Genomic DNA, 57671 nt, shown 5'->3' on the forward strand with positions numbered 1-57671 from the left:
CACCGGGATCTTCGGCGCCATCACCGCGCGCTTTTTGCTGAACGCCTTGCGGATCGAATCGCATGCGGCGCGCGGTCTGGCGCTGGGCGTGGCCGCGCACGGCATCGGCACCGCGCGCGCCTTCCAGGTGAGTCCGGAAATGGGTGCTTACGCCGGTCTCGGCATGGGCTTGAATGGCGTCCTGACCGCGCTGCTGGCGCCGTGGCTGGTCCCCATGATTCTGAGGTGGATGGGGCACTAGGTTTCCAGAACAAGGTATCGCGCGACAACACCAGCGATGCGGCGTATGATGATCTTTCCAGCATGACTGGAACTGGAGGACAAGTTGAACCTCTCGCCACTGCCGCTTGCTGTCTTCGTTGCCGACGCCGACGGTGCCATCACCAGCTGGAACCGGGCCTGCGAGAAGCTTGCCGGCTACACCGCCGACGAGATGCGCGGGCGCACGCTGGCCGACCTGGTCGAATTCGAAGACAGCGCCGGCAAGCAAGCCGCCATCCAAGCCCGCGTCGACACCGACAGCCTCGCCAGCCTGGTCTGCGCCGATGGGCGCCGCATCTCGGTGCGCGTCACGGTGGCGCCGCAATCCCTCGATCCCGAACAGCCGGGCAGCTTCAGCGTGATCGTGGTGCCGAGGGCGGGCACGGCGCCGTCGCGCTATGCGCTGATCCAGGATCTACCGGTCAACGACATCATCGAAGGGCTGCCCTGCGTGTTCTACGTGATCGACCAGAGCGGCCGGCTGCTGCTGTGGAACCGCCAGCTCGAGGAAGCGCTGGAGATGCCCAGCGAAGACCTGCCGACGGTCGAGGTCAAGTATTTCTTCGACGAAGCCCACCGCGCCGAGACCGTGCAGAAGATCCTCGAAGCCTTCGAAACAGGAAGCGCCTGGCACGAGGCGGAGCTGGTCGGGCGCCGCGGCAAGCGTACGACGTACCTGTTCCAGTGCGCGCGCACCAGCGTCGGCAGCCTGCCCTGCGTGTTCGGGACCGGGGTCGACATCACCATGCGCAAGCAGGCCGAGCATGTGCTCAAGGTCCATGAGCGCGCCATCTTCGCCAGCGTGAACGCGATCTGTATCACCTGCTGCGACGGCCCCGACAACCGCATCGAGTACGTCAATCCGGCCTTCGAGCGCATCACTGGCTATACGCTGGCCGAGATCAAGGGCCGCGATCCGCGCTTCATGCGCATCGAGGGCTGCGATACCGAGGAACAGCAGCGCATCCACGACGCCCTGGCGCATCGGCAAAGCGTGCGCGTGGTGCTGCGCAACGCCCGCAAGAATGGCGAGATGTTCTACAACGACCTGCGCATCGATCCGGTGATGAACGTGAACGGCGAGGTCACCCACTTCGTCGCCGTGATCAACGACGTGACCGAGGCGCGGCACTACGAACGGCGCCTGCACCACCTGGCCCACCATGACCCGCTGACCGGCCTGGCCAACCGCACCCTGCTGCAGGAGCGCCTGAAGCAGGCAATCCAGTTCGCGCTGCGCAACCGGATGATCGGGGCGCTGGCCTTCCTGGACCTCGACAACTTCAAGCACATCAACGACAACCTGGGCCATGACGTCGGTGACGCCGTGCTGCGCGAGATCGCCCTGCGCCTGCGCGCCAACATGCGCGAAGAGGACACGGTGGCGCGGGTCGGCGGCGACGAATTCGTGCTGGTTATCAACGACCAGAACAGCCCCGAACAGGTCGCCGACCTGGTCGAGCGCATCCGCCGCAGCGTCGCCGGTCCGGTCGAGGTGGACGGCAAGGAGATCGTGGCCGGGACCAGCATTGGCGTGGCGCTGTTCCCGCGCGACGGCAACACGGTCGACAAGGTGATGCGTGCGGCCGACGCCGCCATGTACCACGCCAAGAGCCTGGGCAAGAACAACTGCCAGTTCTACTCGAACGAATTGAACCGCATGGTGCACGAGCACCTGCTGCTGGAGGCCAGCCTCGGTCGCGCGATCGGCAACCGCGAGATGGTGCTGGGCTACCAGCCCAAGGTGGACCTGCGCAGCGGCCGCATGATCGGGGCCGAGGCCCTGGTGCGCTGGAACCACCCGGAACACGGCCTGATGGGACCGGATTCCTTCATTCCATTGGCGGAGCAGACCGGCCTCATCGTGCCGCTCGGCGAATGGGTGATCGACGAAGCCTGCCGCGCGCTCAAGGCCTTGACGATGTTGGGCGTGGAAGATTTCGTGATCTCGGTGAACCTGTCCTTGCGCCAGCTGCGTCAGCGCCAGTTCGTCGACCGCCTGGGCGACAGCCTGCGCCGGCACGCGGTGCCGCCATCCTGCCTGGAGCTGGAGGTGACCGAGAGCCTGCTGATGGAAAGGCCGGACGAAGCCAAGGCGGTGATGGCGCGCCTGAAAGCGCTGGGCGTGCAACTGTCGATCGACGATTTCGGCACCGGCTATTCAAGCCTGAGCCAGCTGCAGGCCTTCCCGGTCGACCACATCAAGATCGACCGCTCCTTCCTCGGCGGCAAGGTCGACAACGGCCACGGCGTGATCACGCGTGCCATCATCGCTCTTGGGCACAGCCTGCAGCTGAAAGTGATCGCGGAAGGGGTCGAGACCCGCGAGCAGCTGCTCTTCTTGCGCAACAACGATTGCGACCAGATGCAGGGCTACTATTTCAGTCCGGCGCTGTCGGAGCAGGGATTGGCGGACATGCTGCACCGCGGCGTCACCTTACAGGCTTGAGCGCGGGGCTGGAATAGGGAGCCCGCCACCGCGCAGCAACGCGGAGGCGGGCAGTGGCACGGTGCTTGCGCACGTGCCGGGGGAGCGCAAACGGCGAGGCCGCTGCGGATAACAGTTGTCGATCAGCTCGGCTTACGGGTGAAGGCGCGGGCCGCGAACAGTGCGCCGGCCACGCCCATAACCACGGCGGCGGTGCTGCCGGAGAAGCCGACGGCGGTATTCTTGGCGATCTTGCCAGCCTTCGGCGTCACCAGTTCCAGGCGGCGCTTGGTCATCTGGGTGCCCAGTTCCGACAGGCGTTCCTTGCTGAGGCTCTGCTCGGCTTCCGGCAGCAGCACGGTTTCCTCGTCGGCAACGTGGTGCTGGACGTCGCGCATCAGTTCGAACACCAGTTCGTCGTGGCGGGCGTCGCGCGGGTCGGTGCGGCGCAGTTCGGCGATGATGCTGCGCATTTCCATGTGCTCCGGCTCGCTCTTTTCCATGACTTTCTGGTCATGGGCGCGCGGGCGCATCACCGGATAGAAGATCTCTTCTTCCAGCGTGGCGTGGATTTCCAGGGCGTCGCAGATGGTTTCTGCCAGTGCCTTCTTGACGCTCGGGCGCTTGTCGCGGGTGTACTGGTGGAAAGTCACCATCACGTGCGAGTGATCGAATCGGATCATGTCGGTGATGGACGGGCTTAGTTTTTTCAGAGAAAACATCTTCTTCTCCTGTCGTTGTAGTCGGATAGACAAATGTTAGTGCGCACGCCGTGGCTGCCGCGTAGGAGCGCAACTCTAGTGTCTGTCGGTGGATGCCGCACGGTTTGGCGCGGACAGGCCCGCACTCTCTTCATCAAAATCCATGCGCGTCAAGAGCGCCGGCATGCAGATTGCTGGAACTTATGCAAGTAACTAGGTCATCGTCAAGCACGCTATCGCACCGATAGTCTGTATCTATTAAAAGCTTTTATTGCACCAGAACATTGCTATTGGTTTACATCAACAGGATGTCGCTTCTAGTCCTACACAGACACGGCGAACATGCTGATTACTGGTCCATGCAAGCCTGCGATCATGAGTCATGGTCAGTCGAGCAACAGCGCGGCTGTCAGGCTTTCAGGCGCGCCGGTAAGGCAAGACGCAGTCCGGCGCATCAAACCAATATCATCGGAGGACAAGGAATGTTTGCACACAACAAACGTCTGCAGTACACCGTACGGGTCAGCGAACCGAATCCGGGTCTCGCCAATCTCATGCTGGAACAGTTCGGCGGTCCGCAGGGCGAACTGGCCGCGGCCATGCGCTACTTCACGCAAGCCGTCAGCGAAGACGATCCGGGCCGTAAGGACATGCTGTTCGACATCGCCACCGAAGAACTGAGCCACCTCGAGATCATCGGCCACATCGTCGCCATGCTGAACAAGGGCGCCAAGGGTGAACTCGCCGAGGCTGCCGACAGCGCTGCCGAGATGTACCGCAAGATCAATGGCGCCGGTAACGATAGCCACGTGACCCAGGTGCTGTACGGCGCCGGTACGCCGCTGATCAATTCCGCAGGCGTGCCCTGGACCGCGGCCTACATCGACACGATCGGCGAGCCGAGCGCCGACCTGCGCTCGAACATCGCGGCCGAGGCGCGTGCCAAGATCGTCTACGAACGCCTGATCGCCTGCACCGACGACCCGGGCGTGAAAGAGGCGCTGACCTTCCTGATGACGCGCGAAATCGCCCACCAGAAGTCCTTCGAAAAGGCGCTGTACTCGATGAACCCGAACTTCCCGCCGGGGAAACTGCCGGGCGACCCGCGCTTTGCCGACACCTATTTCAATATGTCGCAGGGTCCGGGCGAAATGCGCGGTTCCTGGAACCAGGGCGAGAAATGGGACTTCGTCACCGACCGCGAGAAGCAGATGGCGGTCGACGGCGGCTCGGGCGAGGCCGAAGTCAGGCTGCCGGCCAAGGATATCGACATCCTGAAGGCGCTCACCACCCGCACCATGTCGGACCCGTCCATCGACCCGCCGACCGGCGCCGAGCTGGGCATGGGCAACCAGACCATGGCCGACGGTGCAACGGTACAGGGCAAGGGCAAGTAATTGCCGAATATATGGCAATTACGCGGCAGGCCTGAGCACTGACCGCTGGCGCCGTGCAGCTTGATCGCTGCGCGGCGCCTGTTGTTACAAGAAAGATTGCATGAATACCCAAGTCATCCGCAGCATTACCCCACGCAAGGCGATCGGCCTCTTCATATGCGGCCTGGGCTGTGTCCTGCTGTTATCGAAACTGTTCGGCGAGCTGCTGCATGGGGCGTCGAACCTGCGCGCCGCGCTGATCGGCGGCGGCACCGCGGCGGCGGCGACCGCGCTGGGCACCCTTCCGGTGCTGCTGTCGCAGAATTTTTCGAAGCGGACCTACGACTGCTTCCTTGGTTTCGGCGCTGGCGTCATGCTTGGCGCTACGTCCTTTTCGCTGGTGATCCCGGCGCTGGCCGCGGCCAAGTCCGGCGGCGCTGGCAACTGGGGCGCCAGCCTCAGCGTCGGTGCTGGCATCATGCTGGGCGCTGGCCTGCTGCTGGTACTCGACCGGCTCATCACCACCGACAACATCCTGCAGCCAGCCGACACCCATAACGCCGCCTCGCTCAAGCGCGCCTGGCTGTTCGTGTGGGCGGTGGCCCTGCACAACCTGCCGGAAGGCCTGGCGATCGGCGTGGCCTATGCCGGGGTCGACCTCGGCAAGGCCAATTCCCTGGCCACCGGCATCTCGATCCAGGACGTGCCCGAGGGCCTGGTGGTGGCGCTGGCGCTGCGCACCGTGGGCTACAGCCGTGGCGTTTCGACGCTGCTGGGCGTCGCCTCTGGCTTGATCGAGCCGGTGGCGGCGGTGCTCGGCGTCGCCCTGATCGGCATCTCGGCCGGCCTGTTGCCCTTCGCCCTGGCCGCGGCGGCAGGGGCGATGCTGTTCGTGATCGCCAACGACGTGGTGCCGGAATCGCACCAGAACGGCCACGGCACCTGGGCCAGCGTGGCGCTGATCTTCGGTTTCATCCTGATGACGGTGCTCGATACCGCGCTCGGCTGACGCTGCGCGCGCTGCCGATCGAAGGCGCTCAATTGCACCGCGTAGCCGCGTAAACGGCCGAGTTGCGCTGCCTGTCGCTCAAGGACAGGGCTGCGCTTCGGAGCGCGGCTTCAGCGTCGCTTCGCTCTGCTGGAATACGAATTCACGCTTTTCAAGCCGTGGCAGGAGTTGGGCGAGGGTGACTGGAACGGCCATGATCAGAAAATTTAGTTTTCCTGAAGCTACATTATCAATTCGCGGCTATACTGCAAAGCGGGCATCGAGCGATTGCCCGGAAATGCGTGAACAAGCAAAAAAAGCCCCGGCGTCGGCCGGGGCGCAAGCTCTGCTGCTTCCTACTTTATCCTCAGTTCCGGATTTCCAGCGCGCGGTTCACACTCAGTGCCGCCAGGGTGCCGAGGGCGCCCGACAGCAGGTAGAGGCTGACGTAGCCGAGACCGTAGTTGGCGGCCAGGCCCAGCGCGACCAGCGGCGCAAAAGCGGCGCCCACCAGCCAGGCAAGGTCCGAGGTCAGCGCCGCGCCGGTGTAGCGGAACTCCGGCAGGAAGTTGGAGGTCACGGCGCCGGCAGCCTGGCCATACGACAGGCCGAGCAGCAGGAAACCGAGCAGGATGAAGGTGTTCTGGCCACCGGCGCCGCCGTCCATCAGGGTCGGCACAAAACCCGAGAACAGGGCGATCAGGATCGCCACGGTGCCGAGAGTGTTGCGGCGCCCGAATTTATCGGCGATCAGGCCGGAGGCCAGCACGCCGACGATGGCCAGGCCGCCGCCCATTACCTGCACCAGCAGGAAGTCGGACATCGAGCGGGTGTCGTAGAGCTGGATCCAGGACAGCGGGAACACGGTCACCAGGTGGAACAGCGCATAGCTGGCCAGCGCGGCGAGGGCGCCCAGCAAGATGGTGCTGCCTTGCTTGCGGCTGACTTCCAGCGGGCTTACCGGGTCCAGCTGGTGCTCGTCCAGCAGGTGGGTGTAGTCCGGCGTCGAGACCAGGCGCAGGCGGGCGAACAGCGCGACTACGTTGATGGCAAAGGCCACGTAGAAGGGGAAGCGCCAGCCCCAGACCAGGAAATCGTCCTGCGTCAGCTCGGACATCAGGTAGGAAAATACGCCAGCGGCGATGATAAATCCGGCCGGTGCGCCAAGTTGCCCCAACATCGCGTACCATCCGCGCTTGTGCTCCGGGGCGTTCAGGGCCAGCAGCGATGGCAGGCCGTCCCAGGTTCCGCCGAGCGAGAAACCCTGGCCCAGGCGCAGCACCGCCAGCGCGATGATCGACCACTCGCCCCAGCGTGAATAGGTGGGGAGGGCGGCCACGGCGACGGTGGCGCTGCCCAGCATGAACAGCGCGATGGTCAGTTTGATCTCGCGGCTGAAGTGGCGCTGGATGGACATGAAGACCACCGTGCCGATCGGCCGCGCGATATAGGCGAGAGCGAAGATGGCAAACGAATACAGCGTCCCTTCGAGGCGGTCGGCGAACGGGAAGAACACCGCCGGGAACACGAGCACCGAAGCGATCGCGTAGACGAAGAAGTCGAAATACTCGGAAGCGCGGCCGATGACCACGCCGACGGCGATATCGCCGGGAGAAATGGCGGTGTCGCGGGCGTTGATGTTGCGGGCGCCGCTGTGAGGGGCGGTGATCGGCGAGGCTGCTGCGTCGCCGTAGGTCGTTGTGTTCTGCTGCATATTTCGTCTCCTGTAGTCTTCGACAACCGGGCTGGAACCCTTCGGGATGAAACGTCAACAACAAAAAAAGCGCGAAGGGTGGGACAAAACGTCCAATCGCCAAACGTGCACCGTTGGCGTTACATTAGCATGTTATCTTTCCCATGTAACGTAAAACACAAGCATGATTCCAAAGACCGTAAGTCGAGGATTGTGGCTTACCCCTCTGTTGGCGGCCCTTGCCGGCTGCAACACCGTGGTACTCAATCCCTCCGGCGACATCGCCAAGCAGCAGGCGCATCTGATCATCATCTCGGTGATCCTGATGCTGTTGATTATCGTTCCGGTGATGTTCCTCATCATCCTGTTCGCCCGCAAGTACCGCGCCAGCAATACCACGGCCGCGTACGAGCCGGACTGGGACCACTCGACCAAGCTCGAACTCGTGATCTGGGGCGCGCCCCTGCTGATCGTGATCGTCCTCGGCCTGGTGACCTGGATCTACACGCACAAGCTCGACCCCTACCGTCCGCTCGACCGCCTCGACGAGCACCGTCCGATTCCGGCGTCGGCCAAGCCGCTGGTGGTGCAGGCCGTGGCGATGGACTGGAAATGGCTGTTCATCTATCCGGAGCAGGGTATCGCGACGGTCAATGAACTGATCGTGCCGGTCGACGTGCCGCTGCGCTTCAAGGTCAGTGCGACGTCGGTGATGAATGCGTTCTACGTGCCGGAACTGGCAGGCATGGTGTACGGTATGCCGGGCATGGAGATCACCCTGAACGCGGTCCAGAACCGTCCGGTCACCTCGTTCGGCATCTCGTCGAACTACAGCGGCGCCGGCTATTCGGACATGAAGTTTGCCTACCGCGGTGTCGCGCAGGGCGATTTCGACACCTGGGTGCAGTCGGTGAAGGCAGCCGGCGGCGGCAAGCTGGACAAGGCTAACTACCTGGTTCTGGAAAAGCCGAGCATCAAGGATCCGGTGCGCCGCTGGGGCGCCGTCGACGAGGACCTCTACTATCGCATCCTGAACCGCTGCGTCGCTGACGGCGTCGTTTGCCAGGACAAGATGATGATGGACGACGCACGCAAGGCGCGCGAGATGGCCCTCAACAAGATGCCTCAACACGCGGCAGCGACCCGCCTGGCCCAGGCCAACGGCGAGGTTTGCACCACGCCCGATGAAACTGTGAAGAAGAAGTAATCATGCACGAGCAATTTGACTTAATGAAGTTGATCTTCGGTCGGCTCAGCTGGGAAGCGATTCCCTACCACGAGCCGATCCTGATCGGTACCTTTGCCATGGTGGTGCTGGGCGGCCTCGTCGTCCTCGGCGCCATCACGAAATTCAAGCTGTGGGGCTATCTCTGGAAAGAGTGGTTCACCAGTATCGACCACAAGAAGATCGGTATCATGTACATGATCCTCGGTCTGATCATGTTCCTGCGCGGCTTTGCCGACGCGCTGATGATGCGCGCCCAGCAGGCGTTCTCCTTTGGCGATTCGCACGGCTTCCTGCCGCCGCACCACTACGACCAGGTCTTCACCGCCCACGGCGTGATCATGATCTTCTTCGTCGCGATGCCGCTGGTGACGGGTCTGATGAACTACGTCGTGCCGCTGCAGATTGGCGCACGCGACGTCGCTTTCCCGTTCCTGAACAACTTCTCGTTCTGGATGACCACCATGGGCGCGCTGCTGGTGATGGCTTCGCTGTTCGTCGGCGAATTCGCCCGCACCGGCTGGCTGGCTTTCCCGCCGCTGTCCGGCATCCTGGCCAGTCCTGACGTCGGGGTCGACTATTACATCTGGTCATTGCAGATTGCCGGTGTCGGTACACTGCTGTCGGGTATCAACCTGGTGGTCACCATCGTCAAGATGCGCGCCCCGGGCATGGACCTGATGAAGATGCCGGTGTTCACCTGGACCGCGCTGTGCACCAACATCCTGATCGTGATGGCCTTCCCGATCCTGACCGCCACCCTGGCGATGCTCGGCCTGGACCGTCTGTTCGACACCCACTTCTTCACGAACGAACTGGGCGGCAACGCCATGATGTACGTGAACCTGATCTGGATCTGGGGCCACCCGGAGGTGTACATCCTGATCCTGCCGGCCTTCGGTATCTTCTCGGAAGTCGTTGCGACTTTCTGCAGCAAGCGTCTGTTCGGCTACACCTCGATGGTCTACGCGACCGTCGTGATCATGGTCCTGTCCTACCTCGTGTGGCTGCACCACTTCTTCACGATGGGCTCGGGCGCGAGCGTGAACTCGTTCTTCGGCATCACCACGATGATCATCTCGATCCCGACCGGCGCCAAGATCTTCAACTGGCTGTTCACCATGTACAAGGGCCGCATCCGCTATGAACTGCCGATGATGTGGACCGTGTCCTTCATGATCACCTTCATCATCGGCGGCATGACCGGCGTGATGCTGGCGGTCCCGCCGGCCGACTTCGTGCTGCACAACTCGCTGTTCCTGATCGCCCACTTCCACAACGTCATCATCGGCGGCGTGCTGTTCGGCCTGTTCGCTGGTGTGAACTACTGGTGGCCGAAGATGTTCGGCTTCCGTCTGGACCGTAAATGGGGCGTGCGTTCGTTCTGGCTGTGGTCGGTCGGCTTCTGGATTGCCTTCACCCCGCCGTACATCCTGGGCTTCATGGGCGTGACCCGCCGTCTGAGCCACTTCGAAGATCCGTCGATCCACTGGCTGTTCCAGGTTTCGCTGGTCGGTACCCTGATGATCGCGCTGGGCATCGCCTGCATGATCATGCAGTTCGCCGTGTCGATCATGAACCGCAAGGCACTGCGCGACGTCACCGGCGACCCGTGGAATGGCCGTACCCTGGAGTGGGCCACCTCGTCGCCGCCGCCGGACTACAACTTCGCGTTCACCCCGGTGGTGCATGACAACGACGCCTACGCCGACATGAAGAAGGCCGGCTACAAGCGTCCGCTGAGCGGTTTCGTGCCGATCCACATGCCTGCCAACACCTGGGCCGGTCCGGTGATCCCGTTCGTGACCTTCGTGCTCGGTTTCGGCATCATCTGGCACATGTGGCTGCTGGTGGCCGTCGCCTTCGTCGCGACCGTCGCCGTGACCATCTACCACACGTTCAACTACAAGCGCGACTTCTACATCCCTGCGGAAGAAGTGGCACGTACGGAAGAAGCCCATACCCGACTGCTGGAATCCCATGTCTGACATTCATACCAACACCGTCAGCGCCACCGGCGCCGACATCAGCTCGCGCTATTACGCGGTCGAGCATCACCCGGAAAACGGCACCCTGCTGGGCTTCTGGATCTACCTGATGAGCGACTGCCTCATCTTCGCCTGCCTGTTCGCGACCTACGCTGTCCTGGGCCGCAACTACGCAGGCGGACCGTCCGGCGCCGAGATCTTCGACCTGCCGCTGGTGGCCCTCAACACGGCCTTCCTGCTGCTGTCGTCGATCACCTACGGCTTCGCGATGCTGGCCGCAGCGAAGAAGAACCTGAAGGGCACCCAAGTCTGGCTCGCCATCACCGGCGTGCTGGGCGCGTGCTTCCTGTACCTCGAGCTGTACGAGTTCTCGCACCTGATCCACGAGGGCTTCGGCCCGTGGCGCTCGGGCTTCCTGACCGCGTTCTTCTCGCTGGTCGGTACCCACGGCCTGCACGTGACCTTCGGTATCGTGTGGCTGGTCACCTTGATGTTCCAGCTTGGTAAGCATGGCATCAACGGCGCCAACTACCGTCGCCTTTCCTGCCTGTCGATGTTCTGGCACTTCCTGGACGTCATCTGGATCGGCGTGTTCACCTATGTTTATCTGATGGGAGTTCTGCCATGAGCGATCACCACACCGCACACGCTCACGGCCACGGTCACGGCCATGGCATCGACCACGACGACCACATGGAAGCCCACGGCAGCCTGAAGGATTACTCGATCGGTTTCATCCTGTCGGTGATCCTGACCGCGATCCCGTTCTGGCTGGTGATGACCCACCAGCTGCCGGCCGGCACCACCAAGTTCGTGATCCTCGGCTTCGCGGCCGTCCAGGTTGTCGTGCACATGATCTACTTCCTGCATATGAACTCGAAGTCCGAGGGCGGCTGGAACATGATGGCGCTGATCCTCACCGCGATCCTGCTGTTCATCGTCCTGAGCGGCTCGATCTGGGTCATGTACCACATGAACGCCAACATGATGCCGCACATGATCAACGAGGGTAATTCCGTGCATGGCATGCACGACATGCAGTAAATGGCAGTAAGCGATCCAGCAGCAGTCGGGGGCAGTCCGAAACGCGCCCCGCGTGTCATCCTGGCAGCCCTGGCGCTGCTGCTGATCGCGCTGTTCGCGGGTCTGGGGACCTGGCAGGTGATACGCCTGCAATGGAAACTGGACCTGATCGCACGCGTCGAACAACGCGTGCACGCCGCACCAGCCGCGCCGCCCCCTAGCGCGCGCTGGCATGGCATCACCGCCGAATCCGACGAGTACCGCCGCGTACAGGTCGCCGGCACTTATCTCTACGAATACACGACCCCGGTCCAGGCGCTCACCGAGCTGGGCAGCGGCTATTGGCTGCTGACGCCCCTGTGCACCACCGACGGTCACGTTATCCTGGTCAACCGCGGCTTCATCGCCGCCAGTCCGGGCGCACGCACGCGCTACCAGGCGCGCAAGTCCGAAGGCTATCCCTGCGCCACCAACGCCGGCGGCGCGGTGCAGCTGACCGGCCTGCTGCGCACCAGCGAACCGAAGGGCTTCTTCCTGCGCACCAACGACCCGGCCGCGAACCGCTGGTATGCGCGCGACGTGGCGGCCATCGCCGCCGCGCGCGGCCTGCCGGCCGAGCTTACCGCGCCTTATTTCATCGATGCCGCCGCCAACCAGAACCCGGCCGGCTCGCCGGACCAGCCGCAGGGCGGGCTCACGGTGGTGAAGTTCAACAACAGCCACCTGGTGTATGCCGTCACCTGGTATGCGCTGGCCCTGATGGTGGCCGCCGGATGGTGGTGGGTTACGCATCGCGGCGGCGCGCCGTCCGCCGGAACCGGAACCGATGAGCACGACGACTGAGGTCCTGAAGAACACCGCGGCCGACGTCGAATACGTCGCCGGCCACAAGAACATGCTGCAGCTGATCGAGCTGCGCTGGATCGCCGTCATCGGCCAGATCACCACCATCGCCGGCGCCATCCTGGTGTTCGACGTGCGGCTGCCGCTGGTGCAGATGCTCGAGGTGCTGGCCTGCCTGATCGCCTTCAACGTCGCCAGCCACCTGCGGTGGCACGAACACCGGCCGGTCACCAACAACGAACTGTTCCTGGCGCTGCTGGTCGACGTCGCCAGCCTGACCATGCAGCTCTATCTGTCGGGCGGCACCACCAATCCTTTCGCCTTCCTCTATCTGCTGCAGGTGATCCTGTCGGCGGTGCTGCTGGAAGCCTGGTCGACCTGGACCATCGTCGGCATCACGCTGGCCTGCCTGGCCGGGCTGTCGGCCTTCGCCAAACCGCTGCCGCTGCCGTTCGACCACGCGCGCGGCATCTCCAGCCTCTACGTGCAGGGCATGCTGATCTGCTTCGTGCTGAACGCGGCGCTGCTGGTGGTCTTCATCTCGCGCATCACGAACACGCTGCGCGGCAAGGCGGCGCAACTTGCCGACCTGCGCCAGCGCGCCGCCGAGGAAGAGCACATCGTGCGCATGGGTCTGCTGGCCTCGGGCGCGGCCCACGAATTGGGCACGCCGCTGGCGACCCTGTCGGTGATCCTGGGCGACTGGAAGCGCATGCGCGAATTCAAGGAAAACCCGGACCTGATCGAAGAGATCGCCGAGATGCAGGCCCAGCTCAAGCGCTGCAAGTCCATCGTCAGCGGCATCCTGCTGTCGGCCGGCGAGGCGCGCGGCGAATCGGCGGTGCGCACCACCATCCGCAGCTTCATGGACGAGCTGGTCGACGAGTGGCGGCAGAGCCGGCCCGTGCGCGAGTTCGCTTACGTGAACCGTATCGAGAAAGACCGGCCGGTGGCCTTCGATTCGGCCCTCAAGCAGATGATCGACAATGTGCTGGATAATGCGCTGGAGGCCTCGCCCGACTGGGTCGGGCTGGAGGCGAGCGTCGAGGACGGCACGCTGCTGCTGTCGGTGACCGACCGCGGCCCCGGTTTCGCGCCCGGCATGCTGAGCCAGTTCGGCAAGCCCTACCACTCCACCAAGGGCCGGCCGGGCGGTGGCCTCGGGCTGTTCCTGGTGGTGAACGTGGCGCGCACCCTGGGTGGGACCGTCTCGGCCCGCAACCTGCCGCAGGGAGGGGCCGAAGTGCGTCTGACGCTGCCTTTGACGTCGATCGCGCTGGAGAACGAATGAACGACAACGATAACGACAACACGCTGGACGCCGATCGCCTGCTCCTGATCATCGAAGATGACGACGCCTTTGCGCGCACCCTCGGCCGCTCCTTCGAACGGCGCGGCTACACGGTGCTGCTGGCACCGGGCTTCGACGAAGCCCAGGCGCTGCTGAAGCAGCACAACCCCGATTACGCCGTGGTCGACCTGAAACTGAAGGGCAACAGCTCGGGCCTGGCCTGCGTGCAGATGCTGCATGCGCACGACGAGGAGATGCAGATCGTGGTGCTGACCGGCTTCGCCAGCATCGGCACCGCGGTCGAGGCGATCAAACTGGGCGCATCGCAATACCTGGCCAAGCCCTCGAACACCGACGACATCGAAGCCGCCTTCGGCCACGTGGCCGGCAATACCGAGATCGAGCTGACCAACCGCTCCAGCTCCATCAAGACCCTGGAGTGGGAGCATATCCACGCGGTGCTGGCCGAGACCGACTTCAATATTTCCGAGGCGGCGCGGCGGCTCGGGATGCATCGGCGGACGCTGGCGCGCAAGCTCGAGAAGCAGCGCGTGAAGTAGAGGGGGCACCTTCTCCCAGAAAAGAAGTTCCAACCCAGCACGACAACGCCTCCGAATCCTCCTATTCGGGCCCATCGATGGGCCCGGCAGCACCTCTCATTTGTAGCCGCTCAAGGCCCTCAATCGCCGCGCAAGCAGACTCGGCTATTGAATCGTCCAACATGAGAGGTGAATCATGGCTATAGACAACAACGGCCCCTTTGACGGTGCCGGTTCCATTCTCAGCACCGTCGGTGGCCCGTCCGATCCGACGCCGCCGGAGAGCCTGGGCGCCACCACGCCCGAGAGCGAGCGCCTGCTGGAAAAGGTCACGGAAGACGCCGATCTGGCGGCGCGCATGCCCTACAACGAGGTCAAGCCGCTCGAGTACGGGCAGGCCGCCTTTACGCCGCACCGCGGCGAGACCCGCACGCCCGACACGCCGCTGGCCACCGCCAGCACGACCACCGAGGATATCGCCTCCAGCAAGCTGGGCGACGGCGAACCCGACATCGGCGCCAATCCTTTGAACGGCCCGCTGGACCGGGTCCGGGTCGACGACTCGAACCGCGAGCTCACCACCAACCAGGGCGTGAAAGTGGCGGACAACCAGGACTCCCTGAAGATCGGCCTGCGCGGGCCGACCGCGATGGAGGACTTCATCTTCCGCGAAAAGATCACCCACTTCGACCACGAGCGCATCCCCGAGCGCGTGGTGCACGCGCGCGGCGCCGGCGCGCACGGCTTCTTCGAAAGCTACCAGGACCTGTCCAGCATCACGCGCGCCTCGCTGTTCGCGAAACCCGGCAAGCGCACCCCGGTGTTCGTGCGCTTCTCGACCGTGGTCGGTTCGCGCGGCTCGGCCGACACCGCGCGCGACGTGCGCGGCTTCGCCACCAAGTTCTATACCGACGAAGGCGTGTTCGACCTGGTCGGGAATAACATCCCGGTGTTCTTCATCCAGGACGCGATGAAGTTCCCGGACCTGATCCACTCGGTGAAGCCCGAGCCGCACCACGAGATCCCGCAGGCCTCCAGCGCCCACGACACCTTCTACGATTTCGCCGGGCTCTCGCCGGAGATTTTCCACATGCTGATGTGGCTCGAGTCCGACCGCGCGATCCCGCGCAGCTACCGGATGATGCAGGGCTTCGGCGTGCACACCTTCCGCCTGGTGAACGCGAAGGGTGAAAGCCGCTTCTGCAAATTCCACTGGACGCCGCTCGCCGGCACCCATTCGCTGGTGTGGGACGAGGCGGTCAAGCTGGCCGGCGCCGACCCCGACTTCCATCGCCGCGACCTGTGGGAAGCCATCGAGTCCGGCAACTTCCCCGAGTGGGAGCTGGGGCTGCAGGTATTCACGGAGGAGCAGGCCGCCGCCTTCAAGCTGTTCGACGTGCTCGACCCGACCAAGATCGTGCCCGAGGAACTGGTGCCTGTGCGGCCGGTCGGGCGCATGGTCCTGGACCGCAATCCGGACAACTTCTTCGCCGAGACCGAGCAGGTGGCCTTCTGCGCCGCCCACGTGGTGCCCGGCATCGACTTCACCAACGACCCGCTGCTGCAGGGCCGTATCCACTCCTATGTCGACACCCAGCTGACGCGCCTGGGCGGGCCGAACTTCCACGAGATCCCGATCAATTCGCCGGTGGCCCAGGTCCACAACAACCAGCGCGACGGCTTCCACCGCCAGGCCATCAACCGCGGCCGCGTCAACTATGAGCCGAACTCGCTGGCCGGCGGCTGCCCCTTCCAGGCCGGCAGCCGCGGCTTCGTCAGCTATCCGCAACCGATCGAAGGGAGCAAGGTGCGTGGCAAGCCGGAGCTGTTCGCCGAACACTACGGCCAGGCGCGCCTGTTCTGGAAGAGCCAGACGCCGGTCGAGCAGAAGCACATCGTCGAGGCGTTCCGCTTCGAGCTGACGCGGGTGCAGACCCCGGCCGTGCGCGAACGCATCGTCGCCGGCCTGGTCAACGTCGATCCCAAGCTGGCGAAAGCCGTGGCCGACCAGTTGGGTATCCCGGTGCCGCCGCCACTGCCGCGCGTGAACAACACGCCGATCCCGGATTACCCGCCGTCGCCTTCGCTGTCGCTGCTGGCGCGGCCGGGCCGGGTCGGCATCCGCACCCGGCGCGTGGCGATCGCGGTCGCCAACGGCGTCGACGCGGCAGCGGTGCGCCAGATCCATGCTTCGCTGCTGAAGGACGGCGCGCAGCCACGTGTGGTGGGGCAGCATCTGGGCGAGGTCGCTGCCGTGAACGGCAAGCCGCTCGACGTCGAGGTGACGTTCGAGGCCACGCCGTCGGTGATGTACGATGCCGTGGTGCTGCCGCCCGGCGAAGCGGCGGCAGCGGCGCTGGAGCGCGATGGGCGCGTGCTGGAATTCCTGCGCGACCAGTACCGGCACGACAAGCCCTTGCTGGTGCTGGGGGCAGGGCGGCAGCTGGTGGCGGCGGCCGGCCTGCCGGTTGCGCTGCCGAACGGTGAGCCGGACCCGGGTATCGTGGTCGCCGATCCGGGCCACCTCAATGCGGCGCTGGTGGCGTTCAAGACGGCGGTCATGCGCCACAAGATCTACGCGCGCGAAACCGACCCTCCCAGAGTGTGAGCGTCATGTGCCTCTGTCACGTTCGTTGTGCGTCACGATGGAACAGGATCGCCACCGTCATCTCGGGTCATCGGTTGGCGGCAGGGGCCAAGTAGCACTCGCCTATAGACGGCCGGTTCAACCGTGGTGGCCCTGAAATACGTTTCCCCACGGTCCTGCCCAAATACCTCGGTAAACATGAGGCCGACGTCGACCAAGTCTGCGGTTACCGCGTCCTGACGTCGGTCCACGCGGTTTCGATGCGCGTGTCTTCGGGTCATCTGATCCTTGCCCTCACAGATTGGCGCTGCCTGTTGCGGTTCAAGCGCCGGAAGTAGCGGTCGCGTAGCCACGACGGACGAGGAACAAGTCTCCTCCAGTAGCGAATACGCCTCGGATAAAGAACATCCACCTCTCTGCAAAGGCGCGTGCCAGAGTCTTCGTACATAGCGGTACCCGTAGTCGAATAGGCGCGAGTTTAAGAAATTGCCACAGCAGCAATAGCAGGATCGAGCTAACGCTCGAAACGCACGGAAGTGTGAAAGGCGTAGCATGACGCGAGCAAATTTCATATCGAAATCGACTTTGTTAGTCGCCAATAAGTTGGCGCTTTTACCCGCATCTGTCCTATAAGGAGCTAGAAGAATCTGACACTGTGTAGGAATTTTCTGAATCGTTTTTCTCTGCAAGTGCTTCTCTTATACGTTCTAAAGCTTTGTCTGCGAGCATCAACACCAGGTCTGAATAATGTGAGCGGTGTGAGGGTGAAAACGTAATGTCCATTGCAATTGCGATAATTGCTGGGTGTTCTGATACGCAAGTTTCAGCTATTTTGTTTGACATGGCTCAAGAGAGGTGCGATTAGTGGTTGAAGATTAGCAAGCCAAGCTTAACCACTGGACGTTTCCCAGCACTTGCGCGGAATCAATAAAAATCGGCTAGCAATCTCTCCCGCATAATCAAAATTCCCGAAGCACTTGATTTATGGCGCAATTTTTTTTAATTCATCTTCCCCTGTGGGCGTATTGACACATGTCATCTTTGTAACCGGTGACTTTTGGTCAATGACACCGTTAAGATATGGACGTTTTCCTACACGCTGTCCGAATACAACTAGAGGGAAGAATAATGAGAATTATGGTTGCAGATAATAACGAAACGATGCGCCTGGGAATGAAAGCTGTCTTTGGGAAACAACCGTCACGTTATGCAGTCGGGGAGGCGGCAGATCGCGCAGGGTTGATGAGCGAATTGCTGAATGCGAATTACGATCTTGTGGTACTTGACCCAATGCTGTGCGCCGGGGCAGGCGAAGCCTTGATTCGGCAGATCAGGCGTGAAGCGCCGAAGGCACACGTGCTGGTTTATACGGATCTGGATGAGTTAAAGCATGGGGTACGGGCGATCCGCGCCGGGGCACGCGGCTATTTGATGAAAAACCGACCTGCATCCGAGCTGCTGGATGCCGCGGAACGTGTCAGTGCCGGTAAATTACACATGAGTGAGGCACTTGCGGAGGAGGTTGCCCTTAGTGCTTGGGGAATCAAACAGGATACACCACATGAAACGCTCAGCGACCGCGAAAAAATGGTGTTCGCCATGCTCGTTTGTGGAATGTCAGTCACTAATATTGCGGTTGCATTAAATCTGAGCTGTAAAACAGTGAGCACGCATAAAGCCCGGACCTTGACGAAAATGCGTTGCAAGAATTTAAGTGAATTGATTGAGTATGCACTTTCACACGGTTTAAAGGCCGACTGCGAAGCAATGTGCAAAGTTTGGTGACACCTGAATAGAGCGAAGTAATCGGGAAGGAAATTGCTTTGTCAATGCGCAATCCGCATACAGTGCCTGAACACCTTCTATCATTGATGCTTTTCTCCGACATCGCCTCCTCCCGATTAGCTGCGGACGAGATGATTCATGCATCCTTAAGTAAAGAAAATTGGCGTGTATCAACAAAATTTATTTTATTCATTGATTTCATTGCGCGCAATTTCCTCGCGATGTTGGTTTGATCTATATCAATGTCCTGCCCGGCTTAAGGCAAACGCCGCCAGGAAGCCGGCCACGGTGATCAGGCCGGCGAAGTCGTGGGCCACCGCGAAGGCTTCGGGGATCATGGTATCGACCAGCATTGCCAGGATCGCGCCGGCCGCCACCGCGGTCGTCGCGGCCACGACTTCGCTGGAGAAGTTCTGGAACACGGTATAGCCGAGCAGCGAGGCGATGCCCGAGGCGAGCGCGATGCCGCCCCAGATGCCGAATACATAGGCGGGGGAACGGCCGGCCTTCTTCATGCCGGCGGCGCTGGACAGGCCCTCGGGCACGTTGGACAGGAAGATCGCGGCCACCGCCACCGTGCTGACCACGCCGCCCTTCAGCATCGACAGGCCGATCACGATCGATTCCGGGATGCCGTCGAGCAGGGCGCCGACTGCGATCGCCAGGCCGCTGCCCTGGTCCTCGGCCTCGGAAGGCTGCTGGTCGCCGGAGCGCTTGCGGTGTTTCGCGCCGCGGTGGTTGAGATACCAGTTGGCCGCGGTATAGACCGCGGCGCCGCCGAGGAAGCCGTAGGCGGTGGCATCGAAGCCGCCCTGGCGGTAGGCTTCGTCCATCAGTTCGAACGAGAGGGCGGAGATCAGCACCCCGCTGCCGAAGGCCATGACGGCCGCGATCAGGCGCTGCGGCACCTTCAGGAAATAGCCGGCGGCGGCGCCGATCAGCAGCGCCGCACCCGCCACGAAACCCCAGAACCCGGCCTGGGCCCATATTGGTATGGTATGCATCGGTTCATGATAACCAGACCGGGCCGGTGAGCGGCGTACGCTAGCGGCTCAGCGGCGCATGCTTACCAGCTGTAACCCACCTTACCGTAGAAGAAGCGCCCATTGAACCCGTTCGGCGCCCAGACGCTGTAAGGCTGGGTGCCGTTCACGTTCAGGTTGCCGGCCGAGGTCACTTGTGCCGGATAGCGGTTGGTCAGGTTGTCGATGCCCAGGGTCACGCGCCAGTTGCTGGCCACGCGCACCGAAGCCGACACGTCCAGCACCCATTGCGGATCGTAGGTCTGGTCCAGCGCCACGTTGTTTTGCGGGACGGTGAATTTTCCGTAACGCGTCACGTTGGCGTGGCCGCTCCAGGTGCCGCGGGTGTAGTCGCCGGCCAGGGTCAGCTTGTCCTTCGGCGAACCGACGGTCAGGCGGTTGACGGTCTGGCGGTCGGCCAGCACCAGGCCGGCGTCGGCCAGCAGGGCCGGGGTCGCAGCCACGTGGCGCACTTCGTTGTCGTTGTGGTTGTAGGCCAGCGTGAAGTCGGCGCGCGCGCCTTGCGCCAGGTTCATGCGGTAGGTGCTGACCACGTCCACGCCCTTGGTGCGGGTATCGACGGCGTTGGTGAAGTAGCGCGCCGCGCCGACGTAGATGCCCTGGTTGCGCAGCGCGTTGCTCAGGTTGGCGGCGCCGCTGCTGGTCAGCTGCAGGTTGGACGAGAAGATCACGCGGTCGTCGATGTCGATGCGGTACAGGTCGACGGTGGTGGTCCAGTTGCGGATCGGCTGCCACTGCGCGCCCAGGCTCAGGTTGCGCGCGCGTTCGGGTTTCAGCGGCTGGGCGCCGAGGGCGCTGGCAGCCAGGCTGCCGACCGCGAAGGTGCCGGTCTCGATCGGCGTGTTCTGGCCGTTGATGACCAGGAAGTTGGTGGTCGTGATCGTGTACGACTCCTGGGCCAGCGACGGTGCGCGGAAGCCGTTCGAGACCGTGCCGCGCAGCGCGAACTGCGGCGTGAACGCGTAGCGCGCCGAAGCCTTGCCCGAGGTCGTGTTGCCGAAGTCGCTGTAACGCTCGTGGCGCACGGCCAGGGAGCCGGACAGCTGCTTGGTGATGTCGCCTTCCAGGTTCAGGTAGAGCGACTGGTTGTTGCGGCTGTCCTTGCCGGCGTTCTCGGGACGGAAGCCGGCGAAGCCCTGGGCGCCGCCGCCGAAATAGGAATTCGGCTCGCCGGCGCCGATTTCGTACGATTCGTAGCGCGCCTCGGCGCCCAGCGCCACCGTCAGCGGGCCGCTCATCCACGAGACCGGGATCTCGCGCGCCACGTCCAGGTTGGCCACGTCCTGGGTCGTGGTCAGTTTGCCGGCGTAGAAGCTGGTCTGGGTCGGGTTCGGGAAGCCGGGGCTCAGGTTGGTGGTGTTGTCGACGTCCAGGCTGAAGCGGTTGCGGCCGAAGTTCAGGCTGGCGTCCCAGCGCCAGCCTGCCAGCTCGCCGCGCAGGCCCGTCACCAGCGAGGAGTCGGTCGATTTGCTGTCTTCCAGCGGCAGGAAGCCTTCCGGGTACAGCGGCGAGCGGCCGGCCAGGCGCCAGGTCGCCGCCGACGAGGTCTTGCGCTCGCCGTAGTTGGCGAAGGCGTACCAGTCGAGGTTTTCGTTGATGTTGACCTGGCTGTTGAGGAAGAGGCTGCGCGGACGGCTGTCCGGGTCGCCGTAGCGCTGGGTGATGGTGCCCTGGCGCGGACCGGCTTCCGCACGCGGGTCCGGGAAGGCGCGGTTGGTCGGGTTGCGGTTGGCCGCTTCCACCGCCACCCGGACCCAGCCCTTGTCGCCCAGCGCGAAGCCGGTCGAGCCGCGCACGGTGGTCTGTTCGCCGTCGCCCTTGTCGTATTCGCCGTACTGCGCTTCGAACTCGCCGCCTTCGGCGCCTTTCTTCAGGATGACGTTGACCACGCCGGCGATGGCGTCCGAGCCGTACTGGGCGGCGGCGCCGTCGCGCAGCACTTCGATGTGGTCGATCGCCGCCAGCGGGATCGCGTTCAGGTCGACCGGTGCCGAACCGCGGCCCTGGGTGCCGTTGACGTTGACCACGGCGGAGGTGTGGCGGCGCTTGCCGTTGACCAGCACCAGGGTCTGGTCCGGCGACAGGCCGCGCAGCTGGGCCGGACGCACGGCATCGCTGGCGTCGGCGCCGGCCGGGCGCGGGAAGTTCATCGAGGGCAGCAGGCGCGACAGGACGGTGGCCAGTTCGCTCGAGCCGGTGCTCAGCAGCTCCTTGCTGGAGATGACGTCGACCGGCGATTCGGTTTCCAGCGTGCGGCGGTTCAGCGAACGGGTACCGGTGACGACCACCGCCTGCATTTCGCCGGCGGCGGCCTGGTCCGGGGTGGTCTGCTGCGCCTGGGCGGCGGGCAGGCTTGAGGCGATCAGGCCCAGCGCGAGCAGGGCGCGGGCCGGGTTGGGACGAGAATGCTTGACGCTCATGTTCTTCTTTCGATATGTTGCGCAGCACCATGGCTGCGGAGGGACCCGAGCTTAACAGGCTGTTACTTTCCAGGCCAATAAGGATTCGCATTATGCTTATATGAAGAATGCATAAGCGCCAGCTTGCTGTTCGGAATGTGGTAACTTGTCAATTTTGCCCAGACAGCACCCATGCCTTTCCACCGCACTTCCTCAGGACTCCTCCTTGCCGCCGCGCTGGCCGGCTGCGCCACCCAGCCGGCGCATGACCCACTGCAATCGGCCTTCGTGATCGTGGCCGACGACGGCGCCGCCATCGCCCGTGCCATCACCAGCGCGCCGGCTTGCCCGCAAATCGAGATCGACGGCCGTGCCGCGGCCATGAACGTGCGTGCGCCGCTCGCCCCGATTCCGCTGCGTCCGCTGTCCGGCGAGGCTGCCGGCCGGCCGCAGGCGCCATCCTCGGCGGTGCAGAGCTGCGAGGCGCCGCTGCCCGCCGGCGTGCGCAGCGTCGCGGTGGCCGGCCGCAAGCTGCCGCTGCCAGTGGCGGAGCCGCAGCGCATCGTCGTGATCGGCGACACCGGCTGCCGCCTGAAGGGCAAGGAGTTCCAGGACTGTAACGACCCGCAAGCCTTTCCCTTCGCGCGCGTGGCGGCCAGCGCCGCCGCCTGGAAGCCCGACCTGGTGATCCACGTCGGCGACTACCACTACCGCGAAGATGCGTGCCCGGCGGACCGTCCCGGCTGCGCCGGCAGTCCCTTCGGCTATGGCTGGGATGCCTGGCAGGCCGACTTCTTCGCCCCGGCGCAGGCCCTGCTGGCGGCGGCGCCGTGGGTGGTCGCGCGCGGCAACCACGAGACCTGCGTGCGTGGCGGCCAGGGTTGGTGGCGCTTCCTCGACCCGCGCCCCTTCGGCCCGCAGAACAGCTGCGACGATCCGGCCCAGGACCTGCACGGCGACTACACCGACCCGTATGCGGTGCCGCTCGGCGGCGGCGCCCAGTTGCTGGTGTTCGACAGCGCCAACACCAGCTACAAGGGCTTCGGGGCCGGCGACGTCCGGCTCGAGAAGTACGCCGACACCTACCGCAAGCTGGAAGCGCTGGCCGCACGCGCGCCCCACAACATCGCGGTCGATCACCATCCGCTGTATGGCTTCGGCGCCAACCAGGACAAGAACACGGGCGCGATCACGCTGTTCGGCGGTGACGCCGGCCTGATCCAGGCCTTCGGCGCGATCCAGCCGCGCCTGCTGCCGGCCAAGGTCGACGTGCTGTTGTCCGGCCACGTACACCTGTGGGAGCAGGTCAGCTTCGCCTCCGACCACCCGACCCAGTTCGTCAGCGGCTTCGCCGGCACCGCCGAGGACATCGTGCCGCTACCGGCGACCGTTGCGCCGGGCACCACGCCGGCACCGGGCGCCGTCGTCGAGGCCATGAGTTCCTGGATCGACGGCTTCGGCTTCATGACCATGGAACGGCGAGGCGCCGACCGCTGGGACGTCGTGGTCCACGACCGCGACGGCAAGGAACGCAATACCTGCACGGTCGAAGGCCGCCGCTCGCGTTGCGCGCTGCCGCAGGTGCCGCGTGCCGCCAAATAAGTACATTGGGAGAAATATGGTTGCCTACAATACACGATCTGTGTGACAATGTGTCTGTGAGCGGGGTTGCCGGAATGGTTTCCGGCAGTCTTCGCGATCAGCGATGAGGATACTTCGTATCTCTTGTGCTCCCGGCCACGCCGGGAGCGTTTTTTTCCCTGGTTGCCCGCTCCGTCCGACCAATCAAACTCGGAGGAGGGCATATGGACGAGTTGATTTCCGCCGCCGCCCAGCTGGCCTGGCCGCTGGCCCTGGTGGTGTCCTGGATGGCCGGCGAACTGGCGCATCGCTGGACCGGTGTTCCCCGCATCAGCATCTACGGCCTGGCCGGCTTCCTGGCCGGTAACCTGGCACTCGAAGTACAAGGTCCGATCGACCATTCCCCCTATCTGCTGCTGGCCAGCCTGGGCTTCGGCCTGATGCTGTTCGAGCTCGGCTACCGCATCAACCTGCGCTGGCTGCGCGCCAACCCCTGGATCCTGGCGACTTCGCTGCTCGAATCCGGCGCCACTTTCCTGGCCGTGTGGCTGGCCGCCGACTGGTACGGCGCGCCGCCGATCAGCTGCGCTCTGCTGGCGGCGCTGGCGATGGCGACCTCGCCGGCCGGCCTGATACGCGTGCTGAACGAGCAGGGCGCCGGTGGCCAGGTCAGCGAACGCGCGATGCACCTGACGGCGCTGAACTGCGTGTTTGCGGTGTTCGTGTTCAACCTGATCGTCGGCGTCAAGGTGTTCCAGACCTCGGGCGACCTGCTGCATGCCGCCGGCGCCACGCTGCTGGTGCTGATCGTGTCCGGCATCCTCGGGGCGCTGGCCGGCGTGCTGGTGCCGCTGTGGCTGCGCAAGTTCGGCGGCAAGGATGCGACCCTGACATTTGCTCTGATGGTTCTGCTGGTGGTGGCCACGGCCCACGTGCTGAAACTGTCGCCGGTGCTGGCCGCACTGTGCTTCGGCCTGGCGGCGCGCCATCGGCGCAGCGCGCTCGGCGTCGCCCAGCGCAATTTCGGCGCGCTCGGCGACCTGCTGTCGGTGCTGCTGTTCGTGTACGCGGCCTCGACCCTGACCTGGGCCAATGTGCGCGAGGGCCTGGTACTGGGCGTCCTGCTGGTGCTGGTGCGCCTGCTGGTCAAGGTCGGCGTCTGCGCCGCGCTGGCGCGGCCGTCCGGCGTGTCGGTGCGCAAGGGCGCGCTGTCCGGGCTGGCGCTGGCGCCGCTGGCGGTGTTCACGGTGCTGATGATCGAGCAGACCCGGCGCCTGGGCCTCGACTTCAATTACAGCCTGGCGCCGCTGGTGGCCATGGCCCTGGTGATGCAGGTATTCGGGCCCTTGATCACCCAGCGCGCGCTGGGCTGGGCCAACGAGAGCCACCAACACAAGGAGATCTGAATGAGCCTGGGACCCTTTGCCGTTTCCGAATCGCTGACCATGGGCGTGGAGCTCGAGCTGCAGCTGGTCAGCCTGTCCGACTTCGACCTGGTGCCGGCCTCGCCGGACATGCTGGACCTGCTGGCGCGCGCGCCTTTCCCGGGCAACGTCACGCCCGAGATCACCCAGAGCATGATCGAGATTAACAGCAGCGTGCACACCGGCCACGACGCCTTGCTGGCCCAGCTGCGCGAGATCCGCGACACGCTGCTGGCCGCCGGCGACCGCCTCAACGTCGGCGTCTGCGGCGGCGGCACCCACGCCTTCCAGCAGTGGTCCGAACGGCGCATCTTCGCCAAGCCGCGCTTCAAGGAAGTGTCGCAGCTGTACGGCTACCTGGCCAAGCAGTTCACGGTGTTCGGCCAGCACGTGCACATCGGCTGCCGTTCCGGCGACGAAGCGATGTACCTGCTGCACGCGCTGAACCGCTACGTGCCGCACTTCATCGCGCTGTCCGGCTCCTCGCCCTTCCTGCAGGGCGCCGACACCAGCTTTCAGTCGGCCCGTTTGAATTCGGTGTTCGCCTTCCCCTTGTCGGGCAGGGCGCCGTTCCTGCTCAGCTGGGACGCCTTCGCCGAGGCCTACTTCGAAAAGATGGCCGGCACCGGGATCGTGAAGAGCATGAAGGATTTTTATTGGGATCTGCGGCCCAAGCCCGAATACGGTACCATCGAACTGCGCGTGTGCGACACGCCGCTGTCGGTCGAGCGTGCGGCCAGCCTGGCCTGCTACCTGCAGGCCCTGTGCAGCTATCTGTTGGCCGGCAACGAACCGCCGCCGCGCGAAGACGACTACCTGGTCTACAACTACAACCGCTTCCAGGCCTGCCGTTTCGGCCTGGACGGCACCCTGGTCCATCCGCAGCGCCACGAGCAGGTGCTGCTGCGCGACGATATCCTCGCGACCCTGCGCCGGCTCGAGCCGCATTACGAGGCACTGGGCAGCGGTGCGGCACTCGAGCGGATGCGCCGCGACATCGAACTCGGCAGCGATGCCGACTATCTGCGGGCGGCTTTCCGCGAAGGCGGCAGCCGCGAGGCGGTGGTCGACGCCGCGCTGGAGCGCTTCCGCGAAGACCAGCCGGCGTGGGCTTAAAGCGACTGGCCCAGCGGGACCTTGGCGCTGGCCTCGTCCGCTTCGAGCAGGGCGATCAGTTGGCCGAGGTCGTGCTCCATGCGTTCCAGCGTGGCCGGGTCGAGGCTGGACAGGGCGTCCGGCAGCACGCCGGCGAAGGGCATCGGCGCGCTCTTGAGCACCGTTTCGCCTTCCGCCGAGATACGCAGCGACACGCTGCGCCGGTCCATGCCTTCGCGCGCGGCAGTCACCAGGCCGCGTTCGGACAGGCTCTTGATCAGGTTGCTGGCGGTGGACTGGTGGATGTCGAGTTCGCGCGACAGCTCGGTTACGCCGATACCGGGACGCCGTTCGATCACGGACAAGGCCCAGAGCTGGGCGCCGCCGACGCCGGCTTCGCGCTCGACCTGTCGGAAATGGGTCTTGACCGAGTTGAAAACGATACGGAACTGGCGCAGCACGCGGGTTTCCGGTGCGGCGGCCTCGGCCCCGTCGGCGGGGTTTGACGAAAATGATGATGAGGACATAAACCGAATGATAATGGATAAACCCGCGCCAAGCCCAGTTCCCCGTTGCAGGAATGTTACCCCATGAAGCCACCACGCTCGATGCGCGAGGCGCTGCGTCAGGAGCTGGCCGACTGGCGGCTGTGGTTCGCACGCGCGCTGGTGGTGGCGGCAGCCGTGGCGGCCGGCCTGACCGTGGTCGGTTTTACCTGGCTGGCGGAGACCGCCAGCAGCTATTTCACGGCGCTGCGCCTGCAAGCCTGGTGGGCGCCGCTGCTGGCCGCCCCGGCCGCCGCCGCCGCGGTGGTCTGGTGCACGCGGCGGTTTGCGCCGGGCGCGGCCGGTTCCGGCATCCCGCAGGTGATGGCGACGCTGGAAAAGGAAGTCGGCGATGCCGAGCGCGGGCTGTTCGTCTCGCTGCGCCTGAGCATCGCGAAAATCCTGCTGACCTCGGGCGGCCTGCTGGGCGGGCTGTCGCTGGGCCGCGAAGGGCCGTCGGTGCAGATCGCGGCGGGCATCATGCTGCAGGCGCGGCGCCTGATGCCGGTTGGCGCCCCAGTCGGCGTGCATGGCCTGCTGGTGGCCGGCGGCGCGGCCGGCATCGCAGCGGCTTTCAATACCCCGCTGGGCGGGGTGATGTTCGCGATCGAAGAGCTGGCGCGCGCCCCCGAGCGCCGCAGCAGCGGCCTGATCATCGCGGCGATCGTGCTGGCCGGCCTGGTGGCGGTGTCGGCCCACGGCAACGGCACCTATTTCGGCGTGATCCATGCGCCGACGCCAGGCCTCGGCCTGCTGCTGCCGGGACTGCTGCTGGCGGTGCTGGCGGGTCTAGCCGGCGGCCTGTTCTCGCGCCTCATGATCGCGTCGCTGTCGGGCCATTCGCTCGACCCGTTCAGCCGCTTCCGCGCACGCCGGCCGGTGCTGTTCGCGGCCGGCTGCGGGCTGGCGGTGGCGGTGATCGGCATCGTGACCGCGGGCGCCGCCTTCGGCTCCGGCTATGGCGCCACCCGCACCATGGTCGAGGGCGCGGGGGCGATGCCGCCGGCCTATGCCTTGTTCAAGTTCCTGGCGACCTGGCTGACCAGCTGGGCCGGCGTGCCGGCCGGTATCTTCGCGCCCTCGCTGGCGATCGGCGCCGCGCTCGGCAACGACGTGGCGCTGCTGCTGTACGGTACCCAGATGCCGGCCCTGATCGCGCTCGGCATGGTCGGCTTCCTGTCGGCCGCCACCCAGGCGCCGCTGACCGCCTTCATCATCGTGATGGAGATGGTCGACGGCCATGCCATGGTGCTCAGCCTGATGGCCTGCGCTTTGGTGGCGTATGCGGTGGCGCGCGCGATCAGCCCGCCGCTGTACGCCACCCTGGCCGGCTTCCAGCTGGCGCGCCTGCCGGCCAGGCCGGTCGAGTAGCCGGAAAGCCGCGCCGGCTTCCGAAACCGGCGTCCAGGACAGACCAAGCCTGTTACCATGGGCTATGTCGAAATGGATCGCGCGCATCGGCCGCGTCCGTCTGCGGCCACACGATATCGCCGCCGCCTTGACCTTGCTGGGCGGCGTTGTGATCGCTTTTGCGCTCGCCAGCGGCCTGCACGAGGCCGACAGCGAACGCGCCCGCGGCGAATTCCTCCAGCGCGCCGAGACCAATTACGCGGCGGTCGCCAATAGTTTCGGCGACGTGCTGGTCGTGCTCCAGGCCAGCAACTCCCTGTTCGAAGCGATCGGCAAGGTCGACCGTGCGCAGTTCGGCGCCTTCGTCCTGCCCCTCATGCAATCGCATCCCTACCTGGACGCGGTGGTGTTCCACCGCCTGGTCGAAGGCGCGGGGCGCGGCAGCTATGAAGCGGAGCAGGCCAGGGCAAGGCCGGGATTCCGGATACAGGCGCGTACACCCGACGGCGTCGCGCCGGCACCGCAGCGCGACCGTTACCTGGTGGCGGAATACGTCGAGCCGATGAATGGCAATGCCGGCCTGCTCGGCTTTGATGCGCTGTCCTTCGCGCCCGAGGCCCGCGCCTTCGAGCAGGCAGTCGAGAGCGGCCGTCCGGCCGCCAGCCGGCTGCTGCCGCTGTTGCAGCAAGCGGTGCAAGCGCAGCCGCAAGCGCAGCGCCAGGCTTTGGGCGTGGTCATGGTGATGCCGGTCTACCGCGGCGGCGTGGTGCCGCTGGACGCGGCGGCGCGCCGCGCGGCGGTGCTCGGCGACACCGCGGTGGTGCTCGACGTCGGCGAGCTGGTGGGGCACACGCTGGCGGGTGCCCGGCTGCTGGGCCGCGCCGGCATTGCCATCGAATTGTCCGGCCTGGGCGAGCAGGGCATGCGCACCGCCTACCGCTGGGACAGCATGGGCTGGCGCGCGGTGCCGGCCTGGCGCGGCTGGCTGGGCGAGCAGACCTTCTCGGTACAGTACCCGTTCGAAGCCGCGGGCCAGCGCTGGAATCTGCGCCTGGCCGCACGCTCGACCGACCTGGGCGGCGGCGTGGCGCCGCTGGCGGTGCTGGTGCTGGGCTGCCTGGCCAGCTTCGCCCTGGCGGCCTGGGTCCGCGTGCGCAGCCTGCGCGCCGGCCACGTCGAGGCCCTGGTCGAGCGCCGCACCGCCGACCTCGAGCAGGCGCTGACCCAGACCAACCTCTATCTGCGCGCCATCGAAGCCAGCGCCAACGTCGTGATGCTGGTGGACGCGCGCCGGCCCGGCTACCCGATCGAATACGTGAACCCGGCCTTCGAGCGCATGCGCGGCTACGGCGCCGCCGAGGCGGTGGGGCGGCGCCTGTTCGACGTCGCCGAGCGCGAACCGGACAAGGCTGCCGTGGCCGAGCTGCTGCAGGCCATGCGCGAGCGGCGCGAGGGCCACGCCACCATGCGCCTGCGCTGCAAGAGCGGCAACGAGCTGTACGCCGACGTCTATGTGGCGCCGGTGTGGGAGGGCGAGGACACGCCGGGCCACTTCGTGATCACGCAGTACGACGTCAGCACCGCCAAGCGCTACGAAGCCGAGCTGGAGGTGCGGGCACGCTACGATACCCTGACCGGCCTGGCCAACCGGGCCTTGCTGCAGGACCGCATCGAGGCCGCGATCGCGCTGGCCGGTCCGAACGACGCGGTGTGGGTGGCGGCGCTCGACCTCGACCACTTCAAGTACGTCAACGACACCCTCGGCCACGGCGCCGGGGACGAGATGCTGAAGGCGGTGGCAAGCCGGATCCTGGCCACGGTCGGGCGTGCCGACACGGTCGCGCGCACCGGCGGCGACGAGTTCGTGCTGGTGCTGCCCGGCCGCGCCGACGAGAGCGAGGCCGCGGCCACGGTCCAGGCGGTGCTGCTGGCGCTGGCGGCGCCGCTGTCGCTGCACGGCCAGGAGCTGGTGATGACCGGCAGCGCCGGCCTTGCGGCCTGGCCGGCCGACGGCCTCGATGGCCCGACCCTGATCCAGCACGCCGAGGTGGCCATGTACCGGGCCAAGGACCTCGGCCGCAATGCGGTCCAGTTCTACACGCCGGCGATGAATGCCCGGGCACGCGAACGGATGGCGCTGGAGGGCGCGCTGCGCAGCGCGCTGACCCAGGGCGAGTTCGAGCTGCACTACCAGCCCCAGGTCGACCTCGAGAGCGGCGCGGTGGTCGGGCTGGAAGCGCTGATCCGCTGGCGCCACCCGAGCCTGGGCCTGGTGCGGCCGGACCGCTTCATCCACCTGGCCGAAGAGACCGGGCTGATCGTCCCGATCGGGGCCTGGGTGCTGCGCACCGCCTGCCGCCAGAGCTGCGAATGGCAGCATGCCGGCCTGGGGCCGCTGCGCATCGCTGTCAACCTGTCGGCGCGGCAGTTCGCCCAGCCCGGCCTGGCGCGCGACATCCAGCGCGTGCTGGACGAGACCGGCCTGGCGCCGACCTGCCTCGAAATCGAGCTGACCGAGAGCCTGGTGATGGAGGACGTCGAGGGCGCGATCCGGACCATGGGCGAACTCAAGCTGATGGGGGTGAAACTGTCGATCGACGACTTCGGCACCGGCTACTCCAGCCTGTCCTACCTGCGCCGCTTCCCGGTGGACGTGCTGAAGATCGACCGCTCGTTTGTCCGCGACATTCCCGGCAGCGAGGACGACGCCGCGATGGTCTCGGCGATCATCGAACTGGCGCGCGGGCTGCGCATGCGGGTGATTGCGGAAGGCGTGGAAACCGAGGCCCAGCTCGACTACCTGAAACGGCGCGGCTGCGACGAGGTACAGGGCCACGTGTATGCACAGGCGGCCTCGCGCGCCGACGTCGAGGCCTTGCTGCGCACCGGCCGCCACGTCAAGCCGCAGACCGTGAGCGCCTGACAAAGCGGCGTGAAAGCGGTCTGGCGCACCGTGAATTCGCAAGCCCTCGGCTATACTTGCGGCGGGTACCAACAGGAGCAGGCAGGAACACAACGTGGACGACCATAACAAGAACGAAGAACAGCAACAGGATCAGGATGTCGTGCGGCCGATGGGCTATCCCGGCTTCGACCGGCGGCGTGCCGGCGCGGCGGCGGCACGGGCCCGCGCGCGTTACGCCGAGCGCTATGCCGAGGTGCGCGCCGGCCTGATGGCGCGTCCGCCCTTGCAGCGCTGGCTGCTGATCGGCCTGTGGACGGGCCTGGCCCTGATCGTGGTGTTCGCGATCTACGTGGCGATGCTGTTCCCGCTCACCCCCGGCATCGAGGACGTCAAGCAGGCGCGGGTCGCGCGCCCGACCGTGGTCGTGTCGAGCGATGGCCGCGAGCTGGCCAGCTTCGAGCAGGGCTTGCAGGAAAAGGTGAAGCTGTCGGAGATCTCGCCGCACGTGATCACGGCCCTGATCTCGACCGAGGACCACCGCTTCTACGAACACCATGGGGTCGACTTCACGCGCATCGGCGGCGCCATGCTGGCCAACCTGAAGGGCGACGCCCAGGGCGGCTCGACCATCACCCAGCAGCTGGCGCGCAACATGTTCCGCGACGAGATCGGCAGCCGGCGCAACCTGAACCGCAAGCTGAAGGAGCTGATCACCGCCTTCAAGATCGAGAACACCTACAGCAAGACCGAGATCCTGGAAGCCTACCTGAACACGGTGCCCTTCCTGTACAACACCTACGGCATCGAGATGGCCGCGCGCACCTATTTCGGCAAGTCCGCGTTCCAGCTCAGCGAAACGGAAGCCGCGACCCTGGTCGGCATGCTGAAGGGCACCGCTTATTACAACCCGGTCACCAACCCGGAGCGCTCGCTGGCGCGCCGCAACGTCGTGCTGGGCCAGATGCTGAAGGCCGGCGCCTTCAGCGAGAGCCGCTACCGCCAGCTGGTCAAGCGCAAGCTGGGCGTGCACTTCAGCCGCCAGGCCGAGCGCAACGGCCGCGACGACCATTTCAGCGCCTACGTGCGGCGCTGGCTGGTCGAATGGGCCGACAAGAACGACGTCAACCTGCAGCAGGACGGCCTGGTGGTGCAGACCACGCTCGACTACGACCTGCAGCAGGCGGCCCAGCGCGCCGTCGAGCGCCAGGCCGACGCCCTGCAGGCGATCGCCGACGTCGACTGGGCGCATTCCTGGCCGATCAACTCGACCTCGACCCAGACCTACGCCGACATGCGCGACGGCGTCTCGCCCTTCGAGTACTTCTGGCAGTCGCACGGCGAGCTGCTCGATGCCTTCGTGCGCGAGTCGGCCGACTACAAGCGCGCGGTCGAAGGCGGCGAAGCCCCGGCCGCGGCGCTCAAGCGCTTGCGTAGCGACCGCGATTTCATGCGCCAGCTGAAGGCCGCCAAGTCGCGCCTGGAGGCCGGCTTCGTTGCGATGGACCCGACCAGCGGCGAGGTCAAGGCCTGGGTCGGCAGCCGCAACTTCCAGCGCGAACAGTTCGACCACGTGAACCAGGCCACGCGCCAGCCGGGTTCCACCTTCAAGCCCATCGTCTACGCGGCGGCGCTGGAACGCGGCATCACGCCCGACCATCCTTACCTGGATGCGGTGACGACGATCCGCGACCCCAACGGCACCACCTGGCGCCCGACCGACAACAGCGGCACCACCGGCCGCCGCCTGACCATGCGCGACGGCCTGGTGTTCTCGAAGAACACCATCACGGCCCAGGTGATGCAGGACGTGGGCGTGGCGCCCATCGTCAAGCTGGCCCAGGACCTGGGCGTCCGCGGCAGCAAACTCTCGGCCGTGCCCTCGATCGCGCTCGGCACCAGCCCGGTGACTCTGCTGGAGATGGTCAGCGCGTATTCGACCATCGCGGCCCAGGGCGAATACCGGCGCCCGGTGTTCGTGCGCAAGATCACCGACCGCGACGGCAACGTGGTGGCGGACTTCGCCAGCCAGACCCCGCAGCGCGTGCTGTCGCAGGCCTCCGCCGTGACCCTGATCGACATGATGCGCGGCGTGATCAACCGCGGCACCGGCACCGCCGTGCGCAACCGCTTCGGCATCGGCGGCGACGTCGCCGGCAAGACCGGCACCACCCAGAACAACGCCGACGGCTGGTTCATCATGATGCACCCGAACCTGGTGGCCGGCGCCTGGGTCGGCTTCAACGACAACCGCGTGACGATGCGCTCGAATTATTGGGGGCAGGGCGGCCACAGTGCGATCCTGCTGGTCGGCGACTTCTTCAAGACGGCGCTGGACAGCGGCAAGCTGCCGGCGGACGCCGAGTTCCCGGGCTTCCGCAAGGCCGAGCCGGTGGTGCGCCACGTCGAGCCGGAAGAGGACATGGAAGAGGGTAGCGACATGCAGCAGGAAGGTCCGCCGGCCGACCTGGCGCAGCCGCCCTCGGAGCCGGGCGACGAGCCGGAAGAGCACCCGCGGGCGGAACCGGAGCCGCCGCGCGGGGACGCGGTGAACCGCTTCCCGAACGACGCCTAGTACACCGTCGCTCCCACCTTACTACCGTCGTTCCCGCGAAAGCGGGAACCGATGCTGAACAAATGACACCGGTACGGCGTTCCCGCCGAGGTTGATGGGTGATGCGGACGCGGGCACGGGGTGCCCGCCCTACCAACGTAGGGTGGGCACCCTGTGCCCACGTGCCCGTCCGCTTACAGAATCGGCGTACCGCCAGTAACAGCGATGCGCGCCCCCGACACGTAACTGGCCTCGTTCGACGCCAGCATCACATACACCGGCGCCAGCTCGGCCGGCTGGCCGGCCCGCTTCATCGGCGTTTGCTGGCCGAAGCTCGCCACCTGGTCCGGCGGCATGGTGGAGGGAATCAGCGGGGTCCAGATCGGCCCCGGCGCCACCGAGTTCACGCGAATGCCCTTTTCGGCCAGCAGCTGGGCCAGGCCGGCCGTGAAGTTGGCGATCGCACCCTTGGTGGTGGCGTAGGCCAGCAGGGTCGGCTTGGGATTGTCCGAGTTGATCGAGGTGGTGTTGATGATCGAGGCGCCGGGCTGCATGTGCTTGACCGCCGCCTTGCAGATGTGGAACATCGCATCGATGTTGACGGCGAAGGTATGGCGCCATTCCTCGTCGGGGATGTCCTCGATCGATTCGTGGGTCATCTGGAAGGCGGCATTATTCACCAGCACGTCGATGCGGCCGAATTCCTGCACCGCGCGGTCCACCAGCGCGCGGCAGTGCGCCGGATCGGCCAGGTCGCCGGGCACCAGCACCGCCTTGCGGCCGGCTTCCTTCACCAGACGCTCGGTTTCCTTGGCATCCTCGTGCTCGTTCAGGTAGGCGATCAGCACGTCCGCCCCCTCGCGCGCGAAGGCCAGGGCGACCGCGCGGCCGATGCCGCTGTCGGCGCCGGTGATCAGGGCCTTCTTGTCGGCCAGGCGGCCGTGGCCGACATAGCTCGATTCGCCGTGGTCGGCCTTGGGCGTCAGCTGGGCCTCGGTACCCGGCGGGGTCTGCTGCGGAGTTTGCGCCTGGGCCTTCTGCTGGTTCTGCTGTTGCGACTGCTGCTGGGACATAAATCCTCCATCGAAAGCGTGGGCTTGCGATTCTAGGCGCGCCGGCCGGGCAGCGGCGCCAGACTGCCGCCCGGCAATCAGCCTGGTGGATGGCGCCCGCCGCGGCGCTCAGGGCATGGGCCGCGCCTGCGGTTTGCCGCGGCCGTCGGGCCGCTTCACCTCGACGGCGTCGTTGGCCGCCTGCTCGGCGCCGCCGCCCTCGTTCAGGATCAGCTGCTGGGCGCGCGGCGCGGTCGAGACCCCGAGCTCGCGGAACAGCTGCATCGCCTCCAGCAGCACCTGCTGCTGGGTCTTGAGGTAGAGGCTGAAGTCGGCGTCGCTCAGGTTGTAGACGATGTCGTACTCGATGAAGTTCTGGTCCAGCACGGTCAGGTTGACGTGGTCCAGCTTCACCTTGTCCTTGGTTTCGATGATGGCGGACAGGCGCGGCGGCAGCTTGGCCGCCAGCTCCGGCGGCGTGGCCGGGTTGATGCGCAGCGCGAACTGCACGCGGCGGGTGGTCATGCGCTTGAAGTTGTGGACCGTCTTGCGCAGCAGCTCGGCGTTGGCGATCACGATCTGTTCGCCGGACAGCGCGCGGATGCGGGTGGTCTTCAGGCCCACGTGCTCGACGGTGCCCGAGAATTCCGGCACCGAGACGTAGTCGCCGACCTCGAAGGGCTTGTCCACCGCGATCGACAGCGAGGCGAACAGGTCGCCGAGGATGTTCTGCACCGCCAGCGCGACCGCGACACCGCCGATGCCCAGGCTGGCCACGAAGGTCGTGACGTTGATGCCCAGGTTGGCCAGCATCGCCAGCAGGAACACGGTCCACACGCTCCACTGCAAAGCCCAGATCATCAGCGTGTGCGCCACCGTGACCTGTTCGTTTTCCTTGTTCTTGCCGTGGATGCGGAAGTAGCGATGTGCCGTCACCGCGATCGCGCGGTGCAGCCATAGGGCGAGCTGGGCGCCGAGGGTCAGGAACCACAGGTGGCCGACCCGCACGTTCCAGGGCGGCGGCAGGTCGAGCACCGAGACGCCGATCAGCAGCGAGGTCGCCAGTATCGCCAGGTTGCTGGTCCTGGCCAGCGTGTGGCGCAGGACGTCGACGATGGGCCGCTGGGCGGTTTCGCCGTCCAGCTGGTTGAGGCGGCGCCGGAACAGCACCACGGCGCCGTGGATCAGGAAGAAGCTGAGCACCGCGGCGCCGATCGCAAAGGCGGCGTTGGTCCAGCTGATGTCGAGGGATGTGAAATAGCCGCGGATATCCATTGGGCTCCTTTCGAATCGGTACGTGGGGTAAAGGGCAGGGCAAAACGGGGCGGAACAGGGCGGAACAGGGCGGGACAGGCCCTGAGCCCGCGTGCGGCGAAACGGCTTGCGCGGATGGCGGCAGCCCGGTCGGCCTGCACAGCCGGGTGGACGCGCGCTGCGCCCATCCGGCTGGACACGCCTGTTCGAAGCGCCGTTGCCGGCGCCCGGGTGCGACGTGCTTAGTGCTTGGTCCGCAGATGCTGGCGAACGGCTTCGGCGCTGTTGCCGGCTTTCTTCACGGCCTGCTGCAGTTCTTCCTCGGAGACGCCCAGTGCCTTGGTCCAGTACTGGATCTCGTGCTTCTCATGCAGGTTGATGCGGGCGCGGTCTTGGGCACCGCGGTTTTGCAGATTGTCGGACATGATGGGCTCCTTTATTCACACGTTACGGGTCCAGCGTGCCATCGGGCGCAGCCGTATTCCGTTCGCTGCCTAACCTTGAGTAACTATATTTGCTATCGAAAAAAGTTCCCATGCGTCAGCAATATGCGTTGAGCCTGATCAGGAAACCCAGCAATACCAGCATGGTTTGGCGAGCCCGGCAGTACGATCAAAGCGATGTCTGCACCACATTGGTGCAAATCGGCAACTTTCCAACATCCCGGAGGCAGCCATGCAACATCGCAATCCCGGTGGTCTTTCCACCCGCAAGACTCTCCTTGCCGTCGCCGCCACGGCCTTCCTTCTCTCGGCCTGCCAGTTGCAGGGCGGCGGCCGCGTCGACCAGCTGAACGATCTGCGCGGTCCGACCCAGGACTACCGGGTCGAGCTGCGCGAAGGCACCAACATGGCGGCTTCGCCCTCGCCGGACGGCCGCCGCATCGTGTTCTCGGCGCAGGGCGCGCTGTGGATCATTCCCGCCGGCGGCGGCACCGCCACCCGCATCACCGACTGGCACCTGGAGCCGACCGCGCCGGTGTGGTCGCCCGACGGCAAGCGCATCGCCTTCCAGAACTACGCCCCGGAAGGCAATTACCACATCTGGACCATCGATCCGGACGGCCGCCACGCGGAAGAGCTGACCACCGGCCCGAACGACGACCGCGAGCCGGCCTGGACACCGGACGGCAGCGCGCTCGTGTTCTCATCCGACCGCAGCAACGACGGCCAGTACAAGATCTGGACCGTGCCCGCGGCCGGCGGTCCGCCGCAGCAGGTCACGACCGGGCCGGGTGCCGAGAGCAATCCAGTGGTGTCGCCGGACGGCGCCACACTGGCCTATGTGGATGGGGCCAACGTGGTGACGCGGGCGCTGGCCGGCGGCACCCCGGCGATCGTCGCGCCGGGCACCGCGCCGGCCTGGCTGCCGGACGGCAGCGGTCTGGTCTACCAGAACGCGGACCGTCAGCTGGTACTCCGTGGCACCCAGGTCACCAGCGGCGAAGACATCTTCCCGTTCCCGGTGCGGTACCTAGCAGACGGCCGCTTCCTGTACACCGCCGACGGCCATATCCGGGTACGCGACGCCGCCGGCGCGAGCCCCAGGGACATCGGTTTCCGCGCCGAGCTGCTGCTGCGCCGCCCCGACTTTTCGCACCGCAAGGACCGCCAGTTCGACAACTTCGGGCAGCGCCAGGTCCAGGGCATCAGTGCCCCGGTGCTGTCGCCGGACGGCCAGAGCATCGCCTTCGTGGCGCTGAACGACGTCTGGGTGATGCGCATCGGCGAAGCGCCGCGCCGCCTCACCAACGACCGCGACCGCGACATCAGCCCGCAGTGGACGGCGGATGGTACGGCGGTCTATTTCTCGACCGAGCGCGGCAACGCCGGCCAGCTGGCGGTCGACCAGGTCGACGTCGCCACCGGCGCGCGCACCCGTCTGGCGGCGATCCCGGGCCGCTCGATGGCGCTGCCCAAGCTGTCGCCGACCGGGGATCGGATCGCCTACACGACCCTGTCCGGCCAGCTCGAGATCTGGAACCGCGCCACCGGGACCTTCCAGGTGATCGCGCCGGCCGTCGGCAGCCAGGTCAGCACGCCGCAGTGGCTGCCGGACGGCCAGCGCATCCTGCTGGTCGACAACGAGCGCATCAACAACCGCTTCCGCGAGGGCTACAACAAGCTGCGCGTGATCGACCTCGCCACCGGCCAGGGCCGTTTCTACGCGGTCGCGCCGGCACCGCGCCAGATCTCCGAGCGCGACGAGGGCGCCGCGGTGCTGTCGCCGGATGGCACGCGGGTCGCCTTCATCATGGACTCGCTGCTGCACGTGATGTCGCTGAACCCGGACGGTTCGCCCGCCGGTCCGGCGCGCCAGGTCACCAGCGAACCGGCCGACCTGCCATCCTGGGGCGGCAACGACACGCTGCTGTACAAGTCGGCCAACCGGATCCGGGTCGTCAACGCCAATGGCGGCGGCGCGCGCGATGTGGCGGTGAACCTGCAATGGCGCCAGGCCGCACCAAGCGGCACCACCCTGATCCGCGCCGGCGCGCTGTGGGATGGCCTGGCGCCGACCCTGCGCTACGACGTCGACATCCTGGTGCGCCAGAACCGCATCGCCTGGGTGCGGCCGCACCAGGCCGGGTCCGAAGCCCAGGCCGAGCGCTTCATCGATGCCAGCGGGCTGACCGTGATGCCGGGCCTGATCGAAACCCACATCCACCCGCTCACGCTGTACCAGGGCGGGCAGGTGGGCCAATGGCTGCCGCTGATGCTGTCCTATGGCCTGACCACCGGCCAGTCGGTGGGCGGCCCGCTGCACCAGAGCATCGAGCTGCGCGAGTCGCTGGAGTCCGGCAACCTGATCGGGCCGCGCCTGTTCGTCTCGCCGCCGCTGTGGGAAGGCAACCGTTTGTTCTACCACTTCGCGCGGACCCTGCGCACCCCAGGCGTCGCCGACATCGAGATCGCCAAGGCCAAGGCCATGGACGCCGACTTCCTGAAGTCCTATGTGCGGGCGCCGATCCCGATCATGAGCCGCATCGCCCAGGGCGCGCTCGACCTCGGCGTGCCGAGCGGCACCCACCCGATCGAGCCCGGCGCCGCCACCGGCATCGCCGGCACGACGCACCTGAGCGCCACGCAGCGCATGGGCTACAGCTGGTCGAAGTCGGCCGCGCGCGCGATCACCTACCAGGACGCCTACGACACCTACGGCAAGGGCAACTTCCACCTGATCGACACGCTGTTCTCGGCCGCCGCGCTGGCGGGGCAGGACCCGGGCATCGTCACCGATCCGCGCTTCATCCTGGTGCCGCCGAACTTCGTGGCCGGCCTGCAGAACGCCACGCCGCCGACCGCGGCCCAGCTCAGCGGGATCGTCAACGATGCCACCCAGCAGGCGAAAGTGGTGGCGGCAGGGGGCCTGGTTGCGAACGGCACCGATTCGCCGCTGGTGGTGCCGGGCATCCAGCTGCACCTGAACCTGCGCGCCGCCGGCCTCGTGCTCGGCAATTACACGGCGCTGCAGACGGTGACGATCAACGCGGCGAAGATGGCGCTGGTCGACAAGGACCTGGGCTCGGTGGAGCCGGGCAAGCTGGCCGACCTGATCGCGGTGCGCGGCAATCCGCTGTCCGACCTGCGCGCGGCGGCGGCGGTGGAGGTGGTGATGAAGAATGGCCGGGCCTATACGCAGGCCGAGATCCTGGCGCCGTTCAGCACCCCGCAAGCACTGGCGGCACGGCGCGACGCGCTGGCCGCCTACCAGGCGCGCTGCGCCAGCCATCCTGCCGAGTGCGCGGAGGACGGCCAGCACGCCGACTGATCCCTTGGTAGCCGGATCCCGGACGAGGCGCGGGACCCGGTTTTGCGCCCGTGGCCAATCGGCCGCGGGCTTTTTATTTGACAGTAAATTGCAACTAACCGACAGATTGCGCAAAAAAACACAAACCCAGCCACCAAAACAGGCGGGCGCCAGCGCTATCGCAGTCCGCACCCATTTGAGGTACGCTAATGCCATTCGCGCAACAAGCACACAACAAGGAGAACAACATGAGCAAGCCCTATGAAACCGCGCAACCCGACCGGGCGGCCGTCGATGCCATGCGCGGCGTGGTGGCCGTCGATTTCGGCACCAACTGGTGCGGCTACTGCAAGGCCGCCGAGCACCTGATCGACGAGGCGCTGCAGGCCTACCCGCAGGTGGCGCACCTGAAAGCCGAGGATGGTCCGGGCCGGCCGCTGGGGCGCTCGTTCCGCGTCAAGCTGTGGCCGACCGTGGTGGTGATGAAGGATGGCCAGGAAGTCGCGCGCGTGGTGCGTCCGGCCGATGCGAAGGAGCTCAAGGACGCGCTGGCCCAGGCAGGCGCCGCATGAGCGCTGTCGAAGCGCCGACCCTGCGCGCGCCGGCGAACAAGCCGGCCACCGTGCTGTTCGCCAGCCTGATCGGCACCACCATCGAGTTCTTCGACTTCTATATCTACGCCACCGCCGCGGTGCTGGTGTTCCCGAAGCTGTTCTTCCCGGCCGCCGATGCAGCCGCCGCCACGCTGCAGTCGCTGGCGACCTTCGCGATCGCGTTTTTCGCACGGCCGGTGGGCTCGGCCGTGTTCGGCCACTTCGGCGACCGCATCGGCCGCAAAGCGACCCTGGTCGCGGCGCTGCTGACGATGGGCCTGTCGACGGTATTGATCGGCCTGCTGCCGACCTATGCCACGATCGGCACGCTGGCGCCGCTGCTGCTGGCGCTGTGCCGCTTCGGCCAGGGCCTGGGCCTGGGCGGCGAGTGGGGCGGGGCGGTGCTGCTCGCCACCGAGAACGCGCCGCCCGGCAAGCGCGCCTGGTACGGCATGTTCCCGCAACTCGGCGCGCCGCTGGGCTTCTTCCTGTCCGGTTCGACCTTCCTGGTGCTGTCGCAGACGCTGTCGGATGCCGACTTCTTCGCCTGGGGCTGGCGTGTGCCTTTCCTGGCCAGCGCGCTGCTGGTGATCGTCGGCCTCTACGTGCGCCTGAAGATCACCGAGACACCGGACTTCCAGAAGGTCCTGGAGCGCAACGAGCGCGTGCGCCTGCCGGTGGCGGCCGTGTTCAGGTCGCACCCGGGCGCGCTGGTGCTGGGCACCATGGCGGCGATGGCGACCTTCGTGATCTTCTACCTGATGACGGTGTTCGCCCTCAGCTGGGGCACGACGGCCCTGCATTACTCGCGACAGCAATTCCTGCTGCTGCAGCTGTTCGCGATCCTGTTCTTCGGGCTGACGATACCGATTGCCGCCGTGCTGGCCGACCGCCTGGACCGGCGCCGCGTGATGATCGGGGTGTCGCTGGCGATCGCCGTGTTCGGGCTGGTGTTCGGCCCCTTGTTCGGCTCCGGTTCGCTGGCCATGGTGACCGTGTTCATGGTGCTCGGCCAATGCCTGATCGGCATGACCTATGGGCCGCTGGGCACGCTGCTGTCGGAGATGTTCCCGCCCGAGGTGCGCTACACCGGTGCCTCGCTCACCTTCAACCTGGCCGGCATCCTGGGCGCCTCGCTGGCGCCGTATGTGGCAACCTGGCTGGCGACCAATTACGGCCTGGCGACTGTCGGCTGGTACCTGAGCGCGGCGGCCGTGGTCAGCCTGGCGGCGCTGCTGCCGGTGAAAATGGCGAAGGAGAGATGATGACCCTGACGGGCGGCTGCACCTGCGGTGCCGTGCGCTACGAAACCGATGCGGCGCCTTTTCACCGCACGCTCTGCCATTGCGTGGACTGCCGCCGCGCGGCCGGGGCGCCGGCGGTAGCCTGGTTTTCGGTGCCTGCGGACGCGCTGCGCTGGGTGCGCGGCACGCCTGGGCTGCGCCGTTCCAGTCCGCAGGTCGAACGCAGCTTCTGCGCGGCCTGCGGCACGCCGCTCGGCTACCGCAACGATGCCTGGCCCGCGGAAATCGACGTGACGACCTGCAGTCTGGACGATCCCGAGGCGGCGGCGCCGCGCGACCACACTTTCGCGTTCCAGCGCGTCAGCTGGATGCGGGTCGACGACGGCATGCCGGTCTATCCGCGCAGCCGCGGAGAAGGCATGCCCGGGCCAGTTTAGAAGGAGTAGACCAGGGTCAGCGAGGTCTGGGTGTCGGTGTTCTTCTTGTCTTCCGGCACCTTGCTGTCGCTGCGTGCGCTGAAGGCCGCCTTCATCTGCATGGTGTCGTTGATCTTGGTGGAGAGCGCGGTTTCTGCCACCGTGTGCACGTTCGAGGTGCCGCGTTCGACGCTGACCGTCTGGCTGAAGGCCGCCGACGGGCTGACCCGCCAGCGCAACTGGGCCGCGCCGTGCACCGTCATGCCCGATTCCTGCTCGCCCGAGGCGCTCTCGCCATGGAAGTAACCCGGGCCGACCTCGACGTCGACGGTCTTGTCGTCGCGCTTGAGCAGCTGGGTGCCGTAACCGACCGCCAGGGTCGAGTAGCGGGTGTAGGCGCCGAATTTGTCGTTCACGTGGGAGCCAAGCACGAAGGCGCGGTTGCCGTCCTGGAGCAGCTTGAAGGCCGCCTTGGCGGACAGCTGGAAGCGCTCGGCCGAGCGGGTGCGGGTACGGCTGCCGTCCTCATTCACCGCTTCGTCTTCCTTGAAGAAGCCGCTGAAGATGTACTCGTTGCTCCAGTTGTTCATTTCATGACGGGCGTCGATCTTGCCCGTCACCGAGGTGCCGGTGGTGTTGCCGGACGTCGAAATCGCGCCGAGTTCGGCGGAGGTGTACCAGTTGCTGCCGTCCGGGATGGTCGTGGACGGCGCTTGCGTGAAATACGTGGACGACGGCGAGGCACTGTCGAAGTCGTCGGGCGCGGCGATGGCCGTGCCGGTCGCGCCAGCGAAGGCCAGCGCCCAGATGATCGGAAATTTCATGAGCATCCCGTGGTTCAATGGATGGCCGGACATTGTAAACGAAAGAGCGAGGACAAACGCATCAGTTGCGGCTTTTTGATGCGTAAATGCAGGCAATTGATAATGCAATTGTTAAGACTCGTTGCATTGGGTTTGCAATTGCATGTGGGAAACGCCTAAAATACCGCTTTCTCCAACACATTGGTACGAAAGTATAAGGAAGGCACCGTGATCAGGCTAGTCATTGCCGACGACCATGAACTGATTCGCGAAGGGGTCAAGAAGATCGTGCGCCATTGCGCCGACCTGAAAGTGGTGGGCGAAGCGGCCGACCTGAAACAACTCATCCCGCTGATCGCCCAGGTGCGGCCCGATCTCGTGGTGCTGGACGTGACCCTGCCGGACGCCGACGGCCTCGAGGGGCTGGCTACGCTGCTCCGCCACTTCCCCGGTTTGCGTGTCGTCATGCTGAGCATGCACCCGGAAGAGCGCTATGCGGTCGAGGCTTTACGCGCGGGTGCGCTTGGCTATGTTTCGAAAGGCGCGGCCACTGCCGAACTGGTGGAGGCCGTGCGCAAGGCCGGCCAGGGCACGCCCTGGGTCGGGCCACGCGTTGCCGAACTGCTGGCGCGCGAAGCGGTCGCCCCGGCGCCACCGCCGCCGCCGCACCACCTGTTGACCGCACGCGAGGGCGAGATCGTGGCCCTCATCGGCGCCGGCCTGCAAATCAAGCAGGTTGCCGCCCAACTGGGGATCAGCGTCAGCTCGGTCAACACCTACCGCAACCGCATCTTCCGCAAGATGGGGCTGTCCTCGAACGCAGCCTTGATCCGCTACGCGCTGCAGCATGGTCTGGCAGGGTGATCTTTCGTTGCCGAGGAGCAACAATGTGAACGAGGGTCTGTCATTAAATCTACGACAGCATGCGTTCTTTATGCGACATCCATAACCCAAGTGGCGCTCGTTTTTCCCTATGAGAGTACGGGCGCGGCCTGGTGCCGGGCCGATGCATGGGCGTACCGGTAAATACAACTGCCGACAAACGCCTCTCCCGTCCGCTCACTTCACAATGTTATAAGTTACCCATCTTGCCTAACTAAATTGCAAGCATTCTGGCAGTCAACACGCATAAGATGATAACGAAGCGAGAGAGAGACATGGCCGGGGAAACGGTGGACATCCTGGTCGTGGAAGACAGCCCTACCCAGGCACAGCACCTGGCGCGTCTGCTGGCAAGCGAGCCTGGCTGGAAAGTGCGGATCGCCGGCGACGGCTCGAGCGCGCTGGCGGAAGTCGCGCGGCGCCGCCCGCAGCTGATCGTCAGCGATGTCGCGATGCCGGGAATGGACGGCTTCACCCTGTGCCGCACCCTGAAGGACGACCCGGTGTACGCCAACCTCCCGGTGGTCCTGCTGACCAGCCTGGCCAGTTTGAAGGACATCGTGCAGGCGCTGGAATCGGGCGCCGACAGTTTCGTGCGCAAACCCTACGACGGCCAGCAGCTGCGCGAGCGCCTGCGCCGCATCCTGCAGGACTGCGCGCTGGGCGCGCCCGACCGGCCGCTCGAATTCATGGCGACCGAACGGCACCAGATCTACCAGCTGCTGGTCGCCACGCATGCCCAGACGCTGCGCATGAACACCGAACTGGCCGAGCAGCGCGGCGTACTGGAACGCTCTTTCCGCTCGCTGGCCATCCTGCACGGCATGGCGGCGGCGCTCAACGAGGCGGTCGGCGAACGGGCCGTGGCCGAGGCGGCGCTGTCGCACCTGCTGGCCATGCCCGGCCTGGCCGGCGCAGCGGTGAGCGCGCTGCGGCCGGACGGCAAGCTGCGGCCGCTGGCGACGCGCGGGATCCAGCTCGACGGCGCCAGGGGCCCGATCCCGATCCGCATCCGCCTGGTGGCCCAGCAGCGCGAAGTCGGCATGCTCGAGCTGCTGCCGGCCAAGGGTGGCTTGGGCGAAGCCGAGCGTTCGCTGCTCGACAGCGCCGCCACCCAGCTTGGCTCGGCGCTGGAGCGTGCGCGCCTGTACGCCTGCATGGAGGCGCTGGTGGTCGAACGCACCGATGCGCTGCGCTCGGAACGCAACCGCCTGTCGGCCGTGGTCGACACCGCCGGCGCCCTGGTACTGCTGGCGGCGCCCAGCGGCCACATCGTGATGTTCAACCGTGCCTGCGAAGAAGCGCTGGGCTGGAAAGCAGGCGAGGCGATCGGCCAGCCCTGCTGGGAAGTGGTGCGGCGCGTCGACGACGAACTGGCGGTGCGGCGCCTGTTCCAGAACCTGGAGAGCATGTCGCAGAGCGCGCGTGTGCAGGGCGAATGGCACACCCGGGACGGCGCCACCCGCTCGATCCTCTGGACCACGACCCTGCTGCGGCGCGACGACGGCAGCATCGAATACGTGCTCGGCACCGGCATCGACGCCACCGAGCTGCGCGGCGCCGAGGAACGCCTGCGCTACGTCAGCAATTTCGACACCCTGACCGGCCTGCCGAACCGCGTGCTGCTGCGCGAGCACCTGGCCCAGATGAAGCCGCAGGCGCAGGGGGCGGGGCAGGTGCTCGGCTTCATCCTGCTCAGCCTGGGCCGCATGCCGCTGATCCGCGAGGCGCTGGGGCCGGCGGCCGAGCAGGCGCTGCTGCAGGAAGCGGCGGCGCGGCTGCGCGCGGTGGCTGGCGTGGATGCGGTGGGCCGCTTCTCTGACGGCAGCTTCGCCATCGTCGCGCGGCGCGCGCTGGCCGAAGACCTGGCCGGGGCGGCGCGCCGGCTGCTGGCCGCCGTTGGCCAGTCCTACCTCTGGGATGCCGAAGAGCTGCATCTCGATCCCGCGGTGGGCATCGCCGTGTTCCCCAACGACGGCCTGAAATACGAAGTGCTGGTGCGCGGCGCGGAAGCGGCGCTGCGCCAGGCCCAGGAAAGCCCGGGTCAGCGTTATGCCTTCTACCGTCCTGAATTCAACCAGGGCGCCAACGACCGCTTCAAGCTGGAGAGCGCCCTGCGCCGCGCCATCGAGCGCGAAGAACTGGTGCTGTTCTTCCAGCCGCAGCTTGACCTGGCCAGCGGCGCGATCGTCGGTGCCGAAGCGCTGCTGCGCTGGCGTCATCCCGAGCGTGGGCTGGTCCCGCCCGGCGTCTTCATTCCGCTGGCCGAGGAAACCGGCCTGATCCTGCCGATCGGCGACTGGGCGCTGCGCGCCGCCTGCAGCCAGCAGCGCCGCTGGCGCGATGCCGGGCTGCCGCTGGTGCCGGTGTCGGTGAATCTGTCGGCGCACCAGTTCGACGACGCCATCGTCGGCACCGTCGCCCGCGTGCTCGACGAATGCGGCATCGAGCCGGAGCTGCTGGAACTGGAGCTGACCGAGACCGCCTCGATGGCGGACGCCGACAAGAGCGTGGCGCTGCTGGCCCAGCTCAAGAGCATGGGCGTGCGGCTGGCGATCGACGACTTCGGTACCGGCTTCTCGAACCTGAATTACCTGAAGCGCTTCCCGGTCGACAAACTCAAGCTCGACCAGTCCTTCGTCGCGGACATCATGGACAGCGGCGACGATCTCGCGATCTCGCGCGCGGTGATCGCCATGGCGCACAGCCTGCGTCTGACGGTGGTGGCGGAAGGGGTGGAAACGGCCGAGCAGCTGGCGCTGCTGGCCGAGCATGGCTGCGACATGATGCAGGGTTACTACTTCAGCAGGCCGGTGCCGGCCGAGGACTTTGGACGCATGCTGCGCGAAGGCTTCAGCCTCGCGCAGCATGAACCGGCTTAGTTACCGGTTCAGGTCCCGATATAGGCGATTTTAAAAGCGAACAGCGCCGCGATCACCCACACCACCGGCGCCACGTCGCGTGCGCGGCCGGTGGTCAGTTTCAGCACCGCGTAGGTGATGAAGCCGAACGCGATACCCTCGGCGATCGAGTAGGTGAAGGGAATCGTCAGCGCGGTGATGGCGGCGGGGATCGCTTCGGTGGTGTCGCCCCATTCGATGTCGCCGAGGTCGCGCAGCATCAGGCAGGCCACGAACAGCAGCGCCGGCGCGGTCGCGTACGGCGGCACCACACCGGCCAGCGGCGCGATGAACAGGCAGGCCAGGAACAGTACCGCCACGGTCAGCGCCGTCAGGCCGGTACGGCCGCCGGCCTGCACCCCGGACGCCGATTCCAGATAGGCGGTGGTGCTCGAGGTGCCGAGCGTGGCGCCGGCGACGATCGCCGCGCTGTCGGCCAGCAGCGCCTTGTTGAGGCGCTCCATCTTCCCTTCGACCAGCAGGCCGGCGCGGCTGGCCACGCCCATCAGGGTGCCGGTGGCGTCGAACAGCTCGACCAGGAAGAACACCAGGATCACGTTCAGGATGCCGACGCCCAGCGCCGCTTTCACGTCCAGCTGCATGAAGGTCGGGGCCAGCGAGGGCGGAGCGGAGACCACGTTGTGGAACTCGTTCCCGCCGAAGAAGAAGCTGAGCACCGTCACCGCGATGATGCCGATCAGGATCGCGCCGCGCACGCGCAGGCGGTCCAGGGTCACGATCAGCAGGAAGCCGACCATGGCCATGATGGCGCCGGCCTGGTGCAGGTCGCCGACCTTGACCAGGGTCGGCTCGCTGGCCACCACGATGCCGGCGTTCTTCAAGGCGATCAGGGCCAGGAACATACCCAGGCCGACCGTGATCGCCACCCGCAGCGAGCGCGGAATGCCGTTCACGATCATCGCGCGCAGGCCGAAAACCGACACCAGGATGAACAGGCAGCCGGAGACGAACACCGCGCCCAGCGCCGCCTGCCAGGGCACCTTCATGCCCAGCACGACAGCGTAGGCGAAGTAGGCGTTCAGGCCCATCCCGGGCGCCATCGCGATCGGGTAGTTGGCGTACAGGCCCATCACGGCGCTGCCGAGCGCCGCAACCAGGCAGGTGGCCACGAACACGGCCTCTTTGGGCATGCCGGCATCGCCGAGGATGGAAGGGTTGACGAAGATGATGTAAGCCATCGTCAGGAAGGTCGTCAGGCCGGCCACCATTTCGGTGCGGACGTCGGTGCCGCTCTGCCGGAGTTGGAAAAGTCGTTCAAGCATGTTGTTTTAGCGCGTCAGGGAATGGATGACCGAAGCATAACACCGGCGGCGCAAGCCGCCATCATTTGTCATTGCCGGGCAGGCGTTTTGTGACTTCGCTAAACTTGGCGGAACGACGTTTTCATTTCAAGGACAAGCATGGAAGCACAAGCGGTCTACGCGATCGGCGAATGCATGATCGAACTCCAGCGCAGCCTGGCGGCGCCGACGCTGGATTACCGCTTCGGCGGCGACACCCTGAACGCCGCGGTCTACATGGCGCGCCTGCTCGACCCGAGCCAGGTGCGCGTCGCCTATGTGACCGGCCTCGGCGTGGATGCGATGTCGGCCGAGATGCTGGCCAGCTGGGAGAAGGAGGGCATCGATACCCGCTATGTGCAGCGCCTGCCGGACCGCCTGCCGGGCATCTACATGATCGAGCTGGATGCGGACGGCGAGCGCCGCTTCCATTACTGGCGCAAGGATTCCGCGGCCAGGTACTGGCTCGACGCGCCGGCAGCCGGCGAGGTGCTGGCCCAGCTGGGTGCGGCGCGCATGGTCTACCTGTCGGGCATCAGCCTGGCGATCCTGCCCGAGGCCGGCCGCGAACTGCTGCTCCCGGCGCTGGCCCGCTGCCGCGCGGGCGGCGGCAGCGTCGTCTTCGACAGTAACTACCGTCCGCGCCTGTGGGAGAGCGCCGGGGCCGCCGCCGACGTCTACCGCCGTGTGCTGGCCCACGCCGACATCGCGCTGCTGACCCTCGACGACGAGCAAGCCATCCACGGCCCGGAGAGTGCGCGGCAGGTCATCGAGCGCACCCGCGGCTATGGCGTGCGCGAGGTGGTCGTCAAGTGCGGCGCCGAACCCTGCGTGGTGTGGGCCGAGGGCCAACTGCATGAAGTCGCCGCGGAACCGGTCACGGACGTGGTCGACACCACGGCGGCCGGCGATTCCTTCGGCGCGGCCTACGTCGCGGCGCGCCTGTCCGGCGCGGATCCCGTGGCGGCGGCGCGTGCCGGGCACAGGCTGGCCGGCACCGTGATCCGCCATCGCGGCGCGATCATCGGGCGCGAACTGATGCCGGAGCCGGGTTTCGCCGCACCTGACGATGCCGGCGACGAACGCTCGCGCCGCAGCACTTGAACCCTCGCGGTCCCGGAAGCGGGTTTTTTTTCGTCCATTTGATAACATGGGGCCTTGTTCACTCTTTACGATTGTCGCCATGCCAAAAAACAAGCGCCCAGCTCCCCGCAAATCTGCAAAACCCGCGGCGGAGTCCGACCACGAGGCGCTGGCCCAGAACCTGGTCGATCTCGCACTGGAGATTACCGAGACCGACCCCGAGGATCTGCAGGCCGCCGCGCGCATCCCGCAATACGAACAGGACCTGCTGACCCTGGTCCGCCGTGCCCTGCGCCGCAACCACGATGAGGTGCTGTACGGCGCCATCGAAGCGGCGCGCTACACCGACCCCGAGTGCTGCCGTTACCTGCAGGAGCACATCGAGGAAGAAGCCGCGACCCTGCGCCTGCGCGATCCGGATGCGGACGGCGCCGAGCTCGAGATCGACGCCTTCATGATCCCGCTGTTCGTCAGCAGCACCGGCGGCCTGACGGCGGCCGAGGTGTTCCAGGACGATGCCGCCTTCGAAGAACTGAGCGACAGTTTCCGCCACACCGGCCTGGCCAGCGCCGACAGCCGCGTGGTGCTGGTGCGTTACCTGTACGACCTGGACGAGGTCGACCACATCGGCTACAGCGACCTGCAGCAGATGCTGAAGGAGGCGGCGGCCTCGATGCGCAGCAAGAAGCTGGTCGCGGCGCCGACCATCGAAGCCAGCATGCGCGGCTGGCATGCGAGCGGCTTCGGCCCCGACGACGAAGCGATGGAGCTGCGCTTCCTGCTCGGCTTCTCGCTCAAGCACGCCGACGATCCCTTCTACAAGGTGCCGAAGGACGAGGCGGCCGCCGACGCCTATTTCGAAGGCCGCATGGCGCGCTACCGCATGTGGGCCGGCACCATCCAGCCGCTGCTGGCGCGCAGCCTGTCCAGCAAGCCGGCCGACATCGAGCTGAACTTCCTGTACCAGGACCTGTTCTATGGCGCCAAGGGGCAGGGCGTGGCCGAGCTGGGGATGCTGGCGACGCTCTCCGAGGTCAACAGCCGCCTGGACGAACTGGACCTGGCGCCGGAACGCATCAAGGCCGTGGTGGCGCCGGTCGACCTGGTCGACCACGCCGCGCTGCGCATCAATCTCTACCCGCTCGACGGCGGCGCACCGCTGGCCACGATCGACAAGCCGCTGGACCTGGCGGCCGACCTCGAGACCGAGATGGAAGACTTGTGCGACGGCCTCGGCACGATCGGACTGGACGGCGTGCTGGTGGCGCGCGGTTTCGACGCCGGCGGGCAGCCGGAGGGGGCGGAGGCGTATCTGAGCGATTGACGGTCGCTGCGCGGTTCGCCGTCGTCCCCGCGCAGGCGGGGACCCAAGTCCGATGAGCCGACGAAACGCATGCAACCTGGATTCCCGCCTTCGCGGGAATGACGGTGGTGGCTTGATGAGCCGACGAAACGCATGCAACCTGGATTCCCGCCTTCGCGGGAATGACGGTGGTGGCTTGATGAGCTGAAGAAACGCATGCAACCTGGATTCCCGCCTTCGCGGGAATGACGGTGGCGACGTGCCGGACGACGGTAATTGCCTCGCCTTCAGCACTTTGGTGCCCCATTCCTTCCCCGGAAACACCGTTTTCCTGCTCTTCCGTTCTCCACTTCACCCTGCGCACGCTTGAGTGCCCGAGGATTTTTCGTAGTGCTTTTTCCTGATTAATCGTAGGACTAAGCCTACATTTTTGACCAAGAGTCACAAGTCTCCTAGGGGAGCGCAAACCCCGCTTCCCATTTTCGTTACCGGTTGTCAATATTGCAATTGGTAACTGAAAATCTTGGCGATTTTGCATGTTACGATTCTCGGGTCCGGCACCCCCGAAACCTGGCGCGTCCAAGCGCACAAGCCAGTGTCGAGCCGGTTGCATACCAGATCAACGAGAACGCCCGAAGGCGAAAGGAACTTGAAAAATGCCAACCCTGATCGTGTTTTGCCACCTGCGTTGGGACTTTGTGTTTCAGCGTCCCCAGCACCTGATGACTCGCCTGGCGGAACACTACCGAATCCTCATCGTCGAGGAACCGGTCTACCACGAAGGGCAGGCACACCTGAAGAAGACGGCCGTCGCGCCGAACATCACGGTGTGCCAGCCGCATACCGCGATCCACGCGCCTGGTTTCCATGACGACCAGATCCCGACCCTGCAGAACCTGCTGGCCGACCTCGTGCCGCAAGGCGAAAAGCCGGTCGTCTGGTTCTACACCCCGATGGCCCTGCCGCTGCTGCAAAGCTTCGAACCTTCGCTGGTCGTGTACGACTGCATGGACGAACTGGCCGCGTTCAAGAACCCGCCGAAGCAGCTGGTGCAGCGCGAAAGCGCACTGCTGAACATCGCCGACCTGTGCTTCACCGGCGGCCCGAGCCTGTACAACTCGAAGAAGGAACGCCACGCCAACGCCCACTGCTTCTCGAGCAGCGTCGACGCCAAGCATTTCCAGAAAGCCCAGGACCGTTCGTACAGCCACCCGGACCAGGCCAGCATCCCGGGGCCGCGCCTCGGCTTCTACGGCGTGATCGACGAGCGTTTCGACATCGACCTGATCCGCGAAATGGCCGCCGCTCGTCCGGACTGGCAGATCGTGCTGGTCGGCCCGGTCGTGAAGATCGACCCGGCGCACCTGCCGCAGGCCGCCAACATCCACTACATGGGCCAGCGCACCTATGAAGAGCTGCCGAAGTTCCTGGCCGGCTGGGACGTCTGCCTGCTGCCCTTCGCGATGAACGAATCGACCAAGTTCATCTCGCCGACCAAGGTGCTGGAATACATGGCTGCCGAGCTGCCCTCTGTCTCGACCCCGATCACCGACGTCAAGGTCCCGTACAGCCACGTCGTCGAAATCGCCGCGACCCCGGCCGAGTTCATCGCCGCCTGCGAGCGCATGCTGGCCCTGAGCGACGAGCAGAAGGCCGACCTGGCCCAGCGCATGCGCACCGTGGTTGCCGGCACCTCCTGGGACAAGACCGCCCAGGCGATGCACGAGCTGATCCAGACCACCGAGCCGGGCAACAAGGCGCAGCGCCTGAGCGCCGACGGCAACAGCTACACCGGTGTCGAAGCCGGCAACGTCAGCCCGCTGCCGGTCAAACAACAGCAGGTCCAGACCGCCGCCATCGACGTCGAGCCGAAGAAGGCCCAGGCCGCCGAATAAGCTGGCGAAAGCCCGAAACAGCCGCCCCGCAGCAATGCGTGGGCGGTTTTTTTGCTTTTATGGCAAAATGCGCGGATGAGTATCCTGCACCGCCTGCCTTACGAGTGGCTGATCGGCCTGCGCTATACCCGCGCTGGCAAGCGCGCCAGCCGCAACCGCTTCCTCTCCTTCATTTCCCTGATCTCCGTGGCCGGGATCGCGCTCGGCGTCGCCGCGCTGATCGTCGTGCTGTCGGTGATGAACGGCTTCGAAAAGGAGGTCACCGCGCGCATGCTCTCGGTGCTGGCCCACGTCGAGGTGATGGCCGGCGACGGCGCCATGCCCGAGTGGCGCGCCGTCGAGCAGCAGGCGCTGCGCAACCCGGCCATCAAGGCCGCCGCGCCCTTCGTCGAGATCCAGGGCATGCTGCTGCGCGAGGACACCATGAAACCGGTGGTGATCCGCGGCGTGCTGCCCGAAGCCGAGGTGAAGGTCTCGGACATCGCCGGCCAGACGCATGCGCGCAACCTCGACGCCTTGAAGCCCGGCGCGAACAGCCTGGTGCTGGGCAGCGAACTGGCGCGCTCGCTGGACGTGAAGGCCGGCGACAAGGTGCGCCTGCTGGTGGCCGCCCCCGGGTCCTCGACCCAGCCGGGACAGATCTCGACCCGCCAGCGTGTGTTCACGGTGGCCGACGTCTTCGATTCCGGCAACTACCAGTTCGACTCGGCGCTGGGTTTCGTCCACGTCCAGGATGCCGAAGCGCTGCAGGGCCTGGACGCCCCGAGCGGCCTGCGCCTGCGCCTGGCCGACATGTATGCCGCGCCGGCAGTGGCGATCGAGCTGGCGCGCGGCCTCGACCAGCGCCTGTTCGTGCGCGACTGGACCCGCGTGAACGCAACCTGGTTCGCCGCCGTGCAGTCGCAGAAGCGCATGATGTTCGTGATCCTCACCATGATCATCGCGGTCGCCGCCTTCAACCTGGTCTCGACCCTGGTCATGACGGTGCGCGACAAGCAGGCCGACATCGCGATCCTGCGCACCCTGGGCGCCTCGCCACGCTCGATCATGCGCATCTTCGTGATCCAGGGTACGCTGGTCGGCGTGCTGGGCGCGCTGCTGGGTGTCGTCATCGGCGTGCTGTTCGCGCTGAACGTCGACGTCATCGTGCCGGCCATCGAGCATGCGTTCGGCGTGCAGTTCCTGGCCAAGGACATCTACCTGATCAGCGAAGTGCCGAGCGACCTGCGCTGGGGTGACGTCGGTCGTATCGGCGGGGTGGCGGTGCTGCTGGCTTTCGTGGCGACGCTGTACCCAAGCTGGTCGGCGGCGCGCCTGCAACCGGCTGCGGCCCTGCGCTACGAATGAGGGCACCGCGCGGCGCGTGAGAATGCGCGTACTTTTGAAGGTTTCCGACTGGTAAGCTCTTCGCTCGAAGATCAACCCAGCAAGGATAACCGGATGCGCCGCATTCTCGCCCGCCGACTCGTCAGTTTCGCGATCGCCGCCGTCTGGCTGGCGCCGGCGGCTTCTCAGTCCGCCTCATTCGCCGCCTTCGACCCCAACGCGCCGATCCCGACCGGCCCCGGGGTCAAGGTCGGCAAGCTGTCGAACGGCCTGACCTACTATATTCGCCAGAACAAGGTGCCGGCGCGCCGGCTCGAGCTGCGCCTGGTGGTCAAGGCCGGCTCCATCCTCGAAGACGAAGACCAGCGCGGCCTGGCCCACTTTACCGAGCACATGGCCTTCAACGGCTCGACTCATTTCCGCAAGCACGAGGTGGTCGGCTGGCTGCAGTCGATCGGGGTCAAGTTCGGCGCCGACCTGAACGCCTTCACGTCTTACGACCAGACGATGTACGTGTTGCCGGTCCCGACCGACAAGCAGGAAAACATCGACAAGGCCTTCACCATCCTCGAGGACTGGGCCCACGGCGTCAGCTTCAACGACGCCGACATCGACAAGGAACGCAGCGTCGTGCTCGAAGAGCTGCGCACCCGCAAAGGCGTGGGCGAGCGGGTCAACAAGGTGCTGATGCCCAAGCTGTTCAACGGCTCGCGCTACGCCGACCGTGCGATCGGCGGCACCGATGAATCGATCCGCAGCTTCAAGGCCGACGCGCTGCGCCGCTTCTACCGCGACTGGTACCGGCCCGACCTGATGGCGGTGGTGGCGGTGGGCGATGTCGAACCAGAAGAACTCGAAGAACAGATCCGCAAGCATTTCGGTCCGCTGACCAATCCGCCGACGCCGCGCCCGCGCGACTACGTCGAGATCGCGCCGCTGGCGGCGACCGAGGCGCTGGCCGTGACCGATCGCGAGCTGCCAATGAATTCCGTGCTGCTGCATTACCCGGTCAGCTATGCGCCGGACCGCGGCACCTATGGCAGCTACCGCGAGCGCCTGTTCGAGCGCCTGGTCGGCGGCATGCTCGCGCAGCGCCTGCTCGAAGTGGGCCAGCAGCCGAATCCTCCCTTCGTCGCCGCCAGCAGCGGCATCGCGCAGATGACCCCGCGCTACCGCGGCTACATGGCGCGGGTGGTGCTGGGGGCGGGCGGCAGCGCCCCGGCCCTGGCCGCGCTGCTGCAGGAACAGCAGCGCGCGCGCCAGCACGGCTTTGCCCAGGCCGAGTTCGAGCGCGCCCGCAAGAGCCTGCAACGCAGCGAGGAACGCAGCTATAACGAGCGCGCCGGCACCACCTCGGGCACCTATGTGGCCGAGTACATCCGCAACTTCGTGGCGGGCGAGCCGCTGCCGGGCAGCGAGGTCGAGCACCGCATGGCGCAGGAGCTGCTGCCGGCGATCACGCTGGACGAGGTGAATGCCTTCGCGCGCGGCTTCATCCCCGGCGACGACAAGAAGCTGGTGATTTATGTGGGCGGCGAAGCGGTTCCGGCGCCGGCGCCGGCCCAGCTGCTGGCCGAAGTCGCCGCCGGCGAGAAGGCGGTGGTCGGCGTGCGCGAAGAAAAAGCGCTGGCGAGCAGCCTGATGGTGCCGCCGGCCACGCCCGGCAGCATCGTCGCCGAAAGCCAGGACAAGTCGCTCGGTATCACGCGCCTGAGCTTCTCGAACGGCGTCAAGGTCATCCTCAAGCCGACCGGATTCCAGCAGGACCAGGTGCTGCTGGGCGCGCGGCGCTTCGGCGGCCAGAACCTGTTCGACGAAAAGGACCTGGTCAATGCCCGCCATGCCAGCGCGCTGGTGGCGGCGATGGGCCTGAAGGACTTCAGCCCGCTCGAACTGCGCAAGATGCTGGCCGGCCGCAATGCCAACGCCGCCGTGCAGTTGGGCATGGACACCGACGAGATCGGCGGCTCGTCCGGCGCCTCGGCCGAGGAGATCGAGACCATGCTGCAGCTGCTGTGGCTGCGCTTTAACGGCGTGCGCCGCGACGAGGGCTTGTACAAGTCCTACCTGGCCAAGGAAGAAGAGGTGCTGCGCCACCGCGACGCCACCCCGCAGGCGCGCTTCGGCGACGTGCTGGTCGACACCCTCTATGCGAAGCACCCCTACGAACCGCGCGCCACGGTGCTGGCCGACCTGCCCAGGGTCGACCTCGACCGCAGCATCGCGCTGTACCGCCAGCGCTTTTCCAGCGCCAGGGGCTTTACCTTCGTCCTGGCCGGCAAATTCGAGGTCGACAAGATCAAGCCGCTGCTCGCGACCTACCTGGGCACGCTGCCGACGCCCGAGCTGCCGCTGGCCTACCGCGACGTCGGACTGCGCTACGCCACCGGCGTGGTCAAGCAGGAAGTCAAGGCGGGCACCGAGCCGAAGAGCACCCTGGCGCTGAGCTTTACCGGGCCGACCACCTGGTCGCCGGACGAGCAGCTGCGCATCGAGGCGCTGGTCGAGGTCATGAACCTGCGCATCGTCGAGGTGCTGCGCGAGAAGATGGGTCTGATCTACAGCGGGCGCATGAGCGGCGGCATCGTCCGCACGCCGTGGGAACACTATGTGATCGGTACCGCGCTGCCGACCGGCCCCGACCAGGTCGAGCGCATGCGCGTCGCACTGTTCGCCGAAATCGAGCGTCTCAAGCAGGAAGGGCCGGACCAGGCCGAACTCGACAAGGTCAAGCGCAACTGGAGCCAGTCCTGGCAGAACAATATGCGCAGCAATGCCTACTGGGTGGCGGCGCTCGGCAATGCGGCGCTGTACGGCAGCGATCCGCACCGCCTGCTCGACCAGCTGCAGCGCGCCGGCAACATCACGCCGGAAGACGTGAAGCTGGCGGCGCAGCGCTATTTCAATACCGGGAATTACGTGCAGGTGGTGCTCAATCCCGAGGACGTGAAGCCGGCGCAGAAGCTGGCCGGCGCGGCGGCAGCGCGCTGATTCGGCGCTCGCTGACGCTAAGCTGGTTGAGCTACAGCTCGATCACCAGCTCCGGCCGGAACGCCGCCTGCTCGCCCTTGTTCGCATAGCCGAGCGGGTTGGCGAGCACGCGGCAGGTCCGCCGGCGGCCATCGATCTCGCCCTCGACCAGGTAGTCGTTGGCGCAGTGCAGGTGGCCGTGCATCCAGACGTCGGCGTAGGGGATCAGCGCGTCCATGCTGTTGCAGAAGCCCGCGGTGCCGGGCGTGATGCCGTAGCGCGGGTCGGCGCTGCGCAGGCTGGGGGCGTAATGGGTGACCACCACGGTCGGTCCGTCAAAGGGCGCCGTCAAGGCGCCGCGCAGCCAGTCCTGGCAGGCCAGCGACATGTCGCGCTGGCCCTCGGCCAGCACCGGCTCGCCGTCGCGCAGGGTGGTGTTCTTGGCCAGGTAGTAGTTGGCGGCGCGGAAGGCCTTGCCGCGTGCCTGCAGCTGCTTCGTGAGGTCCTGTTCCTGGCTGGCGACCCCATCGAAATCGGCCCACAGCGTGCTGCCGATGAAACGCACGCCATCGATCTCCAGCACTTCGCGGTCCAGCCATTCGATGCCGAGTGCGGCGCAGACACGCTGCAGGCGTTCATAGGCGTCCCCGTATTCGAGGCTGTCGAATTCGTGGTTGCCGGGCACGTAGAGAACCCGTGCGGGCGACTGGGTGCGTTGCGGGGAAAAGCGCGCGAGGCCGAAATCCTCGTCCGGCAGGCGGCTTCTGGCCTGGTAGGAGCCGATGTCGCCGGCCAGCACGATCACGTCGGTGCCGGGATGGATGAGGGGTTCGAATGTGGGATCGCGCTCGAGGTGCAGGTCCGAAAATAGCTGAATTCGCATGATCGGGCCAGTATAACGGCATAGACGCACGACCGCCGGCGGCGTGCGTGCGTCTATCGGGCTTGTTAATGAAGGATCAGGCCAGCGGATCGATCGCGAAGGCCGGCATGCGCGCTTTCTGCTGCGCCGCTTCCAGGAACTTGTCGGCGGTGGTCAGCGCCTCGTTGATGGTGACGTCCATGTCGAGGTAGCGGTAGGTGCCGAGGCGGCCGACGAAGGTCACATTCTCTTCCTGCTTGGCCAGGTTGACGTAGCGCTCCAGCTGGGCCTTCTCGCGCGCCTGGCGGATCGGGTAGTAGGGCAGGTCCTTCTCTTCGCACTGGCGGCTGTATTCCTTGTACATGATCGAGCCTTCGTGCTGTTCCCACGGCGAGAAGTGCTTGTGCTCGGTGATG

The 57671-nt window shown here is 66.1% G+C and carries 42 protein-coding genes (2 of these 42 cut by a window edge); 30 read left to right on the forward strand and 12 right to left on the reverse strand.

Features of this window, described 5'->3' with window-relative positions; translation table 11 throughout:
- Both NX782_RS08230 and NX782_RS08235 read left to right on the forward strand, forming a co-directional pair.
- Window positions 1-241 carry the final stretch of an LrgB family protein gene (locus NX782_RS08230; RefSeq protein ID WP_258844959.1) on the forward strand. Its footprint begins 500 nt before the window's first position, so 241 of the gene's 741 nt are visible here — the last part of the coding sequence; its start codon lies off the left edge, out of view; it ends in the stop codon at window positions 239-241.
- Window positions 242-325: 84 nt separating this feature from the next.
- The gene (locus tag NX782_RS08235; protein ID WP_258844960.1) at window positions 326-2710 is read left to right on the forward strand and encodes a sensor domain-containing protein; all 2385 of its coding nucleotides are present in this window, start codon (window positions 326-328) and stop codon (window positions 2708-2710) included.
- 122 nt (window positions 2711-2832) lie between these two features.
- Here NX782_RS08235 and NX782_RS08240 read toward each other — a convergent pair whose 3' ends face one another.
- The gene (locus NX782_RS08240) at window positions 2833-3411 is read right to left on the reverse strand and encodes a hemerythrin domain-containing protein (RefSeq protein WP_258844961.1); all 579 of its coding nucleotides are present in this window, start codon (window positions 3409-3411) and stop codon (window positions 2833-2835) included.
- A gap of 461 nt (window positions 3412-3872) precedes the next feature.
- On the opposite strand from NX782_RS08240, the gene NX782_RS08245 reads away from it, so the two are divergent.
- Entirely contained in the window at window positions 3873-4787 is a 915-nt protein-coding gene (locus tag NX782_RS08245) for a manganese catalase family protein (protein WP_258844962.1), read from the forward strand.
- 100 nt (window positions 4788-4887) lie between these two features.
- Window positions 4888-5775 (forward strand): ZIP family metal transporter, encoded by an 888-nt coding sequence (locus NX782_RS08250; RefSeq protein WP_258844963.1) that lies wholly within the window; start codon window positions 4888-4890, stop codon window positions 5773-5775.
- Between the two features lie 346 nt (window positions 5776-6121).
- Here NX782_RS08250 and NX782_RS08255 read toward each other — a convergent pair whose 3' ends face one another.
- Window positions 6122-7468, reverse strand: coding sequence for an MFS transporter (locus tag NX782_RS08255; RefSeq protein ID WP_258844964.1), 1347 nt, complete (start codon window positions 7466-7468; stop codon window positions 6122-6124).
- A gap of 163 nt (window positions 7469-7631) precedes the next feature.
- Here NX782_RS08255 and cyoA point away from each other — a divergent pair, with 163 nt between their 5' ends.
- The 9 genes from cyoA (at window position 7632) to NX782_RS08300 (ending at window position 18728) form a co-directional block, all read left to right on the forward strand.
- Entirely contained in the window at window positions 7632-8654 is a 1023-nt protein-coding gene (gene cyoA, locus NX782_RS08260; RefSeq protein ID WP_258844965.1) for a ubiquinol oxidase subunit II, read from the forward strand.
- 2 nt (window positions 8655-8656) lie between these two features.
- The gene (gene cyoB / locus NX782_RS08265; RefSeq protein ID WP_258844966.1) at window positions 8657-10660 is read left to right on the forward strand and encodes a cytochrome o ubiquinol oxidase subunit I; all 2004 of its coding nucleotides are present in this window, start codon (window positions 8657-8659) and stop codon (window positions 10658-10660) included.
- Complete coding sequence (gene cyoC, locus NX782_RS08270) at window positions 10653-11288, forward strand: cytochrome o ubiquinol oxidase subunit III (RefSeq protein ID WP_258844967.1); 636 nt, start codon at window positions 10653-10655, stop codon at window positions 11286-11288. Before cyoB ends, cyoC begins: the two co-directional genes overlap by 8 nt.
- Window positions 11285-11704 (forward strand): cytochrome o ubiquinol oxidase subunit IV, encoded by a 420-nt coding sequence (gene cyoD, locus NX782_RS08275; protein ID WP_258844968.1) that lies wholly within the window; start codon window positions 11285-11287, stop codon window positions 11702-11704. Before cyoC ends, cyoD begins: the two co-directional genes overlap by 4 nt.
- Complete coding sequence (locus tag NX782_RS08280; RefSeq protein ID WP_258844969.1) at window positions 11705-12526, forward strand: SURF1 family protein; 822 nt, start codon at window positions 11705-11707, stop codon at window positions 12524-12526. It begins immediately after the preceding gene.
- Complete coding sequence (locus tag NX782_RS08285; RefSeq protein ID WP_258844970.1) at window positions 12510-13817, forward strand: ATP-binding protein; 1308 nt, start codon at window positions 12510-12512, stop codon at window positions 13815-13817. The genes NX782_RS08280 and NX782_RS08285 overlap by 17 nt, the downstream gene beginning before the upstream one ends.
- 23 nt (window positions 13818-13840) lie before the next feature.
- Window positions 13841-14377, forward strand: a complete 537-nt coding sequence (locus NX782_RS08290) for a response regulator transcription factor (protein WP_258845015.1) — start codon at window positions 13841-13843, stop codon at window positions 14375-14377.
- 175 nt (window positions 14378-14552) lie between these two features.
- Window positions 14553-16964 carry a catalase gene (locus NX782_RS08295; protein WP_258844971.1) on the forward strand — a complete coding sequence of 804 codons (2412 nt, stop codon included), beginning with the start codon at window positions 14553-14555 and terminating at the stop codon, window positions 16962-16964.
- Window positions 16965-18080: 1116 nt separating this feature from the next.
- Window positions 18081-18728, forward strand: a complete 648-nt coding sequence (locus NX782_RS08300) for a LuxR C-terminal-related transcriptional regulator (protein ID WP_258844972.1) — start codon at window positions 18081-18083, stop codon at window positions 18726-18728.
- 239 nt (window positions 18729-18967) lie between these two features.
- On the opposite strand, the gene NX782_RS08305 is transcribed toward NX782_RS08300, so the two are convergent.
- A complete protein-coding gene (locus NX782_RS08305; RefSeq protein ID WP_258844973.1) occupies window positions 18968-19732 on the reverse strand; it encodes a ZIP family metal transporter in 765 nt (254 codons plus the stop codon).
- 62 nt (window positions 19733-19794) lie between these two features.
- On the reverse strand, window positions 19795-22191 hold the full coding sequence (locus NX782_RS08310; protein ID WP_258844974.1) for a TonB-dependent receptor plug domain-containing protein: 2397 nt from the start codon (window positions 22189-22191) through the stop codon (window positions 19795-19797).
- A 171-nt stretch (window positions 22192-22362) separates the two neighbouring features.
- Here NX782_RS08310 and NX782_RS08315 point away from each other — a divergent pair, with 171 nt between their 5' ends.
- The 3 genes from NX782_RS08315 to NX782_RS08325 all read left to right on the forward strand — a co-directional run bounded on the left by NX782_RS08315 (window position 22363) and on the right by NX782_RS08325 (window position 26291).
- Entirely contained in the window at window positions 22363-23772 is a 1410-nt protein-coding gene (locus tag NX782_RS08315; RefSeq protein WP_258844975.1) for a metallophosphoesterase, read from the forward strand.
- Window positions 23773-23975: 203 nt separating this feature from the next.
- Window positions 23976-25157: a cation:proton antiporter gene (locus tag NX782_RS08320; protein ID WP_258844976.1), complete on the forward strand. Its 1182-nt coding sequence runs from the start codon at window positions 23976-23978 to the stop codon at window positions 25155-25157.
- Window positions 25158-26291, forward strand: a complete 1134-nt coding sequence (locus NX782_RS08325; RefSeq protein ID WP_258844977.1) for a YbdK family carboxylate-amine ligase — start codon at window positions 25158-25160, stop codon at window positions 26289-26291.
- Here NX782_RS08325 and NX782_RS08330 read toward each other — a convergent pair.
- Window positions 26288-26731 (reverse strand): MarR family winged helix-turn-helix transcriptional regulator, encoded by a 444-nt coding sequence (locus tag NX782_RS08330; protein ID WP_258844978.1) that lies wholly within the window; start codon window positions 26729-26731, stop codon window positions 26288-26290. The genes NX782_RS08325 and NX782_RS08330 overlap by 4 nt on opposite strands.
- Before the next feature lie 129 nt (window positions 26732-26860).
- Between NX782_RS08330 and NX782_RS08335 the strand changes: the two genes are divergently transcribed.
- The 3 genes from NX782_RS08335 to NX782_RS08345 all read left to right on the forward strand — a co-directional run bounded on the left by NX782_RS08335 (window position 26861) and on the right by NX782_RS08345 (window position 33642).
- Entirely contained in the window at window positions 26861-28186 is a 1326-nt protein-coding gene (locus NX782_RS08335) for a chloride channel protein (protein ID WP_258844979.1), read from the forward strand.
- A 64-nt stretch (window positions 28187-28250) separates the two neighbouring features.
- Window positions 28251-31088, forward strand: coding sequence for a bifunctional diguanylate cyclase/phosphodiesterase (locus NX782_RS08340; RefSeq protein WP_258844980.1), 2838 nt, complete (start codon window positions 28251-28253; stop codon window positions 31086-31088).
- A gap of 94 nt (window positions 31089-31182) precedes the next feature.
- On the forward strand, window positions 31183-33642 hold the full coding sequence (locus tag NX782_RS08345; RefSeq protein WP_258844981.1) for a penicillin-binding protein 1A: 2460 nt from the start codon (window positions 31183-31185) through the stop codon (window positions 33640-33642).
- A 173-nt stretch (window positions 33643-33815) separates the two neighbouring features.
- Here the strand turns inward: NX782_RS08345 and NX782_RS08350 are convergent, their stop codons facing one another.
- The 3 genes from NX782_RS08350 to NX782_RS08360 all read right to left on the reverse strand — a co-directional run bounded on the left by NX782_RS08350 (window position 33816) and on the right by NX782_RS08360 (window position 36352).
- Window positions 33816-34694 (reverse strand): SDR family oxidoreductase, encoded by an 879-nt coding sequence (locus tag NX782_RS08350; protein ID WP_258844982.1) that lies wholly within the window; start codon window positions 34692-34694, stop codon window positions 33816-33818.
- 108 nt (window positions 34695-34802) lie between these two features.
- On the reverse strand, window positions 34803-35948 hold the full coding sequence (locus tag NX782_RS08355) for a mechanosensitive ion channel family protein (RefSeq protein ID WP_258844983.1): 1146 nt from the start codon (window positions 35946-35948) through the stop codon (window positions 34803-34805).
- Between the two features lie 221 nt (window positions 35949-36169).
- Complete coding sequence (locus NX782_RS08360) at window positions 36170-36352, reverse strand: DUF3606 domain-containing protein (RefSeq protein WP_258844984.1); 183 nt, start codon at window positions 36350-36352, stop codon at window positions 36170-36172.
- Window positions 36353-36602: 250 nt separating this feature from the next.
- On the opposite strand from NX782_RS08360, the gene NX782_RS08365 reads away from it, so the two are divergent.
- The 4 genes from NX782_RS08365 to NX782_RS08380 all read left to right on the forward strand — a co-directional run bounded on the left by NX782_RS08365 (window position 36603) and on the right by NX782_RS08380 (window position 41951).
- On the forward strand, window positions 36603-39698 hold the full coding sequence (locus NX782_RS08365) for an amidohydrolase family protein (protein ID WP_258844985.1): 3096 nt from the start codon (window positions 36603-36605) through the stop codon (window positions 39696-39698).
- A gap of 227 nt (window positions 39699-39925) precedes the next feature.
- Window positions 39926-40249, forward strand: a complete 324-nt coding sequence (locus NX782_RS08370; RefSeq protein WP_258844986.1) for a thioredoxin family protein — start codon at window positions 39926-39928, stop codon at window positions 40247-40249.
- A complete protein-coding gene (locus NX782_RS08375; protein WP_258844987.1) occupies window positions 40246-41535 on the forward strand; it encodes an MFS transporter in 1290 nt (429 codons plus the stop codon). The genes NX782_RS08370 and NX782_RS08375 overlap by 4 nt, the downstream gene beginning before the upstream one ends.
- Window positions 41532-41951, forward strand: a complete 420-nt coding sequence (locus NX782_RS08380) for a GFA family protein (protein WP_258844988.1) — start codon at window positions 41532-41534, stop codon at window positions 41949-41951. The genes NX782_RS08375 and NX782_RS08380 overlap by 4 nt, the downstream gene beginning before the upstream one ends.
- Here the strand turns inward: NX782_RS08380 and NX782_RS08385 are convergent.
- On the reverse strand, window positions 41948-42754 hold the full coding sequence (locus NX782_RS08385; RefSeq protein ID WP_308632867.1) for a DUF481 domain-containing protein: 807 nt from the start codon (window positions 42752-42754) through the stop codon (window positions 41948-41950). The genes NX782_RS08380 and NX782_RS08385 overlap by 4 nt on opposite strands.
- Before the next feature lie 207 nt (window positions 42755-42961).
- On the opposite strand from NX782_RS08385, the gene NX782_RS08390 reads away from it, so the two are divergent.
- Together NX782_RS08390 and NX782_RS08395 are read left to right on the forward strand one after the other, a co-directional pair.
- Window positions 42962-43597, forward strand: a complete 636-nt coding sequence (locus NX782_RS08390) for a response regulator (protein ID WP_258844990.1) — start codon at window positions 42962-42964, stop codon at window positions 43595-43597.
- 293 nt (window positions 43598-43890) lie between these two features.
- Entirely contained in the window at window positions 43891-46497 is a 2607-nt protein-coding gene (locus tag NX782_RS08395; protein ID WP_258844991.1) for a GGDEF/EAL domain-containing response regulator, read from the forward strand.
- A gap of 8 nt (window positions 46498-46505) precedes the next feature.
- On the opposite strand, the gene NX782_RS08400 is transcribed toward NX782_RS08395, so the two are convergent.
- Window positions 46506-47798, reverse strand: coding sequence for an NCS2 family permease (locus NX782_RS08400; protein ID WP_258844992.1), 1293 nt, complete (start codon window positions 47796-47798; stop codon window positions 46506-46508).
- Window positions 47799-47936: 138 nt separating this feature from the next.
- On the opposite strand from NX782_RS08400, the gene kdgK reads away from it, so the two are divergent.
- The 5 genes from kdgK to NX782_RS08425 all read left to right on the forward strand — a co-directional run bounded on the left by kdgK (window position 47937) and on the right by NX782_RS08425 (window position 56414).
- Window positions 47937-48920 carry a 2-dehydro-3-deoxygluconokinase gene (gene kdgK / locus NX782_RS08405; RefSeq protein WP_258844993.1) on the forward strand — a complete coding sequence of 328 codons (984 nt, stop codon included), beginning with the start codon at window positions 47937-47939 and terminating at the stop codon, window positions 48918-48920.
- 79 nt (window positions 48921-48999) lie between these two features.
- On the forward strand, window positions 49000-50223 hold the full coding sequence (locus NX782_RS08410) for a hypothetical protein (RefSeq protein WP_258844994.1): 1224 nt from the start codon (window positions 49000-49002) through the stop codon (window positions 50221-50223).
- A gap of 635 nt (window positions 50224-50858) precedes the next feature.
- On the forward strand, window positions 50859-52097 hold the full coding sequence (locus tag NX782_RS08415; RefSeq protein ID WP_258844995.1) for a glycosyltransferase family 1 protein: 1239 nt from the start codon (window positions 50859-50861) through the stop codon (window positions 52095-52097).
- A gap of 75 nt (window positions 52098-52172) precedes the next feature.
- Window positions 52173-53444, forward strand: coding sequence for a lipoprotein-releasing ABC transporter permease subunit (locus NX782_RS08420; RefSeq protein ID WP_258844996.1), 1272 nt, complete (start codon window positions 52173-52175; stop codon window positions 53442-53444).
- Between the two features lie 93 nt (window positions 53445-53537).
- Window positions 53538-56414: a M16 family metallopeptidase gene (locus NX782_RS08425; RefSeq protein ID WP_258844997.1), complete on the forward strand. Its 2877-nt coding sequence runs from the start codon at window positions 53538-53540 to the stop codon at window positions 56412-56414.
- A 31-nt stretch (window positions 56415-56445) separates the two neighbouring features.
- On the opposite strand, the gene NX782_RS08430 is transcribed toward NX782_RS08425, so the two are convergent.
- Both NX782_RS08430 and glf read right to left on the reverse strand, forming a co-directional pair.
- Window positions 56446-57276: a metallophosphoesterase gene (locus NX782_RS08430; protein WP_258844998.1), complete on the reverse strand. Its 831-nt coding sequence runs from the start codon at window positions 57274-57276 to the stop codon at window positions 56446-56448.
- Window positions 57277-57352: 76 nt separating this feature from the next.
- Window positions 57353-57671, reverse strand: partial view of a UDP-galactopyranose mutase gene (gene glf, locus NX782_RS08435; protein ID WP_258844999.1) — the 3' portion only. The gene runs 836 nt beyond the window's last position; 319 of the gene's 1155 nt are visible here — the last part of the coding sequence; its start codon lies beyond the right edge, outside the window; the stop codon is at window positions 57353-57355.

Origin of the sequence: Massilia norwichensis (assembly GCF_024753245.1) — a bacterium.
GTDB lineage: Bacteria > Pseudomonadota > Gammaproteobacteria > Burkholderiales > Burkholderiaceae_D > Telluria > Telluria norwichensis.

Coding starts and splice junctions, on each gene's coding strand:
- NX782_RS08385 (WP_308632867.1), bottom strand. CDS start 42,754: ATGAAATTTCCGATCATCTGGGCGCTGGCCTTCGCTGGCGCGACCGGC.
- NX782_RS08255 (WP_258844964.1), bottom strand. CDS start 7,468: ATGCAGCAGAACACAACGACCTACGGCGACGCAGCAGCCTCGCCGATC.
- NX782_RS08355 (WP_258844983.1), bottom strand. CDS start 35,948: ATGGATATCCGCGGCTATTTCACATCCCTCGACATCAGCTGGACCAAC.
- cyoD (WP_258844968.1), top strand. CDS start 11,285: ATGAGCGATCACCACACCGCACACGCTCACGGCCACGGTCACGGCCAT.
- NX782_RS08245 (WP_258844962.1), top strand. CDS start 3,873: ATGTTTGCACACAACAAACGTCTGCAGTACACCGTACGGGTCAGCGAA.
- NX782_RS08350 (WP_258844982.1), bottom strand. CDS start 34,694: ATGTCCCAGCAGCAGTCGCAACAGCAGAACCAGCAGAAGGCCCAGGCG.
- kdgK (WP_258844993.1), top strand. CDS start 47,937: ATGGAAGCACAAGCGGTCTACGCGATCGGCGAATGCATGATCGAACTC.
- NX782_RS08335 (WP_258844979.1), top strand. CDS start 26,861: ATGAAGCCACCACGCTCGATGCGCGAGGCGCTGCGTCAGGAGCTGGCC.
- NX782_RS08310 (WP_258844974.1), bottom strand. CDS start 22,191: ATGAGCGTCAAGCATTCTCGTCCCAACCCGGCCCGCGCCCTGCTCGCG.
- NX782_RS08280 (WP_258844969.1), top strand. CDS start 11,705: ATGGCAGTAAGCGATCCAGCAGCAGTCGGGGGCAGTCCGAAACGCGCC.
- NX782_RS08380 (WP_258844988.1), top strand. CDS start 41,532: ATGATGACCCTGACGGGCGGCTGCACCTGCGGTGCCGTGCGCTACGAA.
- NX782_RS08250 (WP_258844963.1), top strand. CDS start 4,888: ATGAATACCCAAGTCATCCGCAGCATTACCCCACGCAAGGCGATCGGC.
- NX782_RS08425 (WP_258844997.1), top strand. CDS start 53,538: ATGCGCCGCATTCTCGCCCGCCGACTCGTCAGTTTCGCGATCGCCGCC.
- NX782_RS08415 (WP_258844995.1), top strand. CDS start 50,859: ATGCCAACCCTGATCGTGTTTTGCCACCTGCGTTGGGACTTTGTGTTT.
- NX782_RS08320 (WP_258844976.1), top strand. CDS start 23,976: ATGGACGAGTTGATTTCCGCCGCCGCCCAGCTGGCCTGGCCGCTGGCC.
- cyoC (WP_258844967.1), top strand. CDS start 10,653: ATGTCTGACATTCATACCAACACCGTCAGCGCCACCGGCGCCGACATC.
- NX782_RS08315 (WP_258844975.1), top strand. CDS start 22,363: ATGCCTTTCCACCGCACTTCCTCAGGACTCCTCCTTGCCGCCGCGCTG.
- NX782_RS08400 (WP_258844992.1), bottom strand. CDS start 47,798: ATGCTTGAACGACTTTTCCAACTCCGGCAGAGCGGCACCGACGTCCGC.
- NX782_RS08375 (WP_258844987.1), top strand. CDS start 40,246: ATGAGCGCTGTCGAAGCGCCGACCCTGCGCGCGCCGGCGAACAAGCCG.
- NX782_RS08410 (WP_258844994.1), top strand. CDS start 49,000: ATGCCAAAAAACAAGCGCCCAGCTCCCCGCAAATCTGCAAAACCCGCG.
- NX782_RS08340 (WP_258844980.1), top strand. CDS start 28,251: ATGTCGAAATGGATCGCGCGCATCGGCCGCGTCCGTCTGCGGCCACAC.
- NX782_RS08395 (WP_258844991.1), top strand. CDS start 43,891: ATGGCCGGGGAAACGGTGGACATCCTGGTCGTGGAAGACAGCCCTACC.
- cyoB (WP_258844966.1), top strand. CDS start 8,657: ATGCACGAGCAATTTGACTTAATGAAGTTGATCTTCGGTCGGCTCAGC.
- NX782_RS08360 (WP_258844984.1), bottom strand. CDS start 36,352: ATGTCCGACAATCTGCAAAACCGCGGTGCCCAAGACCGCGCCCGCATC.
- NX782_RS08300 (WP_258844972.1), top strand. CDS start 18,081: ATGGTTGCAGATAATAACGAAACGATGCGCCTGGGAATGAAAGCTGTC.
- NX782_RS08430 (WP_258844998.1), bottom strand. CDS start 57,276: ATGCGAATTCAGCTATTTTCGGACCTGCACCTCGAGCGCGATCCCACA.
- NX782_RS08325 (WP_258844977.1), top strand. CDS start 25,158: ATGAGCCTGGGACCCTTTGCCGTTTCCGAATCGCTGACCATGGGCGTG.
- NX782_RS08285 (WP_258844970.1), top strand. CDS start 12,510: ATGAGCACGACGACTGAGGTCCTGAAGAACACCGCGGCCGACGTCGAA.
- NX782_RS08305 (WP_258844973.1), bottom strand. CDS start 19,732: ATGCATACCATACCAATATGGGCCCAGGCCGGGTTCTGGGGTTTCGTG.
- cyoA (WP_258844965.1), top strand. CDS start 7,632: ATGATTCCAAAGACCGTAAGTCGAGGATTGTGGCTTACCCCTCTGTTG.
- NX782_RS08295 (WP_258844971.1), top strand. CDS start 14,553: ATGGCTATAGACAACAACGGCCCCTTTGACGGTGCCGGTTCCATTCTC.
- NX782_RS08370 (WP_258844986.1), top strand. CDS start 39,926: ATGAGCAAGCCCTATGAAACCGCGCAACCCGACCGGGCGGCCGTCGAT.
- NX782_RS08365 (WP_258844985.1), top strand. CDS start 36,603: ATGCAACATCGCAATCCCGGTGGTCTTTCCACCCGCAAGACTCTCCTT.
- NX782_RS08240 (WP_258844961.1), bottom strand. CDS start 3,411: ATGTTTTCTCTGAAAAAACTAAGCCCGTCCATCACCGACATGATCCGA.
- NX782_RS08420 (WP_258844996.1), top strand. CDS start 52,173: ATGAGTATCCTGCACCGCCTGCCTTACGAGTGGCTGATCGGCCTGCGC.